Source organism: Bacteroides sp. BFG-606 (assembly GCF_024788145.1).
In the GTDB taxonomy this organism is placed as follows: Bacteria; Bacteroidota; Bacteroidia; order Bacteroidales; family Bacteroidaceae; genus Bacteroides; species Bacteroides vicugnae.
The window spans coordinates 2,307,814-2,365,484 of sequence record NZ_JANUIL010000001.1 but is presented as its reverse complement, the minus strand read 5'-3'; the positions used below and the strand labels follow the sequence as shown (position 1 = coordinate 2,365,484).

Genomic DNA, 57,671 nt, shown 5'->3' with positions numbered 1-57,671 from the left:
CGATGAAATCCAAGCCGGAAGATATAGTGTAGAGGAACGAAGTGTACTTCAGTTGATCTGCAACGACAAACATCTTCAAGATTCTCCGTATGCCCTCAACGAAATTGCCATTCTTAAACGGGACAGTTCATCAATGATTAGTATCCGAACAGCTATTAATGGTGCGTATCTGAATACTTATCAGGCTGACGGGCTGGTAATTGCGACTCCTACCGGCTCCACAGCCTATTCTTTGAGTGTAGGTGGTCCGATTATGGTTCCCCATTCCAACACGGTTGTCATCACTCCGGTAGCTCCGCATAGTCTCAACGTCCGCCCTATCGTTATTCGGGATGATTGGGAGATTACATTAGATGTAGAAAGCAGAAGTCACAACTTCCTCGTCGCCATTGACGGGAGGAGCGAAACCTGCAAAGAAACGACTCAACTAACCATTCGCCGGGCAGATTACAGTGTAAAGGTGGTGAAACGTTTTAATCACATTTTTTTCGATACACTCCGCAGCAAGATGATGTGGGGAGCTGATGGAAGACGGTAAGCAGTTTACATTATACAACCGTTATTCCTCATCGCCTGATTCAACTATACGGTACTTAAAAATAGAACTTCTAAAAAAAGGGACATTCAAGCTGTTGAGAATGCAACAATTTGGGTATAGGATTCCAACTAAAGACAAAAAAGGCCGGGATTTACTATCTTCAGAAATCACATTGACATTATTTTCCCCTATATTTACCCGATAAGATTAAAATACCCTGATTGCATTTACAAATCATTCTTTTATAGACAAGAGTCATTCATTTTATCAGTTTCTCCTTATCTTTATTCGCATACAAACTAGAGAAAAAAACAGTTTCCAATCCTTCCTATATGAGTTCCTCACCGAGAAAAGAGTTGTCCCTCACCGAGGAACTTATCCTTCCTCGGTGAGGGACATCTCGTTGGTTTTAATCCAATGAAGGCTTCTATGATTAAAAAGCGGCATATTATATGCAAATTCATGCTACGCTCGCCCTATTTTCTGTATATTATTGCAATTATTTATGCAGTTCTTTCTCCAGTTCATCCATAAAAGAACAACTGTTACCCGAAGAAATATTAAAAACAGACCATCGGATTAGTTAATATAGAAGGAAATTAAAATATCGGTAGAGAGAAAAATACCCCGATATTAATTTAATGTAAACGACTGCGAACCTATCAGGTTCCCGCCTTCAAAAATATCTACCCGATAATTTCCGGCATATAGAAACTCTTCTACATCCCAAAACACATTGATATTCTGTTCTTCTCCATTATATTCAATATACTTCTTAATTGAATAAACCAATGTACGGTTTTCATAAGGGAAAGTATTGGATGCACTCTTGGTCAGTACATCATTATCGGGTTTGGTAATACGTATATAGATGGTACGTTCACCGTTTTCAGCGGTTATATTCTTCACGACCGTGAAACTGATAGCCAGCTTCACCACGTCTTTCACTTTCTTTGCAGCTTTGCCACGTTTATTGCGTGGTTCGATACGAATATTAGTTGCATCGAGTTGTGCGGCTAACGTCACCTTTTTATTCAGATTCTTCTTTTCTTCAGAAAGGTTATCGATCTGTCGTGAAGCCTGATTATACTTTTGAGTCACTTCAGCTATGACCTGTTTCTGCTGTGCAGTCAGTTTATTCAAAGAGTCGATCTGATTGATATAGCCAACCATTACCTTACGCAAAGTAGCCAATTCTTTCTTTAAACGACGAATCTCTGTCGCATTCGAGCTCTTCACAGTACGAAGTTCCTCCAATAGACGTTGAGTTTTCAATTGTTCCTGTTCCAGTAATTGAGATAAAGAGTCATTAGAAATCGTCATCTTTAACTCATCATATTGTTGTGCAAAACGGGCATATTCGTTTTCCAGATCTTCCTTGTCTAATTGGAATTCCTGCACTAACTCCCGGTTAGCTTGTTTTTCGGTAAACAATAAATAAGTAATACCAATAATAGCTATCACCAAGATAGCCACGGCCGCAATAAGAAGGCTTTTTTTACTCATAGTTTCAGTTGTGAATTGATAACGTGCGCAAAAGTAATCATTTCGCAACAGAAGTCAAGTATAAAAGCAGAGAGTTTTTTTATAACTCCCTGCTAATCCATATAATTTTAACTAATTAGTTTATCAACCCAGTCAGGTTAAGAGACATAATTAAGTCTATAGAGATTGAATCACATTCCTTCCGCCCTTTTATCAAAGAGACTGAAAGGTTAATCCCGGCACATCTTCTACCAATTGCTTGAGATCATCCAAATCCAAATATAAAGCATTTTTGCACAATTCCTTATATCTCCGAGCTCCAATCTGTTCTACGATATTCTGTACGACTTCTTCACAAGGAGAATTTATCCCATCTGATAAATCCCACAATTCTTCCACATTATCTTTGCGCTTAGTAACAAACCGAAATCCCCTTTTCTTCAGTTCCTGCAGCAATTCTTCTTTCCCGACGCGTGCATTCACATGTACGGTTTTATTCTCCAAAAGAACACCTTTCTCATAAGCATCCACCACTTTCTGTAGATCACGTTTTATCCTATCGATCGTTGATACAGGAGGGACAAACTGCCAAAACAATAATGGAATATATCCTTGAGTCAATTCATACAAAGGTTGTGATATTAAATACTCATTTAAATAAGTCCCTTGTACGGAAACCTTTGTTTGATTCCGATTCTTATACATAAAGTACATACCCATGTTTGCACCGAGATTATACATATCCATCATATCGTGAGTAGCAATCAAAGAATAGACTTGTGCCGGAGTATGTTCACGAATACCTTTTGATATATTATCAATTTGTCTGTTAACAACACCGCTCTCCCAATCGGCCAAGTCCTTACCTTTTTCAAGAGATAACATATTATAGTCCACAATATTTCTTGATATTGTATGGATATCATGCTCTGAACCAGATTGAGTATATAAGATATAAAGAGAACCGTTTGCATACTCCTGACTATCCACTCCTGTTTTACTTATTTTCCGGCAATAAGATTCACTTTTCACGTCCTCCCCTATGCCTGCGATAATTACGTTTTCTACTTCATGCTCTATTATAAACTTCCGGTATTCATCAGGCAAAGCCAACAATTTTATCCAAGCAACTCCGACATCATCCATAGAAGCATCATATCCCAATGTAGCATAACAGGGAACTCCAGTTTGCGAGGAATATTCTAATATGGAAGATACTTCTTTGGTAGAATTGACAGAAACCAAAAAATGCAACGGTAACACAGGGGCCTCCATAGCTGCGGAAAGATAAGGTACCGTCGGTACTCCCGTAGATATTATCACAGTTTTAAGTTTCTTCGACTTACCCAAATGTTCATTATATAAATTCACTGTATGTCGAACGGATTGCTGAAGGAAATCAGGTGTCCCCCATACCGGTTTAGGACCTCCTCCCGGGCCTATCAACCAGGTATGACTCACACCTGCCGTCAGATTAGCCAAAGACTTTTGGACAGCATATTCCGCACTCATCCCACCATCAAGCATAAATACATTCAACCCTTTATATTCCTCTCTAGCGATCTGATAGGTAGTCAACATTCCCGGAGTTACCACCCTAAAATAAGAAGAATATGTCAACTGCCCCTCCTCCTTTTGATAAATACCTACGGCTGCAGGCGTAAATTCTAAAGGGACTTCCCAAACAAATGGCTCTCCGCTAATCTCCGCAAGAACCGGTTCCCCTTCCTTAGACAAATATTTCAGTATAATCGTTTTATTTTCTGACTTCCCATCAAAAGAAAATACGACCTTCTCCCCTTGCGAATAAACAAATTTATCCGTTAGTACATGAGCTCCAATCTCTCCTCCTGCCAAAAGTGCAATGAAGAAAGTTACCATCAATTGTTTTATATTCATTTCGTTAATCTAAATCTTAAACTTAGTGTTATATCAATGTTCTACTAATCTCATATTTCCAACCTGTGCACAAATAGTACGAAGTTCCTCCAATGTCAAGTACTCCATCGACTTAACCATATCCCGATACTTCTGAACCCCAATACGTTCAATTATATCATAGGCAAACTCTTCAGCCGAGCCTATTTTATGATTAACGTGTCCCAAATACTCTTCCGTTTCTCCATCATCTTCCGGATTCCATTTATCTACACTCTGTCTAATTCTAATATTTTCCGAAGAAACGCCTCTTGCTATCAACTCATCATAAAATTCATAACGTCTCATATTAGAATTCAGATAGAAATATCCCTCATGCAGATGATCGGCAACATCTGGGAAATATCCGGCAATAGCAGGCTTCAGATAGCCATCAATACGTTCTACGGTAGAAGCCGCCGAATTAAATTGCCAGTATAATAAAGGTATACATCCTACAAACGCTTCATATTGAGGGTGATTAGTAAGATACTCGTTAAAAATAACTCCATTTACAAAAGGTGCCTGCAACTTGCTCTGGTTCTTTTTTATATATTGGAGCGTTAAGAAAGAAGATATATTATACAAGGCCATCATGTCATCAGTCTCAATTGTATAGGCTTTCACACTTGCCATCGCTTGCGCAGCGCCGGATATATTGGTTATCTGATCATTAACAATGCCACTTTCCCAATCAGATATATATTGTCCTTCGCCCAACTTCAACTGATTATAATCGTACAACCGATGTTTCAATGCGTCAATATCGGCATCCGAACCAAAGTTGGTATACAATATATATAAAGAACCTGGTGCATATTCATTGGAAATTGTGCCCTGCGTCAAGACTCTTCGAGAATAAGATTCACCATGCCCTTCCTGACCTACTCCATAAATATAGACTTCTTCCACCTGATGATCTTTTATAAATTGCTTATATTCTTCCGGCAAATCCAATAATTTTATCCAAGCCACTCCCACTCCGGGCATAGAACCATCATAACCCAATGTAGCATAAGATGCATATCCATTTTGATTGGAATAATCGAGTATAGCTTGTACTTCGGAAGCTGAATTAGCCGATACCAGATAATGAATAGGCAAGTAGGCGGCCCCCATCATTGTTGCAAAGTAAGAAACGGATGCAATCCCTGTTCCGATCACCACTCTCTTTATTTTTGTGGAAGTTCCAATCTCCGAATTGTAAAGCTCAACAGTTTTGCGAACGGAACGTTGCAAAAACTCCGGAGTAGGCGCAACCGGATAAGTACCACCCTGCGGAGCCTCCTCCATAGTGGCAGCCATTCCCTGATCGAAAGCAACCATTGTCTTTAATACACCGAACCCGGCACTCATATCTCCTATCTGACGATAAACTGGAAGTCCCTGATAATCTATTTTCTGAATATCGTAAGTCAACAGCGAGTGCTCATTAACAGCCCTGAAATATGTTCCGTCAATTGTGGTGGTTATCCCATCTTCAAAATCCAAAAGGAACTTGACTGCACAGAAGGAAGAAGGTTTTAATGCAGCCGGAAGAATATACAGTGTTCCGGCATCCACAGGAACAGATTGCCCCGATTCTATTTGAATATGGGAAGCAACGGACTTTTCAGTCAATATACACCCGCCATCATCCAGATTCTGAATTACCACTTTTACTTCACGAATATCCATCGGATAGTTCGTTTCATTTTTCAAAGTAAAAGAGCAATTTACAGGATCTCCAGGCCAATAGGCAACCTTATTTAATTTTACATCAGAGGCTTTAGCCATTGTTGTACGAAATCCGTCATCAACAACTTCCGAATCTTTGCATCCGCTCATGATAGCCAATACAGAAAAAGTGATGATTACACTTGCAATATAACTAATTATTCTCATTGTGTTTTTCTTTTATAATTGAATCCTTGTATTTATTCATCAATAAAGTCGCAATCTCGACAGCATTACCAACTGGCTCGGAAGAATAACGTTCGTGCGACTTTACCCAGTCGATTTCAAACTGTGTCACTCTTTGATGAAAAGCATCAGCATTAAACGGTTGCTTGTTAGAAACAGAGCGGACAACTTCATCTATAAACATTTCCCAACGAGGCGTATAATATCCCGAGACCAAACCTCCCCAAGTACGATTGGCGTAATCGTTTAAACTCTGGTCCTTATCTCCCCAGGTTGAAACGATATTACGGGCATTCTCTTCGTAATAGTTTTTAGAAGCTTCGTCCGTACCCAATGAACGGGCGTCTCCAATCCATTTTCCCAACAAAAAAGAAGATTGTGTACTTAACAAAGTATCAACATCACGCAGTAGTTGTTTCATTTCAGCTCCTTTTTGCTCCAGCAACGGTAATTGCTTCCGGGAATAAGCTTCCGCAAATTCATCGCGAAGCTTCCTGAAATAATTTCCCAGCACTTGCCTTCCGATATTAACAACATCATACTCATAATCAGAATTTTGATGTTCTCCGGCTTTTAGCAACATCTCCCATACCTCAAACAACGTTTCATTGGAATACGCTATCGTAGGTGTGGTCGTCCAATTGCCATTTCCTTTTAAACAAGGACGTGCATTCATCAATGTTCCCTGTCCCAAAGCAGCCGGTACTGTATAAACACTGTCATAAAGTAATTTCCATGCCCGACGCATTTGTTGGTTTTTCAAGCCAATCCGTCTGTCTGCCAGTTGGTCTATCCATACAGAGTCCGGAAGATTACAATCCCATGCTTTACTGAAAACATATTCATACATGAAAGGATTTACATCAAACCCCTCCAAAGTAGAACCCAGTCCTGAAAAGTTTTCTCCACCATTGGCATATACATTTTCGATTCGTTTCCCCACTTCTTTTGTGTTTCCAGCAAGCATTGTATTTCCTCCGAAATTTCCTAAATAGCACCATAAATACGGCTGTCCGAAATAGCGGTCTGTTTGTTTCCAGACTTCAGTATTCTCACAATAATAGTCCAATAACAACAGTTTATCTTGTGGAACTGCTTTCAAGAAAGCTTTTACCCGTTCATTTGTCCATAGATGTCGGTCAATATAGAATAACCATGTCATTTGTAGCCAAGTAGCATCCGGATCAACATGTGCCATCGATTGATAAATATGCTTTGAACAATTGGCTAAAAACTCCGGCTCCCAACTTGGAGGGGCTACTTCATTAAAAGGGTCTGCCCCATAAATATGATCTGTTCCGAACAACTTAGTTTGCTCTTCCAGAAACTCTTTCTGTATAGTTGCAAACAACGGGTCAAGCGGATCCAGGAAATGGCTTCTGTATTTATCCTCAAAACCTCCCCAAGAACTCATCCGGCTAATCTTCGCTTCCGGATAGATTCTTTTAAGTTCTGACGGCACATGCCCGGCAAATGCAGGAAGTATGGGACGCATATTAAATTGACGCTCACGGGCAACGATTTGTTTCTGCAATGCCTCTTGTGTATCCAACCATTCTTTAGGCAGAGGTCCCTGCCAATAATCCAGGTTAGACATACGATGCCAAGGCAAGTGAGCTGGCCCCGTGAAATAGTTTCGTATCTCCTCATCTGTCAATCCCAATTTTGTCCATACACGATACCAAACGGATTCTTGCCCGGTGATTGCCAAAGGCATATTGATTCCATTTAAAGCCATCCAGTCAATCAACCGTTCCCAGTCCTTCCATGTCCACCATGGCATTGTATAACCGAACGTACAGTAATTAAGAAAGAAACGGTTCTCACAACGAGCAGTCGAAGTTATTTTTGTTGGCAGCATCGGTAATACTTCCGGCATCTCCACCGTATCATTCACATACCAGGAAACAGAAGTAAGGCAGTAATGATTCAGATAATAATTCAACCCTACAGCCATAGAATTTGCGTTATTTCCCCGTATTTGTACCGTTCCTCCTTTCGCTTCTACTTCATACCAATCTTTAGCAATCTTCTCTGATTGTTCAAAACTAAATTGGGAAGCATACTTCGGGAATAGACGTTCTACCATCTGTTGCATCGTTTTTTCGTCTTCAGTACTTTCTTTGCAGGAAGAACACAATACGACCAACATCAGTAGAAATAAACATTTAATCTTACACATATTATTTATATTTTCATTTATATATTGCTTTTTAAAAACGAATGTATCCGATGTTGCCCATTAGACACACTCGTTTGTCAAAGGGAGTAGTGTGATTACCCACTTAGTTGGTAATCGCCAGATGTGTAAGCCCAGCATCATCAAAATTCTTTTTAGTAAGCGGCACATCCGGTCCTATAATAACTGTGTTAAGTTTCTTCAGTTTCTTCAAGACTGTCAGGTCAACTTTCGGATTAATAGTTTTATCCACAGAGAATCCTTTACCCTTTATGATAGAAAGTGTTTCCAGATTAACAAAAGGTAAAATATCAACCAACGTTTGTATTTCTCCCTGAATAGTCAATGATTTAAAGTTTTCTATATCCTGACAAGCAGGCATACGGTCAGCAAATCCTATCAACCACGTATCCCACCAATCAAAATATTCAAAGCGTAAATCGGTAGTGGACCAGTCTTCACCGATTGTAGGACCGTATATCAGTGCCCATTCACCGGATAATGACTTTTTAAATTCCGAGTCATTATAGAAGGGAACATTTTCCGGACGGGTATTTGAGGCAGGTACATATTTATCCGTCAATGGCTTGGTCAGTATTTCAATTGTCTGTTCAGGACCGGAAACTCCTTTTGAGAGAAGTTGTACTTTGATTGTGCTCTTTTGATTATGGGGTAAATTGGCAACATACGAATAATCCGTAGGTTTAAATTTATCCATCACCTCTTCACCGTCCCGATCCGTATAAGAAACCTTTATCTCGTCAACAACAGGAGGAAATGCCCACTGCAATACAGCTGAAGTGGCACTACTTACTCCAACAGTGGCTTCAATTGGTAAGGAAGACAAATCGACATCTGTCGTATTAATCACAGTCTGTTCTGAATAATTCCAGTAATCTCCTGCTGATTCCGTACGTCCCAAAGCTCTTAGATAATATGTGCTGTTAGGGCTTAAGAACAGAGTTTCCGTGAATTCTCCAGACAAATCTGTCAAATTCTTCTTTATTCGTTTGTAAGTGTGTGAACCGCTTTCGCTTTCATTCATAGCCGTACGTTGTCCGGGATATTGTTCTTTACCATATACCAGTCCTATTTCCTGATTCTTGGAGCGTTCGTCATTTACCTGATAAGTAAAAGTGACGTTCGCTGTAATACCGTACAACATTTCCACTTTTTTGATTTTCAATGTTACGTTGGGGGTAACAATCAAGTCCATTTTCTTAAAACTACGGATATCACCATAAATGGTATCCAACTCAAAGAACGGTCCGTTCGCCCATACTTTATACCGCGAAGGGTATACTTTGGTATTGCGATATGTTCCTTCAGGAAGTGTGTTATACTCCAAGGGAACCGCTACATTTCCATACTCCAGATCCAGTAACTTTAATTTAGCTCCATAATATTCGGTAGCAACCTTTTCACCAGTCAGCCTGTCAATAAAAGCACCTTCGTAGCCACCGGTCAAGTCATCCACACGTTCGTCAAGTTCACACCCTGACAGATTCAGCGTTAACACTGCTAACAGTAACAGTTTGATATTTATATATAATCTAGTTCTATTCATATTCTTTTCTTTTAGGGTCATCAATTCCAACCGTCATTCTGCACGATACCGGGGCTTTTACTTAAAGGAAGCGGACAATAATAGTCCCTTTCCTCAAACCATTTCACTCTCGTAGCCAAATCCGGCGCTTCTACTTTCTCCAACGTATAATAAACGGAGGCAGGAGAAGTAGTTTCATCGATATGAAGAATGGGATAAAGAGCTTTCAACGTTTTATTGTGCATCTTTTCTTCCCCAATACGCCAACGCTTCAAATCCCAATAGCGGAATCCTTCATACATCAAGTCTATCCGGCGTTCATGCCGTACAACCTCCAAGTCCATCGTTTTGGCAGGCAGTCCTCCATGTATGCTGCGCAATTGGTCAAAAGAGACTTGGGCAAGTGCTAAATAGTCATTCACTCCATAAGTTGAAAGTTCAACGGCAGCTTCAGCCAAATTCAAAATAACCTCGCCATACCGAATAACAACAGCATCCTGATCGTTTTCCTGTATAAGATAATCATCCAACCTCTTCACTCCATACAGTGTTTTTTTCAGAAAAAATCCCCAGTTAGTAGTTCCTGCGGCAGAAAGATTCAAGAAAATGCCATCTGCTCCACTTTTCATGTATTTTTCGTGACCGGGCACCTTCCCCGCTCCCATCCAATCTTCAGATTTTTCATAAGAATATTCTTCAGTAGTTCCATCTGCCCTTTTCACCAGTGTTTTCCGATAAATAGAGAAACGTTCACCCAAAAACTCTCCTCCCGGATAAATAACAGTGGCATCCAAACGTTTATCACGGTTTGCAAAAAAATCTTCGGGATTATTCTTTGAAGCGGCATAGTCCAATGGCTGAATCTTGCCGTCTAATGTTTCAAATTGTTCGACAATGTCTAAAGGAGGAACCATAAAGGCACAGTAACTAGACCGTTTGATACGATAAGATTGATACCAGTAATCCTCATATACAGCTACTCCTGTCTTGGCAACGTTAGCAAAACGGAAAATTATCTCATTATTATTTTCATCTTTTCCATTAAACAAATCGCCAAATTCAGTAGAAAGCGCATACTTACCATCATCTACAATTTCCTTTGCAGCTTTTGCGGCTTCCAACAAATATGTTTTCGCCATTTCTTTACGAATTCCCTGAAAACTATTATTGGAGACTTTTCCATACTTAGCAATAGTCCCCGCATACAGCATAGCTCTTGACTTTAATGCCAAAGCTGTATACCGATTGGCACGGTCACGATCTTCTGATGCAATGCGCTGCACTTTCGGAAGCAATACAAGAGCCGAGTCCAAATTATCTTTTATATAATCCCAAGATTTTTCTTCTGTTGAACGGTTGTTGATAGAACTTACATCATCCAACGGACTTGAATACAAAGGCACACCACCATATCGTTTCACCATCTCAAAATACAGATAAGCACGAATAAAATAGGCCTCACCAACCGTACTCAACACCCCCTCATTATCCGAATTCTTATAAGTGGCGATAAACTTATTCACAATATTGATTGTCTTATAATTCCATACCGCCTCAAATATTTCACCTTTGCTTTGAGAAAAGACTCCTCCAAAAACAGTACCCGGAGTGTTATTTCTCATAACCCCATTCTCGTACGTAATATTGCTTGCTCCATCATCGGTAAAAGCATCCAGATGATGTTGCCTGTACGACATTGCTCCGTCACCGATACAATGGATTGATTTACGCAATTCTGCATAATTGGATAAGAACTGTGCTTCTGCCAGTTCGGGATATTTAGCAATATCCTCTTCACTAAGAATCGTTTTCGAATCGACAGTAAGCCAATCGCTACATCCGTAGCACAAGCTCAATGCCAATACCATATATATGATAGATTTTACTTTCATGACCTGTTAGAATTTAAGATTTATACCGACATTAAATGACATGATCTGCGGATAGCTGGCAAACGAATACTGACTTTCAAGTTGTTCGGGATCAAAGAATTTCTGTGAGGAGAAAGTCAGGCAGTTATAAAGATTCGCATAAATCCTCAACTGTTTGATATTAGCCTTCTGCGTAATTCGTTGTGGCAAAGTATATCCCAATTCCACATTTTTCAGACGAATGTAACTTCCATTCCACATCCAAAAATTAGAACTTAAACGATTGATTGTTACTGATGTAAAATCTCGGACTGCAGGAAAATATCCGGGTATCCATTCTGAATTCGGATCGGTATAATCGGCACGATGCCAACGATCACCGAAATATTCCCAAGTATTCAGGTTGGTAGCTCCTTCCTGAAAAGCATCCATATCGAAAGCACCTATCTGGAAGTCCGACAATGCCCCTCCCTGCCAGAACATAGAGAAATCAACTCCCTTCCAGGAAAGTCCCAGATTAATACCATATACCAACTCCGGATAGGCATTTCTTCCGATAGGACGTTGGTCATAGTCGTCAATATAGCCATCGCCATTCCAGTCTTCATACTTTAAGTCACCCGGCAATATGGCACTGTTATTATTCGAATTATTATGCATGGGTGCATTGGCTATTTCTCCATACGACTGATAACGTCCAATGCAGTTATATCCCCAACGTATGTTGTTCCAATGTCCTTCAGTGTTCCACTTCCATTCGTCATAACCGCTTGTAAATCTTCCGTGCTCAATATTCCCTTTCCGGGTCCTGGACCACGACATATTTCCTCCGACAAAATAGTTGACTTCTCCTATTTTGTGCTGATGATTTAATGAAAACTCAAAACCACGGGTATTGTCATGATCTAAGTTATACCAAGTGGCTAATGCTCCGGCATTATCATTGGCCTTTTTGTGCCGGAAGTCCCTTACGCTGACGATAGAATACATCTGCCGATCCGCTAAGTAAGCCATTCCACAACTTAAAATCAACACCCGCATTTATCATTGACGAGGTAGCCCATGTAAAATCCGGATTAGGATTCAAGGTGGGATTTAATCCATAAATGGTGCGGTCGCCAAAATTCATCGGAGTACCCGGATATTGATATCCGCTTTGAAAATAGTATTGCTCATTATTAGCATAATATTGACTGGCAGCCGACAAATCACCCAATTCTCCCCAAGAGGCACGAATTTTAAACTCATTCAATACTTTTTTCAAAGGATTCATAAACTCTTCGTTTGTCAACATCCATCCAACAGAGGCAGAAGGGAAAAAACCCCACTTATCAGCAAAATACTGGGCACCATCATATCGGAAGTTGAAATCAACAAAATACCTGGAACGATAATCGTAAGAGAAACGGCCGATGAAAGAAGCTGTTCTGTATTTACGGAAAACTTCACTATTTGTCACTTGCTTATTAGCAATTCCACCCGCCATCATATCCAACACAGTAGAAGGAAATTCTCCACGAGACGTAACAGTAGCACGGTTTTCCGCATCCGAGAACTCAAAAACCAGCCCACTATTTATATTATGATTCCCAAATGAACGGATATAATTGATAAACCCCTGTCCGGTTATATTATAGGAGAACCCATCTTCCAAACTCAAACTTGCTTTATTGGCATTAGAGGCAGAAGCACTCTCGTAATATTCCTGCGCATCCTCCCGATAACCCATATAAACGATATTCATATTCCAGTTCTTATTCCACGAATCTGATTGCGTATATCCCATCGTAGCCTTCAAAGAGAGTCCCTCAACAAAGGGAACCTTATACTCCAAAGAAAAATCCACATTCAGATTCTTGGCTATTTTCTTGGAATATCCGGATGCTTCTTTATCCGCCAAGGCCATCGGATTCACCGTGCCTTCCCCACCAAATGCATAATAATCGTCATGTCCCGGCCACTTTACCGGAATATTCGGAGCCATATCTTTCATTTTGCGGGCTATCTCATACGAAGCGGACCTCGGATAATTCAGACTGTTAATGACAGCTCCCACGCCGACAGATAACTTCAAGTTTTTCAGTATATCCGCATCCAGATTACTACGGAAATTGAAACGATTCTTATCAGTAGAATTTGTTGACCAAATACCTCCCTGATATAAATAGCCGGCTGAAATAAAATAACTGACTTTATCTGTGCCTCCCGAAATATTGATATTGGACTGGGTGATGGGAGCATTCTTTATCATTTCCTCATACCAATTTGTATTATAAGCATAGTCACGTGTAGCCATATCAGCGGGAGTAATCACCGCATTCTTATCATTAATCAACTTCATATTAGCATAATATTCATTAACTAATGTCTGCCACAACGGGGTTGATGCAGGCTGTGGATAGTTATGCGGCATTTGCAATCCAAAGCGCGTATTGATATCCAATGTCGTCGGTTTGTTTTTTCCTCCTCTCTTGGTCGTTACAAGAATAACCCCATTTGCTCCCTGCATCCCATAAACAGCAGCAGCCGATGCATCTTTCAATACAGAAACAGACTCTATTTCGGAAGGATCAATATCACTATAATTTCTTCCCGGAATACCATCCACTACCACCAAAGCAGAACCGAAACCGCGAATTTTCAAATCGGCACCATCTGAACCCGGTTCGGCACTGGTCTGCCGGGAAAAGACTCCGGACACACGTCCTGTCAACGCATTCTCCAGATTGGGGACTGTAGACTTAACCAGTTCCTGATTGTTTATAGTCGAAACGGAACTGATTAATTTCTCACGTGTACGGGTCGTATATCCTACCACAACCACTTCATCAATTGTTTTTGTATCTTCAACCAACACCACTTCTGACAGCTTATTCACTTCTTTCGCCGAATAAGTTATAGGAGCAAAACCTATATAGGAGAAAATAATCTGTGAATCATCCGAAGGCACATGAATGGAATAAGCTCCACTAAGATCACTGACAGTTCCGATATTAGTACCTTGCACTACAATACTAACTCCGGGCAACGGTTCACGAGACTGATCGAACACCACTCCTTTTACAATGGAACTTTGACCTTCTTTTTTAGTTTTCTCCTGCAATATCTTCTTTTTAATGGTTATCTGTTTTTTATTAATACTATAGGTAAGCTCCATGTTAGCAAAAACTTTATCCAGAATTTGCTCTACTGTCATGTTTTTGAAGCGAGCAGAAACCTTCACATCTTTATCAATCAGCACATCATAGTAGAAAAAGACATAATCACTTTTTTCTTCTATTTTCTTAAAAAGTTCCATTAATCCCAACTCCTTATAGTCCAAAGTTATTGTTTTCTTCTGGGCATACAATTCAGTAGGAAAAGCGGATAGCAGAAATACACCCAATGCTAGAAAAAAAGCATATAAAGGGCTTTCTCACACTTAGGCAAGTGTGATTCTTTTTTTGATGTTTTTCATTCATCTGGTTAAAAATTAAAATTATACTTCAATATTTTAAGGCTATTCTATTACGAATAAAACTGGTTGGTATCCTTTCTCTCTTAAAAGGATAAACTAATAGGATGGTTTTTCACATATTAATCATAGGCTACTCTTTCTTTATTGTTACTTTATAAGCATTATTTTCCTTACTTATTACCACAGGAGCCGTTTCTGTGATAGTATTCAATAGTTGTTCGATCGTATCATCCAAGTTCAGTTTTCCGCTACAAGTGATTCGTTGTTGTTTATCATAATCAATTCTTACATTATAATATCTGGACAGTTGTTTGAGGATTCCACTAAGTTCTGTGTTTTTAAACGATAATCGTCCCTCCTTCCACGACACATAATCTTCCACATTCACTTTGTCTACAACATATTTATCAGTTGATTGCCTGAACCGGTCATTGGGTAAAATACGCACAGTTTCTCCATTAGACGCTGCTACCTCCACTTTACCTGTAACCAGCACAATACTTTTCTCTGCGTCATCCCGATAAGCCGAAACATTGAAAGACGTTCCCAACACTTTTATTCCCATATCCGATGTTTTAATAATAAAAGGTTTCTCCGGATTAGGAGTCACATCAATATATATTTCTCCATCTACATATATTTCACGTTTCTTATCTTCAAAATGTGTTGGATACAAAAGCACTGTTCCTGCATTCGCCCATATCTTCGTACCATCGCAAAGAGTGATACGGGCACGTTTGCCATACGAAACAATCAACTTATTAAGTTCTCCTTCAGTAACATCTGTCACCATTTGGTCATAGTTCAAATCCGGGTTACTTTCAAAAGTTTTTTTCAACTGATCGTCAACAAAAAGCTGCGTTTTGCCACTCATTAACACAGAGTCGTTCACCTGCAATAAAGTTAGATAATCAATTGCCGGAGCACTCTTCCAAATAACCTCTACCGAAACAAACAGGATAAGAATAGCTGCCGCAACTGAAGCACTCCACCATCTCATCTTATACAATCGATGTTTTCGCTGAGACATTTTCCGATTCTGAATGGCTTGCTCTAGTTTCAAACAGGCATTATCCACTTCTTTCTGGGGTAAAACTTTTTTTTCCCACTTCAACGTCGCCAGTCTCTCCATCGCTTCTTTTAAATACGGCTCACGATCGGGACACTCGGCAATGATTTTTCTATAATAATCTCCTTCCCCGGAATAAAACCAGAAAAGAAATAAATCATCGTTCAAAAAATCAGCTGTAGTATATGATGAATATTCTTTCATTATTTATTTCAATTAAAGACCTACTTTATTATATATACGAGATTCGTATGCTTTTCATCTCCTTTTTTCCTCAAAAAAATAAATAAAAAAGCAGGGAGTTATAAATTTACGTTCCCTGCCTCTGTGTACAATATTCATTTTCAACTATTTAAAAACAGAAATGCCATGCAGGTATAAGATAAGAAAAAACAGAAAATAATCTTTTGAATCCAATTTTCTTAGTTTTTCCATCGCTTTAAAGACTTGTCCGCGCACTGTTTGAATTTTCATATCCAGCATTACCGCAATCTCTTCATAAGGCATTTCCTCTATAAAATGTAAATAGACTATTTCCCGCTGATGATCTGTCAGCAAATCAAGAATTCTATTCACCCTTTTTTTCAGTAATAAGTCTTCTTCATCAGAAATAAAGCTTTCTTCAACTGATACGGATAATTTAAAGCTCCTTTCCTCTTCTTCTATAGAAGATGTATCTTTCTTTGTACGCTCCCAATCAATCAGCTGATTCCTAACCGAACGCAACAAATAAAATTTTATTTTCTCCTCATCAATACACAGGTGCTCATTGAAATACAATTTTAGATATACTTCCTGAATTGCATCTTTCACATCTTCAGCATTAAATCCCAAACTCACTCCATAAGCATACAAATCTTGATAGTAAAATTTGTAAAGTGCAATAAATTGCACATCCCCTTCCTGAACAGATTGATAATTTGATTCCCAGAACTTCATTTTGATATTTTCGATATTTTCAGCAGTTCATTAAACTTTCAATTAACAGATTGGCACAAAGATAATAAGCTTTCGGACTTTATTCGTTCATTATTTAAAAAAATTGCCAGGTTCCCTGTCGCTTTAACTGGCATCTTATTTTTCCATACAAAAATGAATCAGGCATACAGCTGGAAGGCATTGCCAATAATTCCCCATCAAGATACTATCTTTATTTCTTTCTTTGCCCAATATTATTAATCTCATTGCTTATTATTACTTCGTTACACTATAGTTACTCTTGCGTTCCACTATAGTTATCCGCAAAGGAGACTATAGTTATCCTTGCGGAACACTATAGTGGAACGAAGTAATAGTAACTAACGAAGTAAATCCGGATAGGCAAGCAATTATAAAAAAATGACTGAATGAATATTTTGCCATAATAGTACATTCTTACACAGCTACATTCTGTATATAACCATGCAAAAAACAGCTTCTTCCACCCAAACTTTTTATCATACCTATTATATTATTGAGAACTTAGACCTTTAACTAAAATTATTACGGAAAAATTTCTTTAATCAGGATTATCGTTGTAATTTTGTCGCGCTAAAAGATAAAACAAATTATCAACTTTTTAAATATATAGTATTATGTCAAAAGTAACCGTAGTAGGCGCAGGTAACGTAGGTGCTACATGTGCAAATGTACTTGCTTTTAATGAAGTAGCAGACGAAGTAGTAATGCTGGACGTTAAAGAAGGCGTTTCAGAAGGTAAAGCAATGGATATGATGCAGACAGCTCAATTGTTGGGTTTCGACACTACATTGATAGGCTGCACGAACGACTATACTCAGACTGCTAACTCTGACGTTGTTGTGATTACTTCAGGTATTCCTCGTAAACCGGGTATGACTCGTGAAGAACTGATCGGTGTGAACGCTGGTATCGTTAAATCGGTAGCAGAAAACCTGTTGAAATATTCTCCTAACGCTATCATCGTTGTTATCTCTAACCCAATGGATACAATGACTTATTTGGCATTGAAAGCTCTGGGCTTGCCGAAAAACCGTGTTATCGGTATGGGTGGTGCTCTGGATAGCTCTCGTTTCAAATATTTCTTGTCTCAAGCTATCGGTTGCAACGCTAACGAAGTAGAAGGTATGGTTATCGGCGGTCACGGTGATACTACTATGATTCCTTTGACTCGTTTCGCTACTTACAAAGGTATGCCTGTATCCAACTTCATCTCTGCCGAAAAACTGGAAGAAGTTGCCGCTGCTACAATGGTAGGTGGTGCTACACTGACTAAATTGCTGGGTACTTCTGCATGGTATGCACCGGGTGCAGCGGGAGCATTCGTAGTTGAATCTATCCTTCACGACCAAAAGAAGATGGTTCCTTGTTCTGTATTATTGGAAGGTGAATACGGCGAATCAGATCTTTGCATCGGCGTTCCTGTAATCCTTGGCAAGAACGGTATCGAAAAGATCGTTGAACTGAACCTGAACGAAGACGAAAAAGCTAAGTTCGCAGCTAGCGCAAAAGCTGTTCACGGAACGAACGCTGCTTTGAAAGAAGTAGGTGCTCTGTAATTAAAATCCCCTTACTTTATATATCAAGAAAGGCTGTTCCTCGTCATGAGAAACAGCCTTCTTTCTTTTCAACAGAATCCAACCCCACTATATTTCTAAAAAAAGCTAATTCGTTTTGAGTTCTCACAGAAAGCATATACATTTGCATCGTTGTTTATGCAATTATTGTTTAAGTAAACAAGTACAAAAAAACTGACTACTTTAATAAACAAATTACATAAGAACAGGGTTATTTAAAATAGAAGTATCACCTTATTAATATGCAAGATGCGATGAAAAAAGTTTTTTTTCTGACATTTCTGTTAAGTTTCACTTTTACAGTAAAAGCGCAGAGCTTTCTAAGTCTGGATAGTTGCCGCGCATTAGCTCTTGCCAACAACAAAGATTTGTTGATAAGCAATGAAAAAATAAATGCTGCTCATTATCAACGGAAAGCTGCATTTACAAATTATTTGCCTAATTTCTCGGCAACGGGAGCTTACATGAGGAACCAGAAAGAGTTTTCATTATTAAATAATGACCAGAAAGCTGCGCTTTCAGGATTAGGAACGAATCTGGCTGTGCCTTTCCAACAGGCCGCACACGAGATTGTAACAGCATACCCAGACTTGGCGCCACTTATTTCTTCTTTAAGTGGAGCTCTACCCGCTCTCGATCAAGCGGGAAACTCTTTAGTGGATGCGCTCCGCACAGACACCCGAAATGTCTATGCAGGTGCCATTACATTGACACAGCCCTTATATATGGGTGGGAAGATCCGTGCATACAACAAAATTACAAAGTATGCCGAAGAGTTGGCCCAAGAACAACATCACGGCGGTATGCAGGAAGTGATCATGAGTACGGACCAAGCCTACTGGCAAGTTATTTCGCTGGTTAACAAAAAGAAGTTGGCGGAAGGTTATCTAAAGCTTTTGCAACAGCTGGACAGCGATGTAGAGAAAATGATTAATGAAGGAGTAGCTACGAAAGCAGACGGTTTGTCTGTACGCGTCAAGGTAAATGAAGCGGAAATGACACTGACTAAAGTGGAAGACGGATTGAGTCTTGCGCGAATGTTGTTGTGTCAACTATGTGGCATTGATCTTAGTTCTCCCATCACACTGGCAGACGAAAATATGGAAGACATTCCATTACTGACAACGGACCCTCATTTCGATCTATCCACCGCTTATGAGAATCGTCCGGAAATACGTAGCCTCGAATTGGCAACGCAGATTTATAAACAGAAAGTAAATGTAACCCGTGCAGAACATCTTCCATCCATCGCATTGATGGGAAATTATATGGTAACCAATCCCTCGGTTTTCAATAGCTTTGAAAACAAGTTCAAAGGTATGTGGAATGTGGGAGTGATGGTACAGATACCTATATGGCACTGGGGAGAAGGTATTTATAAAACCAGAGCGGCAAAAGCCGAAGCTCGTATTGCACAGTATCAACTTCAGGATGCTCGTGAAAAAATAGAATTACAGGTCAATCAAGCCGCATTCAAGGTAAAAGAAGCCGGTAAGAAATTGGTAATGTCTTCTAAAAACATGGAAAAAGCGGAAGAAAATCTACGCTATGCAACACTTGGTTTTAAAGAAGGAGTGATTGCCACCAGCAATGTTCTTGAAGCACAAACAGCATGGTTGTCTGCTCATTCAGAAAAGATTGACGCGCAAATAGATGTGAAGCTGACGGAAATCTATCTGAAGAAATCTTTGGGAACTCTGAAATAGTTGATAGTTGATAAATGATAGTTATCAGTTATCATCTATCAACTATCATTTATCACCTATCACTTATCATTTATCAACTATCATTTAAATTCATATTAATATGGCACCTATAAAATCACAAAACAGCAATATGCTGCTTGCATTCCTTACTCTGTTGGGAGTTATTGCAATCGTTGCAGTCGTTGGCTTCTTCATGCTCCGCAAAGGTCCTGAAATTATACAGGGACAGGCTGAAGTTACCGAATATCGCGTTTCAAGTAAAGTTCCGGGACGTATACTGGAATTTCGCGTGAAAGAAGGGCAAAGTGTCAATGCCGGGGATACACTAGCCATTTTGGAAGCTCCTGACGTGGTAGCAAAAATGGAACAGGCACGTGCTGCTGAAGCAGCTGCACAGGCACAAAATGAAAAAGCAATCAAAGGCGCACGGGAGGAACAAATCCAGGCAGCTTATGAAATGTGGCAAAAAGCCCAAGCAGGCGTTACCATTGCCGAGAAATCATACCAACGCATCAAGAATCTCTATGAACAGGGAGTGATGCCTGCACAGAAGCTGGATGAAGTGACTGCGCAACGGGATGCAAGTATTGCAACAGAGAAAGCTGCCAAAGCACAATATACCATGGCGAAGAATGGAGCCGAACGTGAAGATAAGATGGCTGCGGAAGCTTTGGTAAACCGGGCGAAAGGAGCTGTTGCCGAAGTTGAATCGTATATTAAGGAAACTTATCTCATCGCTCCGGCTGCCGGGGAAGTTTCTGAAATATTCCCGAAGGTAGGCGAATTGGTTGGTACCGGTGCTCCTATCATGAATATCGCAGAACTCAACGATATGTGGGTAACATTCAATGTACGCGAAGATCTGCTGAAGAACCTGACGATGGGTTCGGAGTTCGAGGCTGTCATTCCTGCTTTGGATAATAAAAAGATCCAACTCAAAGTATACTATCTGAAAGATTTAGGCACTTATGCTGCTTGGAAAGCAACCAAAACCACCGGACAGTTCGATCTGAAAACATTCGAGGTGAAAGCTTCTCCGGTAGAAAAGGTGGAAAATCTCCGTCCGGGTATGTCTGTTATCATTGACAAGTAAATGACCATGAAAGAGAGAGAAAAGAAATATATAGCTTTGTGGCAGGTCATGCAAAGAGAGTGCCGGCGGTTGGTATCACGTCCGCTCTATCTCTTCTGTATGGTCATCGCCCCGCTGTTTTGCTATATATTCTTCACCACTTTAATGGATTCGGGGCTTCCCAAGGATTTGCCTGCGGGAGTGGTGGACATGGATGATTCGTCTACTTCCCGTAATATTGTCCGCAACCTGGATGCTTTTTCGCAGACAGGGGTTGTAGCTCATTACAGCAATGTAACAGATGCACGTATTGCCATGCAGGAGGGAAAAATCTACGGATTCTTCTATCTCCCCAAGGGTTTATCGGCAGAGGCACAAAGTCAACGGCAGCCAACGATCTCTTTCTACACCAATTACTCATACCTGATTGCAGGCTCTCTATTGTTCAGGGACATGAAAATGATGGGAGAACTCACCTCCGGAGCTGCGGCCCGGACGATGCTGTATGCCAAAGGTGCGACAGAGGATCAGGCTATGGCTTATCTGCAACCGATCGTAATTGATACACACCCACTAAATAATCCGTGGCTGAACTATTCGGTATACTTATGCAATACACTGATACCGGGGGTACTCATGCTATTAATATTTATGGTTACCGTTTATTCAATCGGTGTGGAAATCAAGGATCGTACTGCCCGCGAATGGCTACGGATGAGCAACAACTCCATTTACATTGCATTGGCTGGGAAACTGCTTCCCCATACAATAGTCTTTTTCATTATGGGTATATTTTATAATGTATACCTGTATGGATTCCTGCATTTTCCTTGCAATAGCGGCATATTCCCGATGATATTCGCCACACTGTGTCTCGTATTGGCATCTCAATGTTGTGGCATTGTCATGATAGGAACTCTGCCGACTCTACGACTCGGATTAAGTTTCGCCTCCCTGTGGGGAGTCATATCATTCTCCATTTCCGGATTTTCATTCCCGGTCATGGCTATGCACCCTGTTCTACAGGCTTTGAGTAACCTATTCCCGTTGCGGCATTATTTCCTTATTTACGTCGATCAAGCGCTCAACGGATATAGCATGGCTTACTCATGGACCAACTATATGGCACTATTAATATTTATGATGCTCCCTTTCTTTGTGGTTCATCGCCTGAAGGAAGCATTGGTTTACTATAAATATATACCCTAAATGAAAGATATAAAATTAAAAGACAAGATAGCCCAAGGCATCAATGACCTGTTTTATATCTGGAAGCGGGAGTTTCAGACAACTTTCCGCGACCAGGGGGTACTGATATTTTTCATACTCGTCCCACTAGGTTATCCGTTGTTGTATAGTTTCATTTATGACAACGAAGTAGTGCGTGAAGTTCCTGCTGTTGTTGTAGACGATTCGCATTCATCTCTTAGCCGTGAATATCTACGCAAGGTAGATGCCACACCCGATATTCAAATCGTCTCTTACTGTGCCGATATGGAAGAGGCCAAACAAATGCTGAAGAACCGGCGTGCGTATGGTATCATTTATATCCCTTCGGATTTCAGCGACAATATCGCAAAAGGAAAGCAGACACAGGTCAGCATCTATTGCGATATGAGCGGATTGTTATACTATAAATCGATGCTTCTTGCCAACACTGCCGTTTCTCTGGATATGAACAAGGACATCAAAATTGCACGTAGCGGAAACACGACCGATCGTCAGGATGAAATCACCGCTTATCCGATAGAATATGAAGAGATTTCCATCTTCAACCCTACTGCCGGATTCGCCGCTTTTCTGATTCCTGCTGTATTGGTATTGATTATCCAACAGACATTATTGCTCGGCATCGGTCTCGCCGCAGGAACTGCTCGTGAGAACAACAGATTTAGGGATCTTGTACCTATCAACCGTCATTACAACGGAACGTTACGAATTGTATTAGGAAAAGGATTGAGTTATTTTCTGGTTTATATATTGGTAGCTTTCTACGTACTTTATGTAGTTCCAAGATTGTTTAGCCTCAACCAAATAGGACAACCCGGTTCATTAATATTATTCGTTGTCCCCTATCTTGCGGCTTGTATTTTCTTTGCGATGACAGCTTCCATTGCCATTCGCAACCGGGAAACGTGTATGCTGATTTTTGTATTCACATCAGTCCCCTTGTTATTTATTTCCGGTATTTCCTGGCCGGGGGCAGCTATTCCTCCGTTTTGGAAGTATGTATCCTACATCTTCCCCTCAACGTTTGGAATTAACGGCTTTGTAAAAATCAACAATATGGGAGCCACTCTTAGTGAAGTAGCTTTTGAATATAAAGCTTTATGGCTACAAGCTGGTATTTATTTCCTGACCACCTGTTGGGTATACCGCTGGCAAATACTAATGAGTCGCAAACATGCAATAGAGAGATACAAAGAATTAAAAGAGAAAGCAAACTTATCCAAGCAGATAAGTGATTAATGAGTAAGAATTGCAAGAGAGAGAATTAACGGTGTATCCTTTCAATGGAGATATGCCGTTTTTCTTTTTATATAAAGACAGAAAAATCCCCCGTTCCAAGAGAGTATAGAACGAGGGATTTTAGAGATATTATAAAGAGAGTATAATAAGTTTAGAACTTGTAACCTACACCAATAGAGAAGTTCATGTTCTTAGGATTACTTACCCCGTCTGATTTGAAATCAACTACATTAGTAAAGCCGAATTCACCATCCAGACCTACAAAGAATTTACCGATTTCATAAGCAACACCTACACCAATACCACAATCAAATCTTTTTCCACCAAATTGATCATCACCATCACCAAAGAAATCAGCTTTGTCATCACCAACTTTTACCTTTCCGGCAACACCAAATGCAAAATAAGGACCAGCTTTCACAACGATGTTCTGATTGTCAGCAACAGCAAATCTTGCAGCTGCCAAGACAGGAATCTCAAGATACATAGGATTAAACTTCATAGTCTCACCATCTTCTTTTATTTTTGCACCTTTTTGAGTAAGCATCAAAGAAGGTTGGATAGACCACATATCAGAGAACTGATATTCCATACCAACACCTACATTAAATCCAATCTTCATGTCAGTATCCATATCCCCAGTGTAGTTACTCATGTTCATACCCACTTTGGCATTCCAAGAAATTTGAGAATAAGAAACGATAGAAACAAGTGCAAATAGCACAAAAATCAAACCTTTTTTCATATCATTCATTTTTTAGTTTGCCTCCCTCTTCCCTTTGGTTGGCATTATTAGTTAATAGTCCTGTTTGAGGTGCGGGGAATTATTCGTAACTGATTAAAGTATTGAAACGCACCCTTCCATATTTAACGTATGTTTCGTAGCCGCAAATATATTTCATTTATTTTATATAAAAAATCCTTGATAGTCTATTTTTTGCATAAAGGTTATTAAAGAGTGACTATATAGAAAAAAATAATGTTTATCCGGTCTTTTTTTATGCTTAACTAATTTCCAGGCAACAATGCAATCAAAATATTCTTGCAAAATTTACACATTCACAATTATTAACCAACTATCTACTGGCTGTTTACGAAATATTCGTAGATTTGCGAAGTATTCGTAATTAAACAACATCTCCATGGAAAAGTTAACTATACAAGAAGAAGAAGTAATGATCTACATTTGGGAGTTACAATGCTGTTTCGTAAAAGACATTGTTGCAAAGTATACGCAACCGGCACCTCCTTATACCACAGTAGCATCTATCGTGAAGAACCTCGAGCGAAAAGGATATGTCACACCGAAACGTGTGGGTAATACCTACCAATATACTCCTGCCATTCGCGAAAATGAATATAAACGCCATTTTATGAGTGGTGTAGTTCGTAACTACTTTGAGAACTCTTACAAAGAGATGGTTTCTTTCTTTGCCAAAGACCAGAAAATTTCGACCGATGATCTCAAAGATATTATCGAACTCATTGAAAAAGGAAAAGAAAATTAATAGAAAACATTCATCACCATGACTCCGGAACTGGCTTATTTTCTAAAGATAAATGTAGCGATAGCTCTGTTCTACGCATTCTATCGGTTGTTTTTTCATAAAGACACCTTCTTCCATTGGCGCAGGATGGCTTTGCTATGTTTCTTCGCCATCTCCTTGCTTTATCCTTTGCTGAATATTCAGGGATGGATAAAAGCTCACGAACCAATGGTGGCAATGGCAGATCTTTATGCAACCATCATACTTCCGGAGCAAGCAGTTACTCCTTTACAAGAGCCTGCAATGAACTGGCAAGAGGTTATCATACAGTTCGCAAAAATTATCTATTGGAGCGGAATGTTATCACTAGCTACACGCTTCTTTGTACAACTGGGTAGCATCATCCGGTTACACTTCCAATGCTCAAAAAGCAAGATACAAGGAGTACGCGTACATCTATTAAAGAAGGAAACCGGCCCTTTTTCTTTCTTCCACTGGATATTCATACACCCACAATCACATACGGAATCTGAAATCAGTGAAATCATTACTCATGAAGAGACACACGTCCGTCAATACCATTCGGTAGACGTACTTATCAGCGAGATAATGTGTATCTTTTGCTGGTTCAATCCATTTATCTGGCTGATGAAACGGGAAGTCAGAGGAAACCTCGAATACCTGGCAGATCACCATGTATTGGAGACGGGGCATGATAGTAAATCATACCAGTACCATTTATTGGGACTGGCACATCACAAGGCTGCAGCAAATTTATCAAATAGTTTCAATGTTTTACCACTCAAAAATCGTATTAAAATGATGAATAAACGAAGAACGAAAGAAATAGGAAGAACAAAATATCTGATGTTTCTTCCCTTGGCTGCTATCTTAATGATTGTCAGTAACATCGAAATGGTGGCACGTACTACTGAAAAATTTGCCAAAGAAATGATGGGGCAAGCAACAGAAAAAGCTGCCATACAAGCTGAAACCACGGATATTCCGGAACTTCCTATAGAAGAAATTCAAGGAACTACACTTCCACTGGATAAGCAAGGAAAGGAAATGACGGAAACTCAAATCAAAAGTGTACCAGATTCCGTTGTCTTCCAAGTTGTAGAAGAAATGCCAGATTTTCCGGGAGGAGCACAGGCACTGATGGATTACTTGTCGAAGAATGTCAAATATCCGGCTGAAGCACATGCAATCGGCGCACAAGGACGCGTGATTGTAAGCTTTACTGTTAAAAAGGACGGAACTATAGCCGATACGAAAGTGGAACGAAGTGTCAATCCGTATCTCGACAAAGAAGCCATGCGTGTAATTGCCGCCATGCCTAAATGGAAACCCGGTAAACAAAGGGGAGAAGCGGTGAACGTGAAATTTACAGTTCCTGTTGCTTTCAGACTTACTGGTCCGGAGCTTCCCAAAGCGGAAGAGGTAAAGCAGTCCGACATGGATGAAGTAGTGGTGGTGGGCTATGCTGCAAAAGATGATCCAACTCCAGAGGGAGGCAGTGTAAAAGGAGAAAATGAGGATGAAGTATTCACCGTGGTAGAAGCAATGCCCAAATTTCCGGGAGGACAAGCCGGCCTGTTCCAATATCTGGCTAGAAGTATCAAATATCCCGTCATCGCTCAAAAAAGTAAAGAGCAAGGCAGAGTCATCATACAGATGGTTATTGGTAAAGACGGAAGTTTGTCGAATATCAAAGTCTTACGCAGTGTATCTCCGTCACTGGATGCAGAGGCTGTACGCGTAGTAGGTAATATGCCTAAATGGGAACCAGGAATGCAAAAAGGACAGCCTGTTTCTGTCAAGTATACCATTCCTATCGTATTCAGATTACAGTAAATTCTTTCCCCGGTGCCGCTCCCTTTCCTCATCGGTAAGGAAAGGGGCGTTCATCGGTGGGGAGCACCCTCCTCCCCCAGTGCCGAACGTATCCTTCCCCGGTGCTCAAAAAAACATTTCTTTTTCAGCTGTTTACAAGGATAGTTATAAAAAGATCCTTATATTTGCTCATGTAACAAAACATTATTCACATGAAAAGATTCGTATGGATTATTGGTTTGATATGCTGCATGACCTGCATCATACAAGCCAAAGACAGAGTGATCGAGCGTCCTCCTTTTCTAGCATGGAGCTCCAACAGTATCGAGGTCGATAAAATTGTCATGAGTGATACAGTGACAACAGTGTATATAAAGGCTTTCTATCATCCTAAATATTGGATAAAAATAGCAACGGGCAGTTTCCTGAAAGACAACAATGGAATGCTCTATCCCATTCGAAGAGGAATTGGAATCACATTAGACAAGGAGTTCTGGATGCCGGAATCAGGAGAAGCGGAATTCCAATTGTTATTTCCTCCCATACCCGAAAATGTGACCAGTCTGGATTTCTCGGAAGGGGATTTTGACGGAGCATATAAGATATGGGGCATACAACTGGATAAGGATGCATTCTATAAACAGAAACTTCCCAAAGAAGCAGTCGTACACAAAATAAATAAGAAAGCGATATTGCCGACTCCTAAGTTGGCCTACGGAACTGCTACTCTTAAAGGAAAAATACTGGACTATCAAAAAGAGATGATAAAGCAAGTGAAGATGCACATAGAAAGTCCTGCACTGAATATCCACAACGAACAGAATATCATAAAAATCAAGGAAGACGGCACTTTCCTGGCGGAATTAAAAGTAGTATCTGTTACAAGCGTAGCATTGGAATTTCCTTTTGGTTGGATTGAATGTCTGATAGCTCCCAATGAAGAGACATCACTCATTATAAATACGAAAGAACTTTGCCGCAGACAAGCACATCTGCAAAGAAAAGATAAAACGTATGGAGAGCCTGTATACTTCAATGGTTATCTGGCTAGCCTACAACAAGAATTAGCTTCAGTAGATATAAACATTATATTAAAAAGCGTTTATTACATGGATATGTACAACGACATTGTCGGGAAAAGTGCAGATGAATATAAAGCTTATGTACTTGAACGCCTTCCATCTATTCGAAAAGAAATCGCGCAATCACAATACAGTAATGCGTGCAAAGAGCTATTAAATATCCTGGTAGATCTGGATGCGACTGGCAAAATCGCTATGACGGAGAGAGAACTAAAATCAGCACATATTGCTGTCAATAAACTGAATAGGGAACAGACAGACGATTATTTTTATAATACTCGCATCGATACTCCTAAAGGATACTATGACATATTAAAGGAATTCAGTTCTATCAACACTCTTAAAGCTCTATACGGCAAATATTACGCATCGACGATTTATTTGATAAGCTTCCTGCCAGATTCTCAAAAGGTACTTGAGGAGACACTAGGAACAGGACAGGGACCCTTATTTGATAATATTAAATTTAATAAGCTGTATCAATCCATCAAAAATTTCACCCCGTTAACAACAGAACAGCATGCCGAATTAAAAACTTTTTCTTCTCCGGTTTATGCCGAGATGCTTAACCAAACGAACAAAGAAATCATAAAGAAAATTGAATTGAACAAAAGAAAGACAGGATTCACAGTGAACGAAGCCGGACAAGTCTCCAATGAGGATTTATTTCCCTCCATTATCTCTAAATTCCGGGGACACACGTTGTTAGTTGATTTCTGGGCAACATGGTGTGGTCCTTGCCGCACGGCTAATAAAGCTATTCTTCCCATGAAAGAGGAATTAAAAGATATGGATATTATCTACCTTTACATCACAGGCGAGACTTCTCCCAAAGGTACTTGGGAAAATATGATTACCGATATTCATGGTGAACATTTCCGTGTGACAAATGAGCAATGGAGTTTTCTGATGTCCAATTTCAACATACAGGGAGTTCCTACCTACTTTGTTGTTGATCCGGAGGGTAATATCACCTTTAAGCAAACAGGTTTTCCGGGAGTAGACACGATGAAAGAACAGTTAATGAAGGCTATGAATAAGTAATTCAAACCTAATAAATCAATAAAGAAAAAGGGCTGTCTAACAAGTCCCTCATTTACAATTTCACCCACGCTACAGATAGTTATAGCGTGGGTGATTTTCAATATTCAGGACTCGTTAGACAGCTCCTTTTTATATCCTACGAGTGGGAGGCCAAAAGTCCTCCAAACTCCCCACCATCTTTATTTATGCATTTCTACAATTTGAGTTGGAGCCATCTCTACATTCCGGCGATCTACCTGACGAACGACACTGGCAGCCAGGGATAAGAAAGCACGTCCGGTCATGGAGTCTTCATCCAACGCAACAGGAGTACCATTATCTCCTCCTTCACAGATGCTTTGCACGATAGGAATCTGTCCCAACAAAGGAACATTCATTTCTTCAGCCAGTTTCTTGGCACCTTCTTTACCAAAGATATAGTATTTATTCTCGGGAAGTTCAGCGGGAGTAAACCAAGCCATATTCTCAACCAAACCGAGAATAGGTACATTTACCTTATCATTGGTGAACATATTGATTCCCTTACGAGCATCTGCCAAAGCAACCGCTTGCGGAGTGCTGACAACAATCGCTCCTGTCATGGCTAATGTTTGAACAACCGTCAAATGAATGTCACTGGTTCCGGGAGGAAGGTCTATCAGGAAATAATCCAAATCTCCCCAGGCTGCATCAGCTATCAACTGTTTCAATGCATTACTTGCCATTCCACCACGCCACAAAGTTGCCTGATCCGGATCGACAAAGAAACCGATAGACAATAATTTCACTCCATATTTCTCTACCGGAATAATCATGTCACGACCATCTATACGTTCAGCATAGGGGCGTGCATCCTCCACCTGAAACATCTTAGGCATGGAAGGACCGAAAATATCTGCATCGAGCAAACCAACCTTATAGCCTAATTTAGCCAGAGCAACTGCCAGGTTCGCAGACACCGTAGACTTACCCACGCCACCTTTACCGGAAGATATACCGACTATATTCTTCACTTGCGGAAGGAGCTTGCCAACTTCCGGACGAGCGGCTTGCTTACTCTCTGTTGTGATTGTTACCTGCACATCAGGAGAGACATACGTATGAATAGCTGTTTCCGCAGCTTTCAACATTGATTTCATAAACGGATCAGTCGGTTTCTCAAAAATCAATGAAAAGCTGACAGTCATACCATCAATACGAAGATTATCGGCAACCATCTCCGCTTCCACCAAATTCTTTCCCGTACCAGGATAACGCACCGTTGCCAATGCATCCAATATCAATTTAGGATAGAGAGTCATTTTATTTACTATTTGACGATTTACAATTATACGATTTAATTACTATTTACTGCTGGAGAATTATTTGCTTGTATTCAATCCGCTACGCTTGCTACGGTTATAGCTACGATAGGGATCAAGCTCTATTTCCACATCCGGTTCTTGTAGTTTACCTTCCTGCGGAAGCCGGAATTTGATATACTTAATATCTAAACCACGATCCAGCCATTGTTGTTCATAATAGGTCTTAATACCGAGAATATTATCTACCAGACCAGAATGATATAAATCTTCAGTCATAAACTCAACGGGAAGTTTGTTTGCCTCAATCATGTATTTCGTATAGGTAAACATGAAGTTGCTGTCCGTTTTCAGGTGGATAATGCCATTCGGCTGCAAGAATTTGCGATACCGTTCCATAAAATAGGTAGAGGTCAGTCGTTTGGTTGCTTTCTTCATTTGCGGATCAGAGAAAGTAAGCCATATTTCACTCACTTCGCCTTCGGCAAAAAAACGTTCGATGATTTCAATATTAGTACGCAGGAAAGCGACATTCTTCATTCCGGCCTGTAATGACTCCGTTGCTCCCGTCCACATACGGGCGCCTTTTATATCCACTGCTATAAAGTTCTTTTCGGGAAACATCTTACCCAGACCGACGGTATACTCACCACGTCCGCAACCCAGTTCGAGCACAATCGGATGATCGTTTTTAAAAAACTCTTTATGCCATTTCCCCTTCATATCAAAAGGCACATTATCTACCGCCGAATAAGGATATTCGAATACGTGCGGATAACTTGCCATATCGGCAAACTTTTCTAATTTATTCTTTCCCATATCAATCCTGATTAGATCGCAAAGGTACTGATTTTGATGCAACCGACAAAAAGAAATGGAGCACAGATTTCTCCATGCTCCATTCTTCTATAGTGCTGAATGATTCGTCTTATCAAATCTCAACATTCACTTCAACGTCTACTTCCACATTTCCGCCTTGTTGTGCTTTCAAATCTTCATAGAAAGCAGCACGGGAAATAGCAACATACGGTTGCAGGAAAAGAAATCCAATACCAAAAGTAAAGATACAAAGGATGGCCCAGCCAATGAAGCTTAAATCAAGCATGAACAACTTCATCTTGTTTCCTTCCATCATAGCCATACTTTTCTCAATAGCTGCATTGTTTTTCATTTCCGGTTCATCTTTCAAGATAAAGTCGGTCATTGCATAAGAATAAGCCTTAATGATACCCGGTATAAGCAGCAACAGTGACCACAAAACTGTATAGACCATCTGAAGCAACTTAGTGACAAAAATACGTCCATAATCTTGGAAACCTTCGAACAAAACGCCAAAGTCAATGTCTTTGCCTCTACATACGCCAAGCATTACAATAGTAAAACCGTACGCAACCGGTAGTCCGACAAATAATGAGCATAACCCTCCAATCAAAGGAATAGCTGATAAACCGCCGGCTATAACTGAATAAATAAGTGCAGCAACAGCTGCCATAGGCCACTTGCCTCGAAGTGCCTCACGTGCCTGCGCACGCAATTCTGAATTTTGTTTTAACATAATGAATAATATTAATTGATAAATGTGTCATTTCAAAAATATAGTTATTCCACTATTGTTACCCAGCCATGCGTATCCGGTTCGTCGCCATACTGAATTCCACGGAGCTTATTATACAATTTTGTACAGATTGGTCCCGGCTTACCGTCTTTAGAGATCACATAAGATTTTCCGTTTTCCAAATCATCGATACGTTGAATCGGGCTGATTACTGCAGCAGTACCACAAGCACCTGCTTCCTCAAATGTTTCCAGTTCTTCTTCCGGTATCGGACGGCGTTCTACCTTGATACCCATATCTTCTGCCAACTGCATCAAACTCTTATTGGTAATAGAAGGCAAGATAGAAGATGATTTCGGAGTGATATACGTATTATCCTTAATACCGAAGAAATTGGCAGCACCACATTCATCGATATATTTCTTTTCTTTCGCATCAAGATAGAACTCGCAGGAATAGCCCAAATCGTGCGCTTTCTTGTTAGCACGAAGACTGGCTGCATAGTTACCACCCACTTTATAAATACCTGTTCCATGAGGAGCGGCACGGTCAAACTCACGAATGATAACGTACGGATTGGTAGAGAAGCCACCTTTGAAGTACGGTCCTACCGGAGTTACAAATACTACAAACATATACTCATCTGCAGGATGTACGCCTACCTGGGCACTTGTTCCAATCAATAGCGGACGAATGTAAAGAGAAGCACCGGTTTCATAAGGAGGAATAAAGCGTTCATTCAGCTTCACCACTTTCAAGATTGCTTCTTTGAATCGTTCTGTCGGAAGTTCTGCCATCAGAATTCCCTGGCAAGTAGATTGCAAACGGGCAGCATTTTCTTCCAAACGGAAAATACGAACTTTACCATCTTTTCCACGGAATGCTTTCAGTCCTTCAAAGGCTTCCTGACCATAATGTAAACAGGTTGCCGCCATGTGCAAATTAAGGTGTTCTTCACTGCTTACCTCCAGTTCTCCCCATGCACCATTACGGAAATTGATTCTCACATTGTAATCTGTCTTCATATATCCAAACGACAGATTCGCCCAGTCTATTTCTTTCATATTGTTATGTATTAGTTTATTTTCTATGCATTGAAACGCAAAAATAACTTTTATTCTTCAGATTGCCTCTTTTCTTGCAATAATTTTTCGACTTCCCGGTCGGCTTTTGTCAGTTTATCCTTGCAAAAGGCAATAATTTCATTGGCTTCTTTTATTTTCTCACTCAAAATGTCGATATCCAGTTCGTTGTTATCTATCTGGCGAACGATCTTTTCAAGACGTTCCATCGCTTGGGAATATGTTTCTTTTTTTGCTGCCACGATGATTGATATTTAATGATTAATGTTTTTACAAATACACGTTTGGTGGATAGTTACTTTTCTACCACCGATCGAACTTCTCCTTTCGATAACCGGGTTATCAAATGGTCTCCCGGCTTCAGTGAAGATACATCCGTCACCGCTTTCCCGTCTTTTATTGTAATACTATATCCACGACTCAAGAGTTTATCCGGAGAAGCGTCCGCTATTCGTTGTTGCAAAAGTTCCAGACGGTGAGATTGACGGGCCACTAATGCTTTCGTCACCTGTGACAAATCTTTCTTTGCTACCAGCAAAGAAAAACGAGCGTCCGCAAGTTTGCGATGAACAAGATTGGGAATACGGGTTTGGAGAGTTTCCAACCTTCGTCGTTCCAGATCAAGAAGCATATAAGCTCCTTGTTGAATACGCATAGATAATTCTTCCAGATGCTCCGCAACTTCCCCTACCCGGTGAATCAGGAGTTCGGCAGCAGCCGTAGGAGTTTTTACCCGGGTATGAGCAACGGAATCAAGCACTGTATCATCGCGTTCATGCCCAATACCAGTAATGATAGGTAACGGAAATTGCGCACATGCAGCTGCCAATAGATAAGTATCAAAGCCGGACAAATCGGAAGTAGCTCCACCACCACGAATGATGACTACTACATCAAATTCATTGATGCGGGCATTAATACGATCCAAAGCCGCCAACACTGATTCTTCTACCTGATTTCCCTGCATTAAAGCCGGAAAAAGCTCCGTATAGAAAAAGAACCCGCCCGGATTATGCTGCAACTGATGACAGAAATCTCCATATCCGGCCGCAGTAGCCGAAGAGATGACAGCAATACGCTGGGGAAGAACCGGTATCTCAAGCTCTTTATTCAGCGTCAACACTCCCTCCTCTTCCAACTGTAATAATATTTCCCGGCGACGACGAGCCATATCTCCCAATGTATAAGCAGGATCAATGTCAAGCACTGTCAGACTGTAACCGTACAGTTCATGAAACTGAACTGTTACTTTCACCAACACCTTAATGCCGGAAGTAAATAACTGCCCTGTAGTTTCCTCAAAATAAGGTTTCAACAAGCGGTAGATATTATTCCAAATCATACCGCGTGCCTTGGCTACGAGATTATTGCTACGAGGATCTTTCTGCACGAATTCCAGATAGCAATGCCCTGTCGTATTGGAACGGACATCGCTCAACTCTGCCTGTATCCAATATTCATCAGGCAGGCATTGCTCCAGACTACGGCGGACGAGTGCATTCAGCTCTAAAAGAGAAAGCCTCTCCCCACCCTCTCCCAAAGAGAGGGAGTCAGATTGCTTCGACTTATTCATAGCGTTTATCATACAGCAGTCACATTATTTCTTTTCCTTGGAAGAAAAGTTAAGATAAGCCTTCCACAAATCGGGAATACCATATCCATATATGTTATCCGGGAAATCGGCTCTATCACCCGATTGACGTACCAAATCTATAATCTGCTTCGCTGTCAGCTTCGGACAAGCCTGCCACAGACAAGCTACCATACCACACATAATCGGAGAAGAGAAAGAGGTTCCATTGGCACGGCGAAGATTACCATCTGTTCCCATCACATCCGAATTCAGACCGACAGCCACTACATCCGGTTTCACACGTCCGTCAGCCGTATTTCCAACAGAAGAAAATGGTGCCAGCTCCCCCCTTTTATTTACAGCTCCTACCGTTATTATATTCTCTGCGTCTCCCGGAGGGGTAATTTTCTTCCACGAACCTGCCCCCCGAATTTCCGGCACTGCAAACAACGACCATTCCTTTATCGGCTGCCTTCGCAGCTTCACGAGACATCAACGCATAATGACCATTCAAGTCACGATATCTATAATTCTTCGCAGGATCGTCAAATGAATAATATCCAAGCGATGTATTCACCAAATCCACTCCTACACTATCGGCAAACTCAATGGCTGCCGCCCAGTAATCCTGTTCTACCAGATTCTCCGAATATTCGTCCTCACTACGCAGCAACCAATAAGAAGCTTCAGGAGCTGTGCCAATCATCACATTCGGCTGATTCATGGCCATACAGGATAATACAGACATTCCATGGCTACTTTCAGCATAAATATCCGCTTCCGGATTCACAAAGTCACGCACCCCAAGAATACGGATATTTTTCATTGCATCAATCTTATCCACATTATGGAATCCGGCATCAATTACGGCAATAGTCATTCCCTGTCCCTTAAAGCCCGCATCATGCAGAAGATTGACACGGCTCATTGCCGCCTGTGTGATTGCAGGACCGTAAAGGCTATCGGTACGCACCGGTTTATTTATTAACGAATCTCTTTGAAGGGCTCTTTGTGTGATACCTTTCCACACTCTTTCCGTGGAACGTACAAAAGGCAACTTTGCTATTTCGTCAATCAAAGTACTATCATTGCAAGAAACAGTAACAAAATTATCCCACTTCCCGGTAACGAGTACATGGACACCTGTCTTCCGTATGGCATCTACATATTTCTTACAGACCGGCAAATCCGTGGAATCAATGGGTAATCCTTGTTTCTTTCGACGCTCTATAGATTTCATAGACAAATACTTTTCCGGTTTCTGCAAGGAATAGTCTGTAGCCGCCTTGTCTTTCAGGCTAATTCGATATTTTAAGGTATCCTCCGGAGTAAACTGTGCAAACACACCCAAATACATATTTAAAGCGAGAATCAATACTATAAACTTCTTCATAAGTTATCTTTCTTTTTAATCAATCATAATCCTTCATTTTCTATAATCACCAACCCGATTCCTCTTTGAGAAGCAATGAAAGCCCCTCCCAGCACTCGTCTCCCGTCATAAAACACGGCAGACTGTCCCGGGGCAATGGCCGAAGCCGTTTCGAGGAAACGTACTAACAGACGTCCGTCTTCCAATCTTTTCATCCGGCAGGGGATAGGACGACTGCGATAACGAATCCGTACTGTCAGATTCTCACATCCGAACAGTTCCTGTTCATCCACAATCTTATCCTGCTCCGCCAACATGTATTCTGTTTTTAATTGGTCGGCATCCCCAAGCATCACGGTATTTTTCTGCGGGTTGATTTTCAATACATAGGCCGGCTTTCCTAAAGCAATCTCCAATCCCTTACGCTGACCGATTGTATAATAAGGCGCCCCTTTATGTTGCCCCAACTTCACCCCTTCAGAGTTGACAAACCATCCCGGTCCGATTTCACTATCCAGTTCAGGACACTGTTCACGAAGAAAATCACGATAATCTCCTTTAATAAAGCAGACTTCCATACTTTCCCCTTCTTTCGACTTTGCCTCATATCCTTTCTCCGCAAGATACTCGCGAACTTTCACTTTCGTATAATCTCCCAACGGAAAGATACAACGCTTCAGCACTTCCTGTCCCAATCTCCAAAGGAAATACGACTGGTCTTTCTTATCATCATCTCCGGCTACTATATACGTGTATCCGTTTTTCTCTTCCAACCGTGAATAATGTCCGGTAGCAATCCATGCACAATTCAACTTGTCCGCCCACTCTGTCAAAACACGGAACTTAAACAACGGATTGCACATCACGCACGGATTCGGCGTACGCCCCTGCTTATATTCGTCTATGAAGTTTTTTACAATGGTCTCTTTAAAAGGAATACGTTCATCTGCCACATAATGTTCAATCCCCATCCGTGTAGCCAACTCTCTGGCATCCTGCGGTTCATCTCCCCACACACGCATAGTAACTCCCACGATCTCGTATCCTTGTTCTTGCAGCATCAAGCAAGTAGCGGTGCTGTCTATGCCACCACTCATACCTACCAATACTCTCTTATTTCGTTCTTCCATTCGAATTTTGAAAATTTACATGGATACAAATGTACGAGATTTCAAAGAGAAAAATTGCTTTTCTGAAAGAAAATCCTTATATTTGAAATATACCAAAAGCGAGAACAATTATGGCTAACCCAAGATTACCGGGCATTTCCGAAAACGAGCAAGCCTTATTGTATGCCAAATTGAATGAGTACAACCGGGGCAGAGCCTCTTTTAAAGAGGTAGGAGTCTACCTGGTGGTGTTGCCCCGACCGGGGAAACCAAACTATTCCCTTTGGCTGTACTCTCCCCTGCCCGAAAAACAATCCATTCTTTATATACATGACCTGTCACCGGACATCAACGACTCCCTGCGGATGGCCAGCACGATGTTTTATTATTCGAGACGTTGTATCATCCTGGTAGATTACAATGAAAAAAGAATGCAGAGTAATGGTGACGACCTTATCTTCTTCGGAAAATACCGGGGACATTTTCTCCATGAAATCCTCAAGATAGATCCCGCTTACCTAAGTTGGGTAGCGTACAAATTCATTCCCAAAATACCTAAACAGGAACGTTTCGTCAAAATAGCACAAGCTTATTATTCCATACATTTGGACATAATGATAAGAAAGTCGAGGGAGAAGCGTTCACCCAGCCGCTATCTGGGAGAATTAGGAGAAAAGCTGACAGACTTAAAATTAAAAGTCACTCGGGTAAGATTGGAAGATGATCCATACAAAACAAGAGTGAACGGCACTACCCCACAGTTTTTTGTCAAGCAAATACTGACTTTGACCGATGCCAGTGGAAACTTAGTCATTATGAGTATTCCATCAAAAAATCCCAGTGCGATTTCATGCACTCTATCTGGGATAGAACATGAATACCGACTGGGAGATATTATCTACGTCGCATCAGCGAAAGTATCACGCCAATATGAAAGCTATGGTTCAAAATACACGCGCCTTAGCCACGTGAAGTTCGCAAGTCTCAACGTTTAGTCCAATCGTCCTTGACAAAACTTGCCGGATAAGAGATTTTATCCACCACACCGTCTTTCTGACGAATCCAGGATGTGAATGTACGGGTACCCTCATCCAATACAATAATACGGGCTCCATTCGGCAAATGGTTATATTCCGTATTTCCACCGGTAAAGCGTCCGTAAGCCAAAAGGATATCTTTCCACATCACAGCATAATCATTATCATGGTCGTGTCCTACAAACATACCCATCACATCGCCAGCTTCTTTCATCGCTGCAAACATTCCTGTATTCAATTTAGGTGCACAGGCTTCCTCCATACGAGTTCCACGAAGAATTGCATTTTCGCTACGGGCAGCTTCATTGTATTCAGGAAGAGGAATATGAAAAAAAGCAAGAGCCGGCAAAGGTTGTCCACCGTTTTGCTCTTTATAAGCCGCACTCTGTTGACGATACCAATTTATCTGGTCGAATGTAAGCCATGCATACCCTTTCACATCTTTCAAAGGAGAATAAGAATGAGAATCCATGCAATAAAGCAAAGCAGCATCCTTCTTTAGATTAGAAGACGATTTCACTGTCAATACATAATCCGGTGACAAAACAGTTCCGCGATCAGGCAATAAATTGCCGGGAACTTTACGGATGATATCATATAACTGTTCCCGTGTCATTCCCTGTTCATTGTCATGATTACCAAAAGTAACCACAAAAGGCAGTTTACGCTTAACTACCGGTTCAAGTACCTGCAACATTCCGGAATCCGCCGGAGCAGAATAAACGACATCACCGGTAAATATCACTAAATCCGGACGTTCGTCATCAAGCACCTGATTAATACGTTCCAAAGCTATATCTGAAGCCCGATTTCCATATTTAAAATGCACATCGGTAAATTGTACAATCTTGAATTTACCATCTTTACTAAATTTCAGTTCACTCTTCTGAGCCATACAAAAAGTCGTTACCAATAAAAAGGCAAGTGTTAAGTAGATTTTTAAAAGACGAATCATAATTATTTGTTTTAGGGGATTAAGAAATCTTTTCTATCAGCACAGTAGCATAAGCCGATATACCTTCTTCACGACCTGTAAAACCGAGTTTCTCAGTAGTAGTCGCCTTAATGGAAATATCATCCATGTCAATCCCCATAACAGTTGCCATTGTCTCCTGCATCAAAGGAATGTGCGCTTTTAACTTCGGGCGTTCGGCACAAATGGTTGCATCGATATTGCCCACTTTATATCCTTTGGTAGCAATCAACTCCACAGTTTTCTTCAGCAGTATCTTGCTATCTATATTTTTAAATTCTCCTGCAGTATCAGGGAAATGATAGCCAATATCACGCATATTCGCCGCCCCCCAACAGAGCATCGCAAACAGCATGCAATAATACATCAGCATCCGAATGCCCTAACAATCCTTTTGTGTGTTCCAAAAGAATGCCACCCAGCCATAACTCACGTCCTTCGACCAACTGATGTACGTCAAAACCAAAGCCTACTCTTATCTTCATATTTTGTATAACAAATGAGTACTAATGAATAAAAAAAGATCAACGAATATAGAAATCCAGCAGTTTTTCTTCCTCCAGATAACCTTGCAAACGCTGTCCGATACTAACAGGGCCTACACCTACAGGAGTCCCTGTAAAGAGCAAGTCACCTATTTTCAAAGTTACAAACTGGCTGACATAAGCGATTATATCATCTATCTTGAAAAGCATATCTGCCGTACAGCCACGCTGCACTTCCTGTCCGTCGATCAACAAATGAAAGTCAAGATTCTGAATATCCTTATAGTGCTCCACCGGAACAAAAGTTCCAATGGCAGCCGACGAATCAAAACCTTTGCAAAGCTCCCAAGGATTACCCTGCTCACGGAATTTTCGCTGAAGGTCACGAGCCGTAAAGTCGATACCTACAGTCACTGCATCATAATAGCGGTTAGCAAAACGGGGAGCGATATTTTTCCCCAATCGGTTGATACGGACTACCAATTCCGTTTCATAATGTATCTCTTTAGAAAAGTCGGGAATGAAAAACGGTTTGCCATCCTTCAGAATAGCAGAATCAGGCTTCATAAAAATCACCGGCTCCGTATTTACTTGTGTATGTCCCAGTTCTTTGTTATGCTGGGCGTAGTTCATTCCTACTGCAATAATCTTCATTATTTCTCGTTAAAATTCAATCGGTTAAACATAACAGCCAAATGAGCATATAGAGACGTATTCTGCACCACTATATTCTCAGGCACACGAATTCGGAAAGGAGTAAAGTTCCATACGGCTTTTATGCCTCCGTCTACCATCTTATCTGTAATTTCCTGAGCAATATTAATAGGTACGGTCAATACACCGATATTTACATCGTATTCTTTCATCTTTGCTTCAAAGTCATCGGAATGAAAAATAGGAATGCCATTCAGATCTTTTCCCACCAGTTCCGGATTCACATCAAAAGCAGCCACAATCTCCAGTCCGAAATGATGCAAACCAGAATCCCGAAGCAAAGCAGCCCCCAGGCTACCTACACCAAACAAGAAGGCTTTGTGCATATTGGTAAATCCAAGAAAGCTCTCTAACACCTCAATCAACGCATCAATATTGTATCCCACTCTCGTACGCCCCGAGATATTGACGTATGACAAATCCTTGGCGATTTGAGAAGCGTCAATATTTATTTCCTTAGAGATTTGTGTAGAAGAGACATACTGCTCCCCTTTTTCTTTCATTAGTTTTATATTGGACAGATACCAGGGAAGTCTGCGCAAGGTAGGCTCCGGCACTTTATCCGCCTCTTTTCGTATATAAGTGCTCATACTTCTTACAAAATTTGGTATTTTGCAAAAGTACATTATTTTTTGAGACTGACAACCCTATAACAGAAAACCTTAATAGAGATTAAACAAAACGATGAAAAGAGACTCAAATTTTGCTCTTTTCGATAAGTTTAATACTTTTGAAAAGGATTAAAAATAACAAGTATGAAAAATAATGATTGGAAAGATAGATTGAACGTTGTGTACTCCACGAATCCAGACTTCGGCTATGAAATGGATAACGATGAAGAACAGGTTACCCTCGACAAAGACAAGCAAAACCTGCGGGTTTCCATTGACAAAAAGAACCGGGGTGGTAAAGTGGTAACATTAATTACCGGATTTGTGGGTACGGATAATGATTTGAAAGAGCTGGGCAAGTTACTGAAAAGCAAATGTGGAGTAGGCGGTTCAGCTAAAGACGGAGAGATAATGGTACAAGGAGATTTCAAGACCAAGATCATAGATCTACTCATCAAAGAAGGATATACTAAAACCAAAGGCATAGGAGGTTAAATTAAATAATACAAGAAATGAGAAAAGTAATATTATTCTGTGCGGCAACACTATTCTCACTGTTGTCATTCGCACAAGAAAGTGATGCGGATATTGTAAAGGTAGGTGACAATATGCCTGCTTTCACCCTTCATTCAACAGCAAACGGTACTGTAAACTCTGCAGTTCTAAAAGGGAAAGTTGTATTAATCAATATTTTCGCCACCTGGTGCGGTCCTTGCCAAAGCGAACTGGCTGAAGTTCAGAAAACACTCTGGCCTAAATATAAAAACAACAAGGATTTCTGTATGTTAGTAATCGGTCGCGAGCATACAGACGACCAATTAGCGGAATACAATAAAAGAAAAGGGTTTACATTTCCCCTCTACCCGGATCCCAAACGGGAAGTTACAGGTAAATTTGCCACCAAAATGATTCCCAGAAGCTACTTAATAGACAAAGAAGGAAAAGTAATATCAGCTACTACCGGCTATGAAGATGGAGCTATAGATACGCTGATGAAGCAAATAGATAAAGCATTGAAATAGTCCCTATCCCTAAAATATGCCTTAAAGAAAAAGAGTCCGGTACAATACCGAACTCTTTTCCTGAATTTTAAATGTAAAAAATGACTTGGCAAGTAAGTAATACTTAACAAGAATTGAATCTGATTATTCAGCTTTCAAAGTGAAACGCTTGAAGTCAACAATCTTCAGTTCAGGATCAGCAGCAGCCAACACTTCTCTTACAGTCTTCTTAGCGTCCATAATATCTTCTTGGTTCAGCAGGCAAACTTCTTTCAAGAACTTAGCCAGACGACCCTTAGCGATGTTCTGAATCATTTGTTCAGGCAGATGTGCAGCCTTTTCAGCAGAAACAGTAGCAATGATTTCTTTTGCTCTCGCTACATCTTCAGCTGTAATCCAACCTTTAGCCATGTTGCTTTCCATGTGGTCTTCACTGTCTACATGAGCCGGGTTGATGTTAGCTTTCTTCAGAGCAGCTTCTACAGCCTTCTGTACCTGTTCAGCCTTTGTCTTTTCGATAGCTACTTCGATTTCTTTTTGCTTCACTTCTTCAGAAACACCATCCTCATCAATAGCGATCGGATTCATGGCAGCAATCTGCATAGCTACTTGCTTAGCCAACTGCTCGTCAACGTTCTTGTTAAAAGCAACAATCGTACAAAGACCATTTCTGTTCATGTGGTTGTAAACAGCAGTGCTTGCACCTTCTACAGTCATGTAACCATCAAGTTCCATTTTTTCACCTGTGATACCGCTACGGTCAGTCACTGCATCCTGCACAGTACCGTTACCCATCGGCAATGCTTTTACTTCGTCCAATGTCTTGCATTTGTTAGCCACAGCAAGATCAAGAATATCCTGAGTCAGTTTCACAAAGTCAGCATTCTGAGCTACGAAGTCAGTTTCACACTTCAAAGCAATGACAACGGCATAGTCACCGGTAGTCTTAGCCAGAACGCAACCTTCAGAAGCCTCACGTTCAGAACGCTTAGCAGCAACAGCTTGTCCTTTCTTACGGATAATCTCCATTGCCTTGTCGTAATCGCCATCAGCCTCTGTTAATGCATTCTTGCAATCCATCATACCAGCTCCGGTCATTTTGCGCAGCTTGGTAATATCAGCCATAGTTACAGCCATAATAATTTCCTTTATTTAAATGAATAATAATTTTCGAAACAAAAAAATGTGCCAATCTGCCAATCAAGATGCAAGTGTATAACAATACCCTTGCACATTAGCAAATTGGCACATTTTATATATTAAGCCTCTTCGTCTTCCTTGATGAAAGCAGCAGCTTTAGCTGCGTTGATAGCTTCTTCGTCAGACTTGTCGAGTCTAGCTTTTACTGATTTCTTCTTGCCTTTGTTAGCAGGAGCCTCACCAGCTGCTTCCATGTCGATCTTTTCAGCTTTTCTTTCTTCCAAACCTTCGATCATTGCAGCGCAACAAGCATCCAGGATAACTTCTATTGATTTAGTAGCGTCATCATTAGCAGGAATTACGAAATCCACGTTTGAAGGATCAGAGTTAGTATCAACGATACCAAATACAGGGATACCCAAACGGTTAGCTTCGCGAACTGCGATATTTTCTTTCATTACGTCGATTACGAACAATGCAGACGGCAGACGAGTCAGGTCAGCGATAGATCCCAAAGTCTTGTCTAATTTTGCACGTTGACGAGAAATCTGAAGAACTTCTCTCTTAGAGAGGTTAGAATATGTACCATCGTTAGTCAATTTATCGATAGTAGCCATCTTCTTCACAGCCTTACGGATAGTCGGGAAGTTAGTCAACATACCACCCGGCCAACGCTCGATTACATAAGGCATATTAACAGATTGAGCTTTCTCAGCCACAACTTGTTTAGCTTGTTTTTTAGTAGCAACAAAAAGAACTTTCTTGCCAGATTTGGCAATCTGTTTCAAAGCTTCAGCAGCTTCGTCTACTTTTGCAACTGTTTTGTGGAGGTCAATGATATGAATACCATTGCGTTCCATGAAAATATAAGGAGCCATTGCAGGGTTCCACTTTCTCTTAAGGTGTCCGAAGTGGCAACCAGCCTCCAATAATGTATCAAAATTTGTTCTTGACATCTTGTTTTTTCTTTAAATCGTTTACTTTCTTTTTTGTTTTTTCTAAACCAACCGCTGGGTAGTCTATGAGCAGAGTCCCAGTAGTTTAGATACTAAACATATTCCTCTATCAGGCAGCACATTAACGCTTGCTGAACTGGAATCTTCTACGAGCTTTCGGCTGTCCCGGTTTCTTACGTTCAACAGAACGAGGGTCACGAGTCATGAAGCCTTCTGCACGAAGAGCAGCTTTATCTTCAGCGTTCATCTTAACCAGTGCACGAGCGATTGCCAAACGCAATGCCTGAGACTGACCTGTGAAACCACCACCACACAAGTTAACCTTGATGTCATACTTCTCAGCAGCACCCAGCTTGTTCAATGGTTGTTTTACAACATACTGAAGAATAGTTGATGGAAAGTACTCTGCAAGGTCTCTCTTGTTAATAGTAATCTTTCCTGTACCTTCGCTTACGAATATGCGTGCAATAGCACGTTTACGTCTGCCTAATGCATTTACTACTTCCATTATATCTTATTTATATGAATTAATATCAATCATTTTCGGGTTCTGTGCAGCCTGTTTGTGTTCGCTACCAGCGTAAACATACAAGTTGTTCAGCAATTTAGCTCCCAGAATATTCTTAGGAAGCATACCCTTCACTACTTTTTTCAGTAATCTCTCTTCACCGTTCGGTTTTGTAATCAAACGGGCAGGAGTCATTTCTCTCTGACCACCAGGATAACCAGTATATGACAAATATACTCTGTCATTCCATTTGTTACCAGTCAGTTTTACTTTGTCTGCATTGATGATGATAACGTTATCACCGCAGTCTACGTGAGGAGTAAAGTTTGGTTTGTACTTTCCTCTCAGCAATTTTGCAACTTTTGCTCCCAGACGACCTAAAGTCTGGTCTGTAGCGTCAACGATAACCCATTCTTTGGTTACAGTCGCTTTGTTTGCAGAAATGGTCTTGTAACTTAAAGTATCCACTCTAATTTTGTTTTTTAAATGTTACTACTAAAATTGTCTTCACCACTTATTAGTCTTCCCCGGACAAAGGAATACTAACTAGCTATGAATTAATCTCTTATCATTTTGTGATAATAATCGGCTTGCAAAAGTACGGCTTTTCTTTGAATTGGCAAACAATTTCTTCCTTTTTTTGGATTTATCCGGTTGAATAACAAGAGATATAAAGATATTATCGGAAAACAAAAAGTCATCTCTGGAAGATTTCAAAGTAAATTATAATTCAGACTATTATATAAATAAGGTGTAACAGAGATCTGCCACCTTCCCTACAAGCATCACAACAGGTATCGGGATAAATTCTAAAGGGTTTTAGACGATTTCAAAAGCCCCCTATCTGTTTTCAAAAAAAGGAAAAACAATACTAAAATAGTAATAGAAAGAAAAGCATCTATCTTTGCCATAGATTCTTAATCCAGAAAACAACGAATAGAATTGATATGAAAAACATTCAAAAACTTCTCTTTCTTGCGGTTTGCCTTTGCACCGCACTTACGGTCAAAGCACAAAACCTGACTGTCACCGGAAAGGTCATAGACTCGGAAGGTCTTGAGGTGATCGGTGCCAATATTACTCTGAAAGGTACTCCCGGCGTCGGTGCAATCAGTGATTTAAGCGGAAATTACAAGATTCAGGTAAACAATGCCGCTAAAGACATTCTCGTATTCTCTTATATAGGAATGAAAACACAGGAAGTACACGTAAAAGGAAAAACGGTCGTCAATGTCACGCTGCAAAGTGATGCCAAAGCATTGGACGAGGTGGTTGTGGTAGGTTACGGAACCAGTAAGCGTAGTGACCTGACCGGTTCTGTGGTTTCCGTAAAAAGCGAAGATTTGATGAGAATGCCTACTTCCGACGTCACCCAAGCATTGGCGGGACGGGTGGCAGGTGTACAAATAACCCAAAGTGAAGGTGCTCCGGGTTCTACCATTTCCATACGTGTACGCGGTGGGATTTCCATTACGCAAAGTAATGAACCTCTTTATATTATTGACGGCTTCCCCAGCGAAGACGGAATGTCTACTATCGACCCTGCCGAGATTGAAACGATTGATATCCTGAAAGATGCCTCGGCAACTGCCATTTACGGTGCACGCGGAGCAAACGGGGTAGTGGTAATCACCACAAAGCAAGGAAACAAAGACGGTTCCAAGATGAGTATCAGTTTCGACAGTTATGTAGGCGTGAAGACTCTGGCACGCAAACTGCCGGTACTCTCTACCAAGGAGTTTGTCCTGCTGGATTATGAGCGCAGATTACAATTCAACGGTGAAACAGGAGTGAAAAGTTTCCAGTCTATCTACGGTTCTTTCCTGGATATTGATGAAAACTACGGCAACTACGCCGGAATCGACTGGCAGGAAGAGACTTTAGGAAGAGTAGCCACTTCACAAAATTACCGTGTACGCATCTCCGGGGGAAACAAGGAACTGCAATACTCCCTGAACTATACTTATTTCAAAGACCTTGGAGCTATGCAGTACAGCGGAAACGACAAGCATAATATTTCATTCAGCCTTTCCCACAAACCTACCAAGCGTATTTCTGTCAATGCCCGTGTAAACTACGACCAGACCTATATATATGGTATGGGGACTTCCGACCAGTCCACCCGTTTCAACAAGATGGAGCATATCCTGCAATATCGCCCCACCAAAGGGATCTATGGAGATGACGAGAGCCTGCTGAAGAATGAAGAAGACAATATCACCGACGAAGAAGGCAATCCGATGCAGAATCCGCTCACCTCTGCCGCCCAAGAAATAAACAAAAGGCAATTGCGTACTTTCCAAGCCAATGGAGGGCTGACTTTCAATATTGCCAAAGGATTCAGTTTCCGCAACAATACCGGTATGCGTTACCAAACCACGCGCTTTGATGTCTTTTATGGAGAGAAATCCAGCATCGGAAAACGTTCCAGCGCCAACGGATATATCCAATACGCGGAAAACAACAGCTTCCAGACTTCCAATGTGCTCAACTATGAATACAAGAAGAAAAAGCATAAATTAGTCGCTATGCTCGGACAGGAATGGGTATCACGATGGACACGCAATATGCGCGCCAGTGCCACCAATTTCCCCAATAACGATATTAACCTGGATGATATGAACCTCGGCATTCCGGGTTCCATTACTTCCAATGCCAATTACGATGACAAATTACTGTCCTTCTTCACCCGGTTCAATTACAATTTCGGAGAAAAATATCTGGTGACCGCTACTTTACGTGCCGACGGTTCTTCCAAATTCAGTGAGGACAAGAAATGGGGACTTTTCCCTTCCGTTTCTGCCGCATGGCGTATGGGCGAGGAGAAGTTTATCAAGAACCTGAACTTGTTTTCCGACCTGAAGTTACGTGTCGGGTATGGTATGTCGGGCAACAACCGCATCGGCAGTTATGCTTCACTGAACCTGCTGAATTCCGTGAAATATCCGAATGGTGAAAGTAATATGCCCGGATACGTACCGACCGCTATCCCGAACGAAATGCTTCAATGGGAATCCAACAACACACTCAATATCGGACTGGATTTAGGTTTTCTGGAACAACGCCTGACTATATCCCCGGAGTTTTACGTGAACGAAAGTACCCACTTACTCCTGAACTCACGCATACCCAGCTCTTCAGGATACAGCAATATGATTCGCAATATCGGAAAGACGCAGAACATCGGCGTCGACCTGACCATCAGTTCCGTCAACATACAAAAACGCAACTTCACATGGAATACCAACTTCAACTTGTCTCACAACAAGAATACGATCAAAGCATTGTCCAGAGAGCAATACTTCCTCGAAGAAGCCAAATTCGGTTATAACCAAAAGACACACAAGATAGAAGTAGGCAAGTCAATCGGACAGTTCTACGGATACCGTACCCTCGGACTTTATCAGGTAGAGGACTTTGATTATGACCCGAACACTAAAAAATACACATTGAAAGAAGGAATCCCTTACAGAGGTTCCCGCAGTGAAACGCAACCGGGTATGTGGAAATTTGCCGATACCGACGGGAACAAAGTGATTGATGAAAACGACCAGACGGTTATCGGTGAAGCCAATCCGAAATTCTTCGGCGGATTGAACAACACTTTCACTTATAAGAATTTCGACCTGAGCATATTCTTTACCTTCTCCTACGGAGGCGAAGTATTGAATGCCACCAAACTGACCAATACCCAAGCCGGCAAATCCGGATACAACGTACTGGATGCAGTGAACAGCAGCAAGCGCTGGATGACCATCAACCGGAATGGTGACATTATAACAGACCCGCAAGAGCTTGCCGCATTAAATGCAGGCAAAAGCGCAGCCGTTGTCAACGATATGGAACAGGGAGACACCTATATCCACTCATGGGCAGTAGAAGATGCCTCTTACCTGCGGCTAAGCAACGTGACTATCGGGTACAACTTCCCCAGAAAATGGATACGGAAAGCCGGCATCCAGAAACTCCGCCTGTATGCGACAGGCAGCAACCTGTTTGTCTGGACTCCCTATACCGGATTCGACCCGGAAGTTTCTACCAAAGGCAGCAACCTGACTCCCGGAGTAGACTACGGAGCATATCCGAGAAGCCATTCCTACGTATTCGGTCTGAATGTGACCTTTTAATTCACCTTAAAATAACGGAAAAATGAAAATCTACAAAACATATCTTTATGCGCTCGGTATATTGGCAGGAGGTCTGCTCAATACTTCCTGTGCCGATCTGTTGACTGAAGACCCCAACTCTTATTACGAGAAAAAGGACATATTCTCCACAAAGGCAAAGGCCGCCATGGCCGTTACCGGAGTATACGAACGACTTCCGGAACTTTATGGGTATATGGACATGGCATTTCCCTGTTCGGACGATACTTATTATGTGTCGGGAGTGACTTCGGACAAAGGCCGGCGGGACATCGCCCACTACAAAGTGACCAGTTCAAACACATGGGTAAATAGCGTCTGGCAAGGCAACTACACCGGAATTGAACGTGCCAATTATACCGTTGAAGGTATTGAAGGCATGGCTGATTATGAGAAAGACAAAGAGCTGCAATCACTGGTCGGAGAAGCTAAATTCCTGAGAGCCTTGTATGCATTCAATCTGGTGCGTTACTGGGGAGATGTTCCCTTCAAAACGACTTCTACGAATGTAGACAAAAATGTCTTCCAACCACGTTGCAGCAGAGAAATAATCTACGACCAGATTATTGACGACCTGAATTTTGCCAAGACTCATTTATCGTGGGCTACCCCGGCCGTTACCCCGGAGAAAATCACCCAAGGCGCTGCACGCGGATTGCTTATGCGCGTACTATTGCAACGTGCCGGATACAGTCTTCAAATGAACGGAAGCATTACCCGCCCGGACGATGCCAAGCGCAAAGAATATTTTGAAGCTGTCATCGAAGAGTGGGAAGAGTTCAAAGCAAACGGCTATCATGATTTCTATCCCGAAGGTTACAGAGAGCTGTTCAAAGGTTTCTCGGCAGGAACACTTAACTCTGTAGAAAGCATCTTTGAAATCGCATTTTATAGTCCGGACGGAAATACAGGAGCCAAAGGCTACTGGGGGACTTACATCGGCCCGCTAGTTGCGCATCCCGGCATCTCCGTCACTGAAGTCAACCAGTTCATGGGACGTGCCAATGCGATGTTCCGGGTGGTTCCCGAATGGAAAGGATTCTTTGACGTACAGGAAGAAGACGCAGACGGTAATGTAATAACGGGGGACGAACGCCGTGACGTGATGATTTGCGACTATAAATACAACTGGGACAAAGAAATCTACAATCACGTGAAAGTGGTTAACAAGAACGGAAAAGACTGGTATCCCGGCAAATGGCGCCGCGAATGGATGCCTATCGGATACAAGAACCCGAACGTTACCGATGTCAATTTCTGCTATCTGCGCTATGCGGATGTCGTACTGATGGCAGCCGAAGCCTACAATGAAACGGGTGATACATCCGAAGCATGGAAACTGCTCAACAGCGTACGCAAACGTGCCGGAGCCAGAGAAATTACCACAGAAAATTACACCGAACTGATGAAAGAGAAAGTGTACAAACTCAACTTTATTTCCGATGCTGATGATGCCGGCAAATTCCGTACGGCACTTTATTGGGAGCGTGGTTTTGAACTCGCTTTTGAAGGGCAACGTAAATACGACCTTATCCGCTGGGGAGTTATCAAAGAGGCATTAACCTTGTTCAGCAGCCGTTCATCAGTGAAGAGCTCTTATCCTGCCGGAGACAATTTCCAAAAGGGCAAACATGAGTTATTCCCTATTCCGCTGGACGAACTACAATTGAATCCGATGTTTGAAAGCAAAAACAATCCTAATTATTAAATAATACCATGAAGAAATTAATCAGCAGCATACTACTTTGTTGTCTGGTGTCCGGTGTACAGGCACAAGAGAAGCCGGCACGGATCAGACTTACGGACGTAACGCTTATGCACGAGATGCGTGCCACCCCGTCGCCGTTGGACAAAGCAACGGTGTCCGACCGTGCAGTCTCGTTCCAATGGCCTTTGCAGGCAGATATAGATACTTCCGAAGAAGTATTGGACGGAATGAAGTCCCGCAAGAAGAAAGTAGACAAGTCCCGTTTGAAATACCAGTTACGCTACTCGCAAGATGCAGCGCTGAAAAGTAATGTGATTCAGGAAGAGACCCGCTGGCCTTTCTTCAATCCGGAGAAAGATTTAGCTCCCGGTGTATGGTACTGGCAATACGGATATGTGAATGAAGGAGGAAAGACTCAATGGTCTTCCGTTTTGCAGTTCACGGTTGAAGCCCATCCGGACAAGTTCTGCCCGCCATCATTCAAGACGATGCAGGCAAACCTTTCCAAAAGTCATCCGCGTATATTGGTGCAGAAAGACCAATGGGCGGACTTTATGAAAAACAGCCGGTCGAAACCGGAGTACCAGTGGTATTTGGAACAAGCCGATAAAGTATTGAAGACTCCGATACAGTCTGTCAATAACATCAATACCAAACTGGCTGACGGTCTGGACAACGCCATGCAACGCAGTGCCATGTTAACCAGGGAAAGCCGCCGCATCATCGATCAGGAAGAAGCCAATGTAGAGCTGCTGATACGTGCCTATCTGCTGACACAGGACACGAAATATAGCAAAGAAGCTATAAAGCGTGTGATAGAAATGGTCGGCTGGGATGAGAACAAAAATGTCATGGGCGACTTCAACGCTTTTACCATGCTTTCGCTCAGCTCATTGGCTTATGATTCATTCTACGACCTGCTGGACGAAGGGCAGAAGCAAACTTTGCTGAAAGAGATTAAAAAACGTGGCAGTGAATCCTACAATAACTTCAACAACCGGTTGGAAAATCATATAGCCGACAATCACGTATGGCAGATGACCCTGCGCATTTTCACATTTGCAGCATTCAGCGTGTACGGTGAGCTCCCCGAAGCGGATACATGGGCGGATTACTGTTACAACGTTTGGCTGGCACGTTTTCCCGGTCTGAACAAAGATGGAGCCTGGCACAATGGCGACGGTTACTTTGCGGTCAATTTCCGCACGCTTGTCGAAGTGCCCTACTTCTACACCACCGTCACAGGATTCAACTTCTTCAACGACCCGTGGTATCAGGGTTCCGTGATGTACACCCTCTACCAGCAGCCCCCTTTCTCCAAATCAGCCGGCAACGGTAGCGGACACCAGGGAAATATGAAGCCGAACTCTATCCGTGTGGGATATGCCGACGCATTAGCCCGCATGACCGGCAATACGTATGCCGCCGATTATGTGCGCCGCATCGCCACTACTCCCGACTTCCACAAACGTTTCCTGACTTCCAAATCCGGCAGCCTGGCATGGTTCCGCCTGCAATGCGACAGACCGTTGCCCGAAGGCGAAGGGCTTGCCAATCTCCCGATGGGGTATGTTTTCCCGGAAAGCGGACTGGCTTCCTTTATGACCAACTGGGAGCGTGTGGGTGGAAACGCCATGTTCAGTTTCCGAAGCAGCCCTTACGGCAGCACCTCGCACGCCATTGCCAACCAAAACGCATTCAATACATTCTTCGGCGGAAGCTCGCTCTTTTACAGTAGCGGTCACCACATCGCATTTGTAGACAAGCACAGTATGCTTTGCCACCGTTCCACCCGCGCTCACAACACTATTCTGGTGAACGGCATGGGACAGCGTATCGGTACGGAAGGGTACGGTTGGATTCCCCGTTACTATATAGGCGAAAAAATCGGCTACCTCTTGGGGGACGCTTCCAACGCTTACGGCGAAGAAATCTCCCCTATCTGGCTGGAACGCGGAAAAGAAGGCGGAATAGAATACACTCCTGCCAACGGCTGGGACAAGAACCACCTGAAAACTTTCAGACGTCACACCGTCGCTTTAGGCAAGACCGGATTAGTATTCATCTACGACGAACTGGAAGCCGACGAACCCGTCACCTGGGACTATCTGCTGCATACGGTCATCCATCCGATGAATGTCACCAAGAAAGATAAGTTCGTACACATACAGGCTACCAACAAAAACGGAGCTTCCGACGCTTATCTTTTTTCAAGCGGCACATTAAAGACCGATACGACCAGCCAGTTCTTTGCTCCGGCTGTAAACTGGTTGCGCGCAGATGCCAAAGGACAGTTTGCCGCTTATCCCAACCACTGGCATTTCACAGCGACTTCCGAGAAACAGAAGACGTACCGTTTTGCCACCATTATAAACACACATCTTCTCTCCCGCCCTGTCGCCGACCCGGAGATACTTCCCGACGGACGCATCAAAGTGGGGAGCTGGATTATCAAGGTGAATGTCTCGGCAGAGGGTGCTCCTTCGTTTTTCATCCGCTCTACCCGGAAAGGGGAAGATGTAAACATCACCTATAAAGGCGGAGCGACGATAGTACGTGAAGACGGCTATGAAACGACTCTTGTAGACAAACGTCCGGAACTGGAAATCTAACCGATTATAAGAAACATATGAAAACAAAAAGATACTTAGTACAAGGATTCCTGCTGCTGTTCTGCTCCATGACAGCCATAGCCGGTTCTCCTTCCGAAGAACTGCAACATCCGCAGCATCCACAGAAACAGGAAGGTAAACGTCCGCGCATACAGACTTCCGCAAGCGAGAAAGAAATTGTGTTCAAACCCAATGCGGAAACGGGAAAAGTGGAGACAGCAAAGACCCAAGCAGTCAAAGCCATCGGGAAGGAGCGGAAAGAAACGGCAGCCAAGCCTAAAAAGAAGCCTCATCCGAAGAAAACTTCCGAACGCTACCGGGCGTTCAAGACCAATATTGCTTATGATGCAATCGCCGTGCCGAATCTGGCTTTCGAGATACAATGCAGCGAGCATATTTCCGTAGAGCTTCCCGTCATGTTCAGCGGCTGGGACATCAGTGACAAACACGCAGTCCGTACTTTTGCCGTTCAACCGGAAGGACGCTGGTGGTTGGAAAAAGCAGGGACAGGCCATTTCTTCGGTGTACACGCACACATGGCATTGTTCAACGTGAAATGGGACGAAAACCGTTATCAGAACACGGGGCGTCCGTTATTGGGCGCAGGTGTCAGCTACGGATACAAACTCCCTTTTTCCAAACATTGGGGAGCGGAATTTACCTTGGGAGCCGGCTATGCCAACATGAAGTATAATACCTATTATAATATAGACAACGGTGCTCTGATTGAAACAAAAAGCCGGAATTACTGGGGAATCACCCGTCTCGGTCTATCACTGTCCTATCATTTTTAAGTCTGTTTGATTATGAAAAAGAATACCTATATATCCATTATCCGCACGTTGGGCTGTTTGCTGTTACTGTCGGTTTTCGTAAGCAGTTGCCTTTATGAAGAACCGGAATTGACGGCCGACGGTGAACTCGGAGTAGACCCCACCGCTGTCAACATCATGACGAACCTGACACTGGAAACGTCGTTTGACCCCGTAAATGTGAATCGCGGTACACGCGCGGCAGCCACCACCTACTTGCATCGTTTTGTCGTTGCCGTTTACGAAGGCTCGCAAAAAGTAGCCGGTCAGGTTATCTATCAGGAGATGCAGAGCGGTGAAACAACTGTCAATATCCCGCTTAGCATGAAGTTACATGCCCGTAAGTATCAGCTTGCCGTATGGGCAGACTATGTGGAAAAGCCGGAAGAGGAAACTTATCAGACTTTCTATGATGCAACGGACATGGCATTCATACTACGTGCCACACCCTACAAGGGAAACTCCCGATACCACGACGCTTTCTACGGAAATACCCCATTGGATTTGAGTGCCTATCGCGACCAGTGGAACGTAACCGTTCCCGTAGATGTCAAGATGCTTCGTCCGATGGCATCGTACAACCTGATAGCAACGGATGTAGCCAAATTCCTGAAGAAAGTGACCGACAAGGAAATCACCGGAAAAAGATTTACCATGACTGTCAAATACAACTACTATCTGCCCACAGGGTTTGATGTGTTCACCGGCAGACTGAAAAACTCTTTGCAATATATAGAGTACAATAAGACGGTTGACCTGGCAACTCTCCAGAAAGAGGAAAACAAAGAAGAGTTCAACATCGGTTTCGACTATCTGCTTATCAACAATGAATCCGTATCGTCCATCCCGGTGACTATCGAGATAACGAATGAGAGTAAAACCGTGGTAGCCCGTTACCAGAATCTGAAAATCCCTTATCAACGGAACAAAGAAACAAACATCCGGGGATATTTCCTGACAGCCAGTCCGGGTATCAGTTTCGACCCTGATTTCAACGACGAGGACATCATCATAGATGTAACTCCTATTGTAAAAAACAACTAATAATTATTATACACTTTAATCATTACCATTATGAAAAAGAACTTTGCCTATTTAGCGATTATGCTATTCATGGGATTATTCGCCTCATGTAATCAGGAGAATGACCCAACTACTTCGGACAGCCGGAACAAGCTGGTCAATATCTCCGCCGAACTACCGAAGGAATTTGCCCAAACACGTACCGTTCCGTCAGCAGACGGACATTACCTGCGTTGCATCCTCGAAATAACGAATGAAAACGGTGACCGGGTGTATAGAGAAGAGAAACTGGGAACTGAAGGCAATGCGGATGGTAAACTCTCCTTTACTTTTGCCCTTGAAGAAGCTGGTACGTACAACTACAAGATGTGGGCTGACTTTATTGAAGCCAACGGACAGGAAAAAGATCCTGTGACAGGCCGCTACACCGACAAGTTTTATAACACGGAAGACCTTACAAAGATTACAATCAAAGATCCGGCTTTGCTTTATAACACCGATGCGTGTGACGCATTCTCCGGCAACGGAACTTTCGAGAAAAGTCAGGCAACGTTAGAGAATCCGCTTAGTGTCACATTGATTCGTCCGTTTGCCAAACTGATTGTATCGGACAAGAGTAAGGAGAATTTCGCTAAATGTACTTCTGTCAGTATCAGTCAGGAAATTCCTGGCGGATTCGATGTATCGACAGGTAAGATTTCTACGGAAACAGTGGAAGCCGTTCTTCCGGCTACTGCTCCTATCGGCACAGGAGAACAAGAAGGAGAAGGATTTGATTTAAGACTCTTCTCATGCTATATCTTTGCAGACAACGACGCTCTGGGAGAAATCGGACTGACTTTTGTAACTACCGACGGTGGCCGTACAGTCGCCATTCCCGCCAATGTGCCGGTGAAAAAGAACACACGCACACTGGTAAGAGGATACCTTGTAGCCGAATCACAAAACAACGGACAGATTGATACTGATTTCGGTGATTGGAATCCGGATATAGACGGAGGAGACGTTGAACCGACAGAACCGACTATCGACCCGAAAATTGGTGATTACTATTATAAGAACGGTGAATATTCTTCGGAACTGAGGACGGATGCCGAAAACCCATGTATCGGAGTTGTATTTGCCACTAAAGCTATAAACGGCGATGAAGCAAGCAATTATGGTGAATATACCCGTATCAAAGGATATGTGATGGCTTTGGAAAGCGCGCCGAGCAATACACGTAAAGAATTCTGTGATAAAGCTATGAATGGTACAATTGATTTCACCGGTATGGAATTGGTAAAAACAGGCTATGAAAATACGAAAGCCTTTTTAGCGGACAGTCGCTATACAGACAACAGTACCTCTTATCCACTACTTCTCGACTTTATCGCATTCAAAGAAAAAACAGCCACTCCCGAAAAGTCCAGTGGATGGTATATACCTTCTATCGAAGAGTTAAAAGAAACAATGATTAAATATCACGGTTTCGAGGAAACTCCAGCCAACAATGTATTCGTTGAAGCCGTAAATGCCATAGAGGGTGCCAACCAGTTTGTTCACACTACATCTGCACGTTACTTACTTTCCAGCAGTATCAGTAATAAAACAATTACCCCTGTAACGTTAACCGACGGTGTATTAGATACCAATACCAGAACGCAGGCAATATTTAATTCAGATCCGCAAAAAGCCGGTGTGCAAGGACAAATCCGTCCTATCCTCACTATCTTGGAATAAACAGCCAAAAGCGAAACACAATAGAAGAGCCAAGATAAGCAAGGCATCCCCTGCTAGCCTTGCTTATCGGCTTTTCCTCTTTATTTGCTATTTAATTTCGTTTTATTTCCTCTTTATCTCCCAATCAATCTTTTATTTAATTCATCCTTATGAAAACAACTCTCCGCTTCAGCACTCTTTTCTTCATGCTTGCCTGCCTGTTTTTAGGCACTGCTTGCAGCGACGATGCACTTCCCGAACCGACAGACACGGGAACGGAACAGCCGGGAGAATCTCCCGATGCCTTACACGACAAGACACGGGAAAAGCCCTATCCTAAAGCGGACAATGAACTCTACATCAATCCCGCTCCGTTCATCGTGCCCCAAGCCATGAAGACCGGAGACAAACTTCAATTTGCCTTTTCACAGTCGAAAGACTTTCCTGATACAGAAACCACTGTATCCACTCCCCGGCAATGGTGTATGTACAATGCGCACCGGATACTCAAAAGCGGTACATGGTACTGGCGTTTCCGCTCTGTCGGCAATGACGGAACCGAACAGGCATGGAGCGAAACCTACTCTTTTGAAGTAAAAGACGAAACGCCCAAATTCGTAACTCCTACCTTTGAGACATTGCTCAAGAATGCTCCCCGCACTCACCCCCGCCTGTTCTGTTTTCTCGACAACGGACTGGAACAGGCACGGCGTAATGTCAAGTCGCATCCCGAATACAAACAATTAACAGGCCGTGCACAAACGGCATTGGGCACGGATTACTCTCTTCTTCCCAACCCTTACGACGCAGCCGCCCAAATAAAAAACTCCGTCCAACATCTGTATCAAGCCTATCACCTGATACAAGACAAAAAATATGCAGACAAACTGCACGAGATACTGACCATTCTGCTGGCATATCCCGTATCGGACTCCCAACTGTTTGCCAGTAATTTCGGCGCTACGGATATCGCCATCAGCTTTATCGAAATCTACGACTTACTCTACAACGAACTGGCTCCGGAAGAAAAGCTCGGAATTGAAGAACTGTTGATGCGTGTTTCGCGCTACTATTTCCAAT

Annotated in this window: 44 protein-coding genes and 2 pseudogenes (2 of these 46 only partly in view); 19 read left to right on the top strand and 27 right to left on the bottom strand. The window is 41.9% G+C overall.

Annotated elements, in window-relative coordinates; all coding sequences use genetic code 11:
* A protein-coding gene (locus NXV01_RS08460; protein WP_148366537.1) for an NAD kinase crosses the window boundary here: on the top strand, positions 1-538 show its 3' portion. It extends 332 nt beyond the left edge of the window; the window shows 538 of its 870 coding nt (coding positions 333-870); its start codon lies off the left edge, out of view; it ends in the stop codon at positions 536-538.
* A gap of 633 nt (positions 539-1,171) precedes the next feature.
* Here NXV01_RS08460 and NXV01_RS08455 read toward each other — a convergent pair.
* From NXV01_RS08455 to NXV01_RS08410, 10 genes are all read right to left on the bottom strand, one after another.
* Positions 1,172-2,044, bottom strand: a complete 873-nt coding sequence (locus NXV01_RS08455; protein ID WP_148366538.1) for a hypothetical protein — start codon at positions 2,042-2,044, stop codon at positions 1,172-1,174.
* Between the two features lie 192 nt (positions 2,045-2,236).
* Positions 2,237-3,922 carry a hypothetical protein gene (locus NXV01_RS08450; RefSeq protein WP_259022173.1) on the bottom strand — a complete coding sequence of 562 codons (1,686 nt, stop codon included), beginning with the start codon at positions 3,920-3,922 and terminating at the stop codon, positions 2,237-2,239.
* 33 nt (positions 3,923-3,955) lie between these two features.
* Positions 3,956-5,824, bottom strand: coding sequence for a hypothetical protein (locus NXV01_RS08445; RefSeq protein WP_259022172.1), 1,869 nt, complete (start codon positions 5,822-5,824; stop codon positions 3,956-3,958).
* Positions 5,811-8,024 carry an alpha-N-acetylglucosaminidase gene (locus tag NXV01_RS08440; protein WP_259022171.1) on the bottom strand — a complete coding sequence of 738 codons (2,214 nt, stop codon included), beginning with the start codon at positions 8,022-8,024 and terminating at the stop codon, positions 5,811-5,813. The genes NXV01_RS08445 and NXV01_RS08440 overlap by 14 nt, the downstream gene beginning before the upstream one ends.
* Positions 8,025-8,127: 103 nt before the next feature.
* Positions 8,128-9,588 (bottom strand): DUF3823 domain-containing protein, encoded by a 1,461-nt coding sequence (locus tag NXV01_RS08435; RefSeq protein WP_259022170.1) that lies wholly within the window; start codon positions 9,586-9,588, stop codon positions 8,128-8,130.
* 20 nt (positions 9,589-9,608) lie between these two features.
* On the bottom strand, positions 9,609-11,459 hold the full coding sequence (locus NXV01_RS08430; RefSeq protein WP_259022167.1) for a RagB/SusD family nutrient uptake outer membrane protein: 1,851 nt from the start codon (positions 11,457-11,459) through the stop codon (positions 9,609-9,611).
* 6 nt (positions 11,460-11,465) lie between these two features.
* Complete coding sequence (locus tag NXV01_RS08425; protein ID WP_259022164.1) at positions 11,466-12,452, bottom strand: hypothetical protein; 987 nt, start codon at positions 12,450-12,452, stop codon at positions 11,466-11,468.
* A complete protein-coding gene (locus NXV01_RS08420; RefSeq protein ID WP_259022163.1) occupies positions 12,379-14,760 on the bottom strand; it encodes a SusC/RagA family TonB-linked outer membrane protein in 2,382 nt (793 codons plus the stop codon). The genes NXV01_RS08425 and NXV01_RS08420 overlap by 74 nt, the downstream gene beginning before the upstream one ends.
* Before the next feature lie 265 nt (positions 14,761-15,025).
* Positions 15,026-16,168, bottom strand: coding sequence for a FecR family protein (locus tag NXV01_RS08415; protein ID WP_259022157.1), 1,143 nt, complete (start codon positions 16,166-16,168; stop codon positions 15,026-15,028).
* Between the two features lie 144 nt (positions 16,169-16,312).
* A complete protein-coding gene (locus tag NXV01_RS08410) occupies positions 16,313-16,903 on the bottom strand; it encodes an RNA polymerase sigma factor (RefSeq protein WP_259022155.1) in 591 nt (196 codons plus the stop codon).
* Between the two features lie 635 nt (positions 16,904-17,538).
* Between NXV01_RS08410 and mdh the strand changes: the two genes are divergently transcribed.
* The 5 genes from mdh to NXV01_RS08385 all read left to right on the top strand — a co-directional run bounded on the left by mdh (position 17,539) and on the right by NXV01_RS08385 (position 23,745).
* A complete protein-coding gene (mdh, locus tag NXV01_RS08405; RefSeq protein ID WP_259022154.1) occupies positions 17,539-18,480 on the top strand; it encodes a malate dehydrogenase in 942 nt (313 codons plus the stop codon).
* 272 nt (positions 18,481-18,752) lie between these two features.
* Positions 18,753-20,204 carry a TolC family protein gene (locus tag NXV01_RS08400; RefSeq protein ID WP_195648626.1) on the top strand — a complete coding sequence of 484 codons (1,452 nt, stop codon included), beginning with the start codon at positions 18,753-18,755 and terminating at the stop codon, positions 20,202-20,204.
* A 100-nt stretch (positions 20,205-20,304) separates the two neighbouring features.
* Complete coding sequence (locus tag NXV01_RS08395; RefSeq protein WP_148366541.1) at positions 20,305-21,297, top strand: HlyD family secretion protein; 993 nt, start codon at positions 20,305-20,307, stop codon at positions 21,295-21,297.
* Positions 21,298-21,303: 6 nt separating this feature from the next.
* On the top strand, positions 21,304-22,485 hold the full coding sequence (locus NXV01_RS08390) for an ABC transporter permease (protein ID WP_004297230.1): 1,182 nt from the start codon (positions 21,304-21,306) through the stop codon (positions 22,483-22,485).
* Positions 22,486-23,745, top strand: coding sequence for an ABC transporter permease (locus tag NXV01_RS08385; protein WP_195648627.1), 1,260 nt, complete (start codon positions 22,486-22,488; stop codon positions 23,743-23,745).
* 151 nt (positions 23,746-23,896) lie between these two features.
* On the opposite strand, the gene NXV01_RS08380 is transcribed toward NXV01_RS08385, so the two are convergent.
* Positions 23,897-24,490 carry a porin family protein gene (locus tag NXV01_RS08380; RefSeq protein ID WP_195648628.1) on the bottom strand — a complete coding sequence of 198 codons (594 nt, stop codon included), beginning with the start codon at positions 24,488-24,490 and terminating at the stop codon, positions 23,897-23,899.
* 397 nt (positions 24,491-24,887) lie between these two features.
* Between NXV01_RS08380 and NXV01_RS08375 the strand changes: the two genes are divergently transcribed.
* From NXV01_RS08375 to NXV01_RS08365, 3 genes are all read left to right on the top strand, one after another.
* Positions 24,888-25,253 (top strand): BlaI/MecI/CopY family transcriptional regulator, encoded by a 366-nt coding sequence (locus NXV01_RS08375; RefSeq protein WP_004305524.1) that lies wholly within the window; start codon positions 24,888-24,890, stop codon positions 25,251-25,253.
* Between the two features lie 18 nt (positions 25,254-25,271).
* Positions 25,272-27,089 carry a M56 family metallopeptidase gene (locus NXV01_RS08370; protein WP_259022153.1) on the top strand — a complete coding sequence of 606 codons (1,818 nt, stop codon included), beginning with the start codon at positions 25,272-25,274 and terminating at the stop codon, positions 27,087-27,089.
* Between the two features lie 191 nt (positions 27,090-27,280).
* Complete coding sequence (locus NXV01_RS08365; RefSeq protein ID WP_259022152.1) at positions 27,281-29,194, top strand: TlpA disulfide reductase family protein; 1,914 nt, start codon at positions 27,281-27,283, stop codon at positions 29,192-29,194.
* A gap of 179 nt (positions 29,195-29,373) precedes the next feature.
* On the opposite strand, the gene NXV01_RS08360 is transcribed toward NXV01_RS08365, so the two are convergent.
* The 8 genes and pseudogenes from NXV01_RS08360 to mnmA form a co-directional block, all read right to left on the bottom strand.
* Positions 29,374-30,474: an Mrp/NBP35 family ATP-binding protein gene (locus NXV01_RS08360; RefSeq protein ID WP_259022151.1), complete on the bottom strand. Its 1,101-nt coding sequence runs from the start codon at positions 30,472-30,474 to the stop codon at positions 29,374-29,376.
* Between the two features lie 60 nt (positions 30,475-30,534).
* A complete protein-coding gene (gene trmB / locus NXV01_RS08355) occupies positions 30,535-31,293 on the bottom strand; it encodes a tRNA (guanosine(46)-N7)-methyltransferase TrmB (RefSeq protein WP_148366547.1) in 759 nt (252 codons plus the stop codon).
* Between the two features lie 112 nt (positions 31,294-31,405).
* Positions 31,406-32,029, bottom strand: a complete 624-nt coding sequence (locus tag NXV01_RS08350; protein ID WP_217721398.1) for a DUF975 family protein — start codon at positions 32,027-32,029, stop codon at positions 31,406-31,408.
* A 44-nt stretch (positions 32,030-32,073) separates the two neighbouring features.
* Positions 32,074-33,105, bottom strand: a complete 1,032-nt coding sequence (locus tag NXV01_RS08345; RefSeq protein WP_258981928.1) for a branched-chain amino acid aminotransferase — start codon at positions 33,103-33,105, stop codon at positions 32,074-32,076.
* 38 nt (positions 33,106-33,143) lie between these two features.
* Positions 33,144-33,353: an exodeoxyribonuclease VII small subunit gene (xseB, locus tag NXV01_RS08340; protein WP_004297216.1), complete on the bottom strand. Its 210-nt coding sequence runs from the start codon at positions 33,351-33,353 to the stop codon at positions 33,144-33,146.
* Between the two features lie 53 nt (positions 33,354-33,406).
* On the bottom strand, positions 33,407-34,696 hold the full coding sequence (gene xseA, locus NXV01_RS08335; RefSeq protein ID WP_371826257.1) for an exodeoxyribonuclease VII large subunit: 1,290 nt from the start codon (positions 34,694-34,696) through the stop codon (positions 33,407-33,409).
* Positions 34,697-34,708: 12 nt separating this feature from the next.
* Positions 34,709-36,077 (bottom strand): annotated as a pseudogene (locus NXV01_RS08330) (S8 family peptidase).
* 23 nt (positions 36,078-36,100) lie between these two features.
* Positions 36,101-37,186: a tRNA 2-thiouridine(34) synthase MnmA gene (mnmA, locus tag NXV01_RS08325; protein WP_259022150.1), complete on the bottom strand. Its 1,086-nt coding sequence runs from the start codon at positions 37,184-37,186 to the stop codon at positions 36,101-36,103.
* A 110-nt stretch (positions 37,187-37,296) separates the two neighbouring features.
* Between mnmA and NXV01_RS08320 the strand changes: the two genes are divergently transcribed.
* Positions 37,297-38,160: a hypothetical protein gene (locus NXV01_RS08320; protein WP_148366553.1), complete on the top strand. Its 864-nt coding sequence runs from the start codon at positions 37,297-37,299 to the stop codon at positions 38,158-38,160.
* Here NXV01_RS08320 and NXV01_RS08315 read toward each other — a convergent pair.
* The 4 genes and pseudogenes from NXV01_RS08315 to NXV01_RS08300 all read right to left on the bottom strand — a co-directional run bounded on the left by NXV01_RS08315 (position 38,150) and on the right by NXV01_RS08300 (position 40,964).
* Positions 38,150-39,157 carry a metallophosphoesterase family protein gene (locus NXV01_RS08315; RefSeq protein WP_195648633.1) on the bottom strand — a complete coding sequence of 336 codons (1,008 nt, stop codon included), beginning with the start codon at positions 39,155-39,157 and terminating at the stop codon, positions 38,150-38,152. The two genes, NXV01_RS08320 and NXV01_RS08315, sit on opposite strands and share 11 nt — an antisense overlap.
* Before the next feature lie 19 nt (positions 39,158-39,176).
* Positions 39,177-39,660: pseudogene (ispF, locus tag NXV01_RS08310) on the bottom strand (2-C-methyl-D-erythritol 2,4-cyclodiphosphate synthase).
* A 39-nt stretch (positions 39,661-39,699) separates the two neighbouring features.
* Positions 39,700-40,314, bottom strand: coding sequence for a fumarylacetoacetate hydrolase family protein (locus NXV01_RS08305; RefSeq protein WP_148366555.1), 615 nt, complete (start codon positions 40,312-40,314; stop codon positions 39,700-39,702).
* Positions 40,314-40,964 carry a redox-sensing transcriptional repressor Rex gene (locus NXV01_RS08300; RefSeq protein WP_008650453.1) on the bottom strand — a complete coding sequence of 217 codons (651 nt, stop codon included), beginning with the start codon at positions 40,962-40,964 and terminating at the stop codon, positions 40,314-40,316. Before NXV01_RS08300 ends, NXV01_RS08305 begins: the two co-directional genes overlap by 1 nt.
* A 165-nt stretch (positions 40,965-41,129) precedes the next feature.
* Between NXV01_RS08300 and NXV01_RS08295 the strand changes: the two genes are divergently transcribed.
* Together NXV01_RS08295 and NXV01_RS08290 are read left to right on the top strand one after the other, a co-directional pair.
* Positions 41,130-41,480 carry a translation initiation factor gene (locus NXV01_RS08295; RefSeq protein WP_004305562.1) on the top strand — a complete coding sequence of 117 codons (351 nt, stop codon included), beginning with the start codon at positions 41,130-41,132 and terminating at the stop codon, positions 41,478-41,480.
* Positions 41,481-41,497: 17 nt separating this feature from the next.
* On the top strand, positions 41,498-42,007 hold the full coding sequence (locus NXV01_RS08290) for a TlpA disulfide reductase family protein (RefSeq protein ID WP_259022149.1): 510 nt from the start codon (positions 41,498-41,500) through the stop codon (positions 42,005-42,007).
* A gap of 123 nt (positions 42,008-42,130) precedes the next feature.
* Here the strand turns inward: NXV01_RS08290 and tsf are convergent, their stop codons facing one another.
* The 4 genes from tsf to rplM all read right to left on the bottom strand — a co-directional run bounded on the left by tsf (position 42,131) and on the right by rplM (position 45,058).
* Positions 42,131-43,123, bottom strand: a complete 993-nt coding sequence (gene tsf, locus NXV01_RS08285; RefSeq protein ID WP_148366558.1) for a translation elongation factor Ts — start codon at positions 43,121-43,123, stop codon at positions 42,131-42,133.
* A 122-nt stretch (positions 43,124-43,245) separates the two neighbouring features.
* Positions 43,246-44,082, bottom strand: a complete 837-nt coding sequence (rpsB, locus tag NXV01_RS08280; protein WP_004305566.1) for a 30S ribosomal protein S2 — start codon at positions 44,080-44,082, stop codon at positions 43,246-43,248.
* Positions 44,083-44,203: 121 nt separating this feature from the next.
* Positions 44,204-44,590 (bottom strand): 30S ribosomal protein S9, encoded by a 387-nt coding sequence (rpsI, locus tag NXV01_RS08275; protein WP_004297203.1) that lies wholly within the window; start codon positions 44,588-44,590, stop codon positions 44,204-44,206.
* Between the two features lie 6 nt (positions 44,591-44,596).
* Positions 44,597-45,058: a 50S ribosomal protein L13 gene (rplM, locus tag NXV01_RS08270; protein ID WP_004297202.1), complete on the bottom strand. Its 462-nt coding sequence runs from the start codon at positions 45,056-45,058 to the stop codon at positions 44,597-44,599.
* Positions 45,059-45,537: 479 nt separating this feature from the next.
* Between rplM and NXV01_RS08265 the strand changes: the two genes are divergently transcribed.
* The 7 genes from NXV01_RS08265 to NXV01_RS08235 form a co-directional block, all read left to right on the top strand.
* Positions 45,538-48,717 carry a TonB-dependent receptor gene (locus NXV01_RS08265; RefSeq protein ID WP_259022148.1) on the top strand — a complete coding sequence of 1,060 codons (3,180 nt, stop codon included), beginning with the start codon at positions 45,538-45,540 and terminating at the stop codon, positions 48,715-48,717.
* A gap of 22 nt (positions 48,718-48,739) precedes the next feature.
* Positions 48,740-50,443: a RagB/SusD family nutrient uptake outer membrane protein gene (locus NXV01_RS08260; protein WP_148366560.1), complete on the top strand. Its 1,704-nt coding sequence runs from the start codon at positions 48,740-48,742 to the stop codon at positions 50,441-50,443.
* A gap of 8 nt (positions 50,444-50,451) precedes the next feature.
* Positions 50,452-53,055: a DUF4962 domain-containing protein gene (locus NXV01_RS08255; protein WP_259022147.1), complete on the top strand. Its 2,604-nt coding sequence runs from the start codon at positions 50,452-50,454 to the stop codon at positions 53,053-53,055.
* Positions 53,056-53,072: 17 nt separating this feature from the next.
* Positions 53,073-53,849, top strand: coding sequence for a DUF3575 domain-containing protein (locus NXV01_RS08250; RefSeq protein WP_195648638.1), 777 nt, complete (start codon positions 53,073-53,075; stop codon positions 53,847-53,849).
* A gap of 12 nt (positions 53,850-53,861) precedes the next feature.
* A complete protein-coding gene (locus NXV01_RS08245; protein ID WP_148366563.1) occupies positions 53,862-54,911 on the top strand; it encodes a DUF6562 domain-containing protein in 1,050 nt (349 codons plus the stop codon).
* A gap of 30 nt (positions 54,912-54,941) precedes the next feature.
* Entirely contained in the window at positions 54,942-56,612 is a 1,671-nt protein-coding gene (locus NXV01_RS08240) for a DUF6562 domain-containing protein (RefSeq protein ID WP_259022146.1), read from the top strand.
* A gap of 149 nt (positions 56,613-56,761) precedes the next feature.
* A protein-coding gene (locus NXV01_RS08235) for a DUF4962 domain-containing protein (protein ID WP_409012924.1) crosses the window boundary here: on the top strand, positions 56,762-57,671 show its beginning. Its footprint extends 1,655 nt past the window's final position; 910 of the gene's 2,565 nt are visible here — the first part of the coding sequence; it begins with the start codon at positions 56,762-56,764; its stop codon lies off the right edge, out of view.

What these genes read in the sequence shown, in the direction of transcription:
- NXV01_RS08455 (WP_148366538.1), bottom strand. Translation starts at nt 2,044, where the DNA reads ATGAGTAAAAAAAGCCTTCTTATTGCGGCCGTGGCTATCTTGGTGATA.
- NXV01_RS08450 (WP_259022173.1), bottom strand. Translation starts at nt 3,922, where the DNA reads ATGAATATAAAACAATTGATGGTAACTTTCTTCATTGCACTTTTGGCA.
- NXV01_RS08445 (WP_259022172.1), bottom strand. Translation starts at nt 5,824, where the DNA reads ATGAGAATAATTAGTTATATTGCAAGTGTAATCATCACTTTTTCTGTA.
- NXV01_RS08440 (WP_259022171.1), bottom strand. Translation starts at nt 8,024, where the DNA reads ATGTGTAAGATTAAATGTTTATTTCTACTGATGTTGGTCGTATTGTGT.
- NXV01_RS08435 (WP_259022170.1), bottom strand. Translation starts at nt 9,588, where the DNA reads ATGAATAGAACTAGATTATATATAAATATCAAACTGTTACTGTTAGCA.
- NXV01_RS08430 (WP_259022167.1), bottom strand. Translation starts at nt 11,459, where the DNA reads ATGAAAGTAAAATCTATCATATATATGGTATTGGCATTGAGCTTGTGC.
- NXV01_RS08425 (WP_259022164.1), bottom strand. Translation starts at nt 12,452, where the DNA reads ATGGCTTACTTAGCGGATCGGCAGATGTATTCTATCGTCAGCGTAAGG.
- NXV01_RS08415 (WP_259022157.1), bottom strand. Translation starts at nt 16,168, where the DNA reads ATGAAAGAATATTCATCATATACTACAGCTGATTTTTTGAACGATGAT.
- NXV01_RS08410 (WP_259022155.1), bottom strand. Translation starts at nt 16,903, where the DNA reads ATGAAGTTCTGGGAATCAAATTATCAATCTGTTCAGGAAGGGGATGTG.
- mdh (WP_259022154.1), top strand. Translation starts at nt 17,539, where the DNA reads ATGTCAAAAGTAACCGTAGTAGGCGCAGGTAACGTAGGTGCTACATGT.
- NXV01_RS08400 (WP_195648626.1), top strand. Translation starts at nt 18,753, where the DNA reads ATGAAAAAAGTTTTTTTTCTGACATTTCTGTTAAGTTTCACTTTTACA.
- NXV01_RS08395 (WP_148366541.1), top strand. Translation starts at nt 20,305, where the DNA reads ATGGCACCTATAAAATCACAAAACAGCAATATGCTGCTTGCATTCCTT.
- NXV01_RS08390 (WP_004297230.1), top strand. Translation starts at nt 21,304, where the DNA reads ATGAAAGAGAGAGAAAAGAAATATATAGCTTTGTGGCAGGTCATGCAA.
- NXV01_RS08385 (WP_195648627.1), top strand. Translation starts at nt 22,486, where the DNA reads ATGAAAGATATAAAATTAAAAGACAAGATAGCCCAAGGCATCAATGAC.
- NXV01_RS08380 (WP_195648628.1), bottom strand. Translation starts at nt 24,490, where the DNA reads ATGAAAAAAGGTTTGATTTTTGTGCTATTTGCACTTGTTTCTATCGTT.
- NXV01_RS08375 (WP_004305524.1), top strand. Translation starts at nt 24,888, where the DNA reads ATGGAAAAGTTAACTATACAAGAAGAAGAAGTAATGATCTACATTTGG.
- NXV01_RS08370 (WP_259022153.1), top strand. Translation starts at nt 25,272, where the DNA reads ATGACTCCGGAACTGGCTTATTTTCTAAAGATAAATGTAGCGATAGCT.
- NXV01_RS08365 (WP_259022152.1), top strand. Translation starts at nt 27,281, where the DNA reads ATGAAAAGATTCGTATGGATTATTGGTTTGATATGCTGCATGACCTGC.
- NXV01_RS08360 (WP_259022151.1), bottom strand. Translation starts at nt 30,474, where the DNA reads ATGACTCTCTATCCTAAATTGATATTGGATGCATTGGCAACGGTGCGT.
- trmB (WP_148366547.1), bottom strand. Translation starts at nt 31,293, where the DNA reads ATGGGAAAGAATAAATTAGAAAAGTTTGCCGATATGGCAAGTTATCCG.
- NXV01_RS08350 (WP_217721398.1), bottom strand. Translation starts at nt 32,029, where the DNA reads ATGTTAAAACAAAATTCAGAATTGCGTGCGCAGGCACGTGAGGCACTT.
- xseA (WP_371826257.1), bottom strand. Translation starts at nt 34,696, where the DNA reads ATGATAAACGCTATGAATAAGTCGAAGCAATCTGACTCCCTCTCTTTG.
- mnmA (WP_259022150.1), bottom strand. Translation starts at nt 37,186, where the DNA reads ATGGAAGAACGAAATAAGAGAGTATTGGTAGGTATGAGTGGTGGCATA.
- NXV01_RS08320 (WP_148366553.1), top strand. Translation starts at nt 37,297, where the DNA reads ATGGCTAACCCAAGATTACCGGGCATTTCCGAAAACGAGCAAGCCTTA.
- NXV01_RS08315 (WP_195648633.1), bottom strand. Translation starts at nt 39,157, where the DNA reads ATGATTCGTCTTTTAAAAATCTACTTAACACTTGCCTTTTTATTGGTA.
- NXV01_RS08305 (WP_148366555.1), bottom strand. Translation starts at nt 40,314, where the DNA reads ATGAAGATTATTGCAGTAGGAATGAACTACGCCCAGCATAACAAAGAA.
- NXV01_RS08300 (WP_008650453.1), bottom strand. Translation starts at nt 40,964, where the DNA reads ATGAGCACTTATATACGAAAAGAGGCGGATAAAGTGCCGGAGCCTACC.
- NXV01_RS08295 (WP_004305562.1), top strand. Translation starts at nt 41,130, where the DNA reads ATGAAAAATAATGATTGGAAAGATAGATTGAACGTTGTGTACTCCACG.
- NXV01_RS08290 (WP_259022149.1), top strand. Translation starts at nt 41,498, where the DNA reads ATGAGAAAAGTAATATTATTCTGTGCGGCAACACTATTCTCACTGTTG.
- tsf (WP_148366558.1), bottom strand. Translation starts at nt 43,123, where the DNA reads ATGGCTGTAACTATGGCTGATATTACCAAGCTGCGCAAAATGACCGGA.
- rpsB (WP_004305566.1), bottom strand. Translation starts at nt 44,082, where the DNA reads ATGTCAAGAACAAATTTTGATACATTATTGGAGGCTGGTTGCCACTTC.
- rpsI (WP_004297203.1), bottom strand. Translation starts at nt 44,590, where the DNA reads ATGGAAGTAGTAAATGCATTAGGCAGACGTAAACGTGCTATTGCACGC.
- NXV01_RS08265 (WP_259022148.1), top strand. Translation starts at nt 45,538, where the DNA reads ATGAAAAACATTCAAAAACTTCTCTTTCTTGCGGTTTGCCTTTGCACC.
- NXV01_RS08260 (WP_148366560.1), top strand. Translation starts at nt 48,740, where the DNA reads ATGAAAATCTACAAAACATATCTTTATGCGCTCGGTATATTGGCAGGA.
- NXV01_RS08255 (WP_259022147.1), top strand. Translation starts at nt 50,452, where the DNA reads ATGAAGAAATTAATCAGCAGCATACTACTTTGTTGTCTGGTGTCCGGT.
- NXV01_RS08250 (WP_195648638.1), top strand. Translation starts at nt 53,073, where the DNA reads ATGAAAACAAAAAGATACTTAGTACAAGGATTCCTGCTGCTGTTCTGC.
- NXV01_RS08245 (WP_148366563.1), top strand. Translation starts at nt 53,862, where the DNA reads ATGAAAAAGAATACCTATATATCCATTATCCGCACGTTGGGCTGTTTG.
- NXV01_RS08240 (WP_259022146.1), top strand. Translation starts at nt 54,942, where the DNA reads ATGAAAAAGAACTTTGCCTATTTAGCGATTATGCTATTCATGGGATTA.